53 protein-coding genes, 2 tRNA genes and 1 other RNA gene (1 of these 56 cut by a window edge) are annotated in these 57,671 nt (G+C 60.6%); 36 read left to right on the top strand and 20 right to left on the bottom strand.

All coding sequences use genetic code 11. From position 1 onward, the window contains the following. Positions 1–1,415, top strand: partial view of a polysaccharide pyruvyl transferase family protein gene (locus ICM05_RS06525; protein ID WP_188023781.1) — the 3' portion only. The gene continues 73 nt to the left of window position 1, outside the view; 1,415 of the gene's 1,488 nt are visible here — the last part of the coding sequence; its start codon lies beyond the left edge, outside the window; the stop codon is at positions 1,413–1,415. A gap of 33 nt (positions 1,416–1,448) precedes the next feature. Here the strand turns inward: ICM05_RS06525 and fdhD are convergent, their stop codons facing one another. After that, a complete protein-coding gene (gene fdhD, locus ICM05_RS06520) occupies positions 1,449–2,390 on the bottom strand; it encodes a formate dehydrogenase accessory sulfurtransferase FdhD (protein ID WP_188023780.1) in 942 nt (313 codons plus the stop codon). A gap of 108 nt (positions 2,391–2,498) precedes the next feature. Between fdhD and glp the strand changes: the two genes are divergently transcribed. The 3 genes from glp to ICM05_RS06505 are packed head-to-tail and all read left to right on the top strand — an operon-like array spanning position 2,499 to position 4,709. Beyond that, complete coding sequence (glp, locus tag ICM05_RS06515) at positions 2,499–3,761, top strand: gephyrin-like molybdotransferase Glp (RefSeq protein WP_188023779.1); 1,263 nt, start codon at positions 2,499–2,501, stop codon at positions 3,759–3,761. Beyond that, on the top strand, positions 3,758–4,393 hold the full coding sequence (locus tag ICM05_RS06510) for an NTP transferase domain-containing protein (RefSeq protein WP_188023778.1): 636 nt from the start codon (positions 3,758–3,760) through the stop codon (positions 4,391–4,393). Before glp ends, ICM05_RS06510 begins: the two co-directional genes overlap by 4 nt. Next, a complete protein-coding gene (locus tag ICM05_RS06505) occupies positions 4,380–4,709 on the top strand; it encodes a DUF6457 domain-containing protein (RefSeq protein WP_188023777.1) in 330 nt (109 codons plus the stop codon). Before ICM05_RS06510 ends, ICM05_RS06505 begins: the two co-directional genes overlap by 14 nt. Positions 4,710–4,734: 25 nt before the next feature. Here the strand turns inward: ICM05_RS06505 and ICM05_RS06500 are convergent, their stop codons facing one another. Both ICM05_RS06500 and ICM05_RS06495 read right to left on the bottom strand, forming a co-directional pair. Continuing rightward, on the bottom strand, positions 4,735–5,922 hold the full coding sequence (locus tag ICM05_RS06500; RefSeq protein WP_188023776.1) for a PotD/PotF family extracellular solute-binding protein: 1,188 nt from the start codon (positions 5,920–5,922) through the stop codon (positions 4,735–4,737). A gap of 42 nt (positions 5,923–5,964) precedes the next feature. Beyond that, positions 5,965–6,798, bottom strand: a complete 834-nt coding sequence (locus ICM05_RS06495) for an inositol monophosphatase family protein (RefSeq protein ID WP_188023775.1) — start codon at positions 6,796–6,798, stop codon at positions 5,965–5,967. Positions 6,799–6,931: 133 nt separating this feature from the next. On the opposite strand from ICM05_RS06495, the gene rpsO reads away from it, so the two are divergent. Further along, entirely contained in the window at positions 6,932–7,201 is a 270-nt protein-coding gene (rpsO, locus tag ICM05_RS06490; protein ID WP_188023774.1) for a 30S ribosomal protein S15, read from the top strand. 215 nt (positions 7,202–7,416) lie between these two features. On the opposite strand, the gene ICM05_RS06485 is transcribed toward rpsO, so the two are convergent. The 3 genes from ICM05_RS06485 to ICM05_RS06475 form a co-directional block, all read right to left on the bottom strand. Next, the gene (locus ICM05_RS06485) at positions 7,417–8,805 is read right to left on the bottom strand and encodes a sodium/glutamate symporter (RefSeq protein WP_215401753.1); all 1,389 of its coding nucleotides are present in this window, start codon (positions 8,803–8,805) and stop codon (positions 7,417–7,419) included. A 139-nt stretch (positions 8,806–8,944) separates the two neighbouring features. Next, positions 8,945–10,339 (bottom strand): aspartate aminotransferase family protein, encoded by a 1,395-nt coding sequence (locus tag ICM05_RS06480; RefSeq protein WP_188023773.1) that lies wholly within the window; start codon positions 10,337–10,339, stop codon positions 8,945–8,947. A 2-nt stretch (positions 10,340–10,341) separates the two neighbouring features. Next, positions 10,342–10,809, bottom strand: coding sequence for an Lrp/AsnC family transcriptional regulator (locus tag ICM05_RS06475; RefSeq protein WP_188023772.1), 468 nt, complete (start codon positions 10,807–10,809; stop codon positions 10,342–10,344). A gap of 384 nt (positions 10,810–11,193) precedes the next feature. Here ICM05_RS06475 and ICM05_RS06470 point away from each other — a divergent pair, with 384 nt between their 5' ends. The 12 genes from ICM05_RS06470 (at position 11,194) to ICM05_RS06415 (ending at position 23,641) form a co-directional block, all read left to right on the top strand. Next, on the top strand, positions 11,194–12,393 hold the full coding sequence (locus ICM05_RS06470; protein ID WP_188023771.1) for a PotD/PotF family extracellular solute-binding protein: 1,200 nt from the start codon (positions 11,194–11,196) through the stop codon (positions 12,391–12,393). A gap of 14 nt (positions 12,394–12,407) precedes the next feature. Further along, positions 12,408–13,592: an ABC transporter ATP-binding protein gene (locus ICM05_RS06465; RefSeq protein ID WP_188023770.1), complete on the top strand. Its 1,185-nt coding sequence runs from the start codon at positions 12,408–12,410 to the stop codon at positions 13,590–13,592. 12 nt (positions 13,593–13,604) lie between these two features. Beyond that, complete coding sequence (locus tag ICM05_RS06460) at positions 13,605–14,465, top strand: ABC transporter permease (RefSeq protein ID WP_188023769.1); 861 nt, start codon at positions 13,605–13,607, stop codon at positions 14,463–14,465. Further along, positions 14,462–15,265: an ABC transporter permease gene (locus tag ICM05_RS06455; RefSeq protein WP_188023768.1), complete on the top strand. Its 804-nt coding sequence runs from the start codon at positions 14,462–14,464 to the stop codon at positions 15,263–15,265. Before ICM05_RS06460 ends, ICM05_RS06455 begins: the two co-directional genes overlap by 4 nt. Before the next feature lie 143 nt (positions 15,266–15,408). Next, complete coding sequence (locus ICM05_RS06450) at positions 15,409–16,824, top strand: APC family permease (protein ID WP_188023767.1); 1,416 nt, start codon at positions 15,409–15,411, stop codon at positions 16,822–16,824. A gap of 87 nt (positions 16,825–16,911) precedes the next feature. Continuing rightward, positions 16,912–18,021, top strand: a complete 1,110-nt coding sequence (gene prfB, locus ICM05_RS06445; protein WP_188023766.1) for a peptide chain release factor 2 — start codon at positions 16,912–16,914, stop codon at positions 18,019–18,021. 55 nt (positions 18,022–18,076) lie between these two features. Beyond that, the gene (ftsE, locus tag ICM05_RS06440) at positions 18,077–19,252 is read left to right on the top strand and encodes a cell division ATP-binding protein FtsE (protein ID WP_188023765.1); all 1,176 of its coding nucleotides are present in this window, start codon (positions 18,077–18,079) and stop codon (positions 19,250–19,252) included. Continuing rightward, the gene (ftsX, locus tag ICM05_RS06435) at positions 19,249–20,163 is read left to right on the top strand and encodes a permease-like cell division protein FtsX (RefSeq protein WP_188023764.1); all 915 of its coding nucleotides are present in this window, start codon (positions 19,249–19,251) and stop codon (positions 20,161–20,163) included. Before ftsE ends, ftsX begins: the two co-directional genes overlap by 4 nt. Before the next feature lie 10 nt (positions 20,164–20,173). Then, positions 20,174–20,650 carry an SsrA-binding protein SmpB gene (gene smpB / locus ICM05_RS06430; RefSeq protein WP_188023763.1) on the top strand — a complete coding sequence of 159 codons (477 nt, stop codon included), beginning with the start codon at positions 20,174–20,176 and terminating at the stop codon, positions 20,648–20,650. Positions 20,651–20,805: 155 nt separating this feature from the next. Further along, positions 20,806–21,177, top strand: a transfer-messenger RNA (tmRNA) gene (ssrA, locus tag ICM05_RS06425). A gap of 686 nt (positions 21,178–21,863) precedes the next feature. Continuing rightward, complete coding sequence (locus tag ICM05_RS06420; protein WP_188023762.1) at positions 21,864–22,523, top strand: hypothetical protein; 660 nt, start codon at positions 21,864–21,866, stop codon at positions 22,521–22,523. Between the two features lie 125 nt (positions 22,524–22,648). After that, entirely contained in the window at positions 22,649–23,641 is a 993-nt protein-coding gene (locus tag ICM05_RS06415; RefSeq protein WP_188023761.1) for an endonuclease/exonuclease/phosphatase family protein, read from the top strand. Here ICM05_RS06415 and ICM05_RS06410 read toward each other — a convergent pair. The 11 genes from ICM05_RS06410 to ICM05_RS06360 all read right to left on the bottom strand — a co-directional run bounded on the left by ICM05_RS06410 (position 23,552) and on the right by ICM05_RS06360 (position 30,917). Further along, positions 23,552–24,823 (bottom strand): putative peptidoglycan glycosyltransferase FtsW, encoded by a 1,272-nt coding sequence (locus ICM05_RS06410; protein ID WP_188023760.1) that lies wholly within the window; start codon positions 24,821–24,823, stop codon positions 23,552–23,554. The two genes, ICM05_RS06415 and ICM05_RS06410, sit on opposite strands and share 90 nt — an antisense overlap. Positions 24,824–24,833: 10 nt before the next feature. Next, a complete protein-coding gene (locus ICM05_RS06405) occupies positions 24,834–26,192 on the bottom strand; it encodes an LCP family protein (protein ID WP_188023759.1) in 1,359 nt (452 codons plus the stop codon). 93 nt (positions 26,193–26,285) lie between these two features. Next, positions 26,286–26,780 (bottom strand): hypothetical protein, encoded by a 495-nt coding sequence (locus ICM05_RS06400; protein WP_188023758.1) that lies wholly within the window; start codon positions 26,778–26,780, stop codon positions 26,286–26,288. A gap of 168 nt (positions 26,781–26,948) precedes the next feature. Next, entirely contained in the window at positions 26,949–27,533 is a 585-nt protein-coding gene (locus ICM05_RS06395; RefSeq protein WP_188023757.1) for a copper chaperone PCu(A)C, read from the bottom strand. Positions 27,534–27,646: 113 nt separating this feature from the next. Beyond that, positions 27,647–28,279 (bottom strand): hypothetical protein, encoded by a 633-nt coding sequence (locus ICM05_RS06390; RefSeq protein WP_188023756.1) that lies wholly within the window; start codon positions 28,277–28,279, stop codon positions 27,647–27,649. A gap of 44 nt (positions 28,280–28,323) precedes the next feature. Then, positions 28,324–28,716, bottom strand: a complete 393-nt coding sequence (locus tag ICM05_RS06385) for a DUF3054 domain-containing protein (RefSeq protein WP_188023755.1) — start codon at positions 28,714–28,716, stop codon at positions 28,324–28,326. Continuing rightward, positions 28,713–29,513, bottom strand: coding sequence for an inositol monophosphatase family protein (locus ICM05_RS06380; RefSeq protein WP_188023754.1), 801 nt, complete (start codon positions 29,511–29,513; stop codon positions 28,713–28,715). The genes ICM05_RS06385 and ICM05_RS06380 overlap by 4 nt, the downstream gene beginning before the upstream one ends. A 183-nt stretch (positions 29,514–29,696) precedes the next feature. Further along, entirely contained in the window at positions 29,697–29,996 is a 300-nt protein-coding gene (locus ICM05_RS06375; protein WP_188023753.1) for a zf-TFIIB domain-containing protein, read from the bottom strand. 157 nt (positions 29,997–30,153) lie between these two features. After that, positions 30,154–30,227: transfer RNA gene (locus ICM05_RS06370), tRNA-Lys, on the bottom strand. Positions 30,228–30,489: 262 nt separating this feature from the next. After that, positions 30,490–30,563, bottom strand: a tRNA-Lys gene (locus ICM05_RS06365). A 147-nt stretch (positions 30,564–30,710) separates the two neighbouring features. Next, positions 30,711–30,917 carry a hypothetical protein gene (locus ICM05_RS06360; protein ID WP_188023752.1) on the bottom strand — a complete coding sequence of 69 codons (207 nt, stop codon included), beginning with the start codon at positions 30,915–30,917 and terminating at the stop codon, positions 30,711–30,713. A 254-nt stretch (positions 30,918–31,171) separates the two neighbouring features. On the opposite strand from ICM05_RS06360, the gene ICM05_RS06355 reads away from it, so the two are divergent. The 4 genes from ICM05_RS06355 to ilvC all read left to right on the top strand — a co-directional run bounded on the left by ICM05_RS06355 (position 31,172) and on the right by ilvC (position 35,462). After that, entirely contained in the window at positions 31,172–31,408 is a 237-nt protein-coding gene (locus tag ICM05_RS06355; RefSeq protein ID WP_188023751.1) for a hypothetical protein, read from the top strand. A gap of 592 nt (positions 31,409–32,000) precedes the next feature. Beyond that, positions 32,001–33,887 (top strand): acetolactate synthase large subunit, encoded by a 1,887-nt coding sequence (locus ICM05_RS06350; protein WP_188023750.1) that lies wholly within the window; start codon positions 32,001–32,003, stop codon positions 33,885–33,887. 3 nt (positions 33,888–33,890) lie between these two features. After that, positions 33,891–34,400 (top strand): acetolactate synthase small subunit, encoded by a 510-nt coding sequence (ilvN, locus tag ICM05_RS06345; protein ID WP_188023749.1) that lies wholly within the window; start codon positions 33,891–33,893, stop codon positions 34,398–34,400. A gap of 45 nt (positions 34,401–34,445) precedes the next feature. Continuing rightward, positions 34,446–35,462: a ketol-acid reductoisomerase gene (gene ilvC, locus ICM05_RS06340; RefSeq protein WP_223160368.1), complete on the top strand. Its 1,017-nt coding sequence runs from the start codon at positions 34,446–34,448 to the stop codon at positions 35,460–35,462. 226 nt (positions 35,463–35,688) lie between these two features. Here ilvC and hrpB read toward each other — a convergent pair whose 3' ends face one another. The 3 genes from hrpB to ICM05_RS06325 all read right to left on the bottom strand — a co-directional run bounded on the left by hrpB (position 35,689) and on the right by ICM05_RS06325 (position 40,285). After that, complete coding sequence (hrpB, locus tag ICM05_RS06335) at positions 35,689–38,268, bottom strand: ATP-dependent helicase HrpB (protein WP_188023747.1); 2,580 nt, start codon at positions 38,266–38,268, stop codon at positions 35,689–35,691. A gap of 58 nt (positions 38,269–38,326) precedes the next feature. Further along, entirely contained in the window at positions 38,327–39,241 is a 915-nt protein-coding gene (locus ICM05_RS06330; protein WP_188023746.1) for a DUF4190 domain-containing protein, read from the bottom strand. A 183-nt stretch (positions 39,242–39,424) separates the two neighbouring features. After that, a complete protein-coding gene (locus ICM05_RS06325; protein WP_188023745.1) occupies positions 39,425–40,285 on the bottom strand; it encodes a DUF4190 domain-containing protein in 861 nt (286 codons plus the stop codon). A gap of 228 nt (positions 40,286–40,513) precedes the next feature. Between ICM05_RS06325 and ICM05_RS06320 the strand changes: the two genes are divergently transcribed. From ICM05_RS06320 to ICM05_RS06250, 15 genes are all read left to right on the top strand, one after another. Next, entirely contained in the window at positions 40,514–41,071 is a 558-nt protein-coding gene (locus ICM05_RS06320; protein ID WP_188023744.1) for a hypothetical protein, read from the top strand. Then, complete coding sequence (locus tag ICM05_RS06315; RefSeq protein WP_188023743.1) at positions 41,071–41,394, top strand: hypothetical protein; 324 nt, start codon at positions 41,071–41,073, stop codon at positions 41,392–41,394. The genes ICM05_RS06320 and ICM05_RS06315 overlap by 1 nt, the downstream gene beginning before the upstream one ends. A gap of 116 nt (positions 41,395–41,510) precedes the next feature. Further along, a complete protein-coding gene (serA, locus tag ICM05_RS06310; protein ID WP_188023742.1) occupies positions 41,511–43,100 on the top strand; it encodes a phosphoglycerate dehydrogenase in 1,590 nt (529 codons plus the stop codon). Positions 43,101–43,328: 228 nt separating this feature from the next. Beyond that, entirely contained in the window at positions 43,329–43,547 is a 219-nt protein-coding gene (locus ICM05_RS06305) for a hypothetical protein (protein ID WP_188023741.1), read from the top strand. Between the two features lie 10 nt (positions 43,548–43,557). Further along, entirely contained in the window at positions 43,558–45,822 is a 2,265-nt protein-coding gene (locus ICM05_RS06300; protein ID WP_188023740.1) for a polyribonucleotide nucleotidyltransferase, read from the top strand. A gap of 138 nt (positions 45,823–45,960) precedes the next feature. Beyond that, entirely contained in the window at positions 45,961–47,310 is a 1,350-nt protein-coding gene (locus ICM05_RS06295; RefSeq protein WP_188023739.1) for a pitrilysin family protein, read from the top strand. A 34-nt stretch (positions 47,311–47,344) separates the two neighbouring features. Then, complete coding sequence (gene dapB / locus ICM05_RS06290) at positions 47,345–48,085, top strand: 4-hydroxy-tetrahydrodipicolinate reductase (protein ID WP_188023738.1); 741 nt, start codon at positions 47,345–47,347, stop codon at positions 48,083–48,085. Between the two features lie 2 nt (positions 48,086–48,087). After that, a complete protein-coding gene (locus ICM05_RS06285; RefSeq protein ID WP_188023737.1) occupies positions 48,088–48,537 on the top strand; it encodes a hypothetical protein in 450 nt (149 codons plus the stop codon). 162 nt (positions 48,538–48,699) lie between these two features. Continuing rightward, positions 48,700–50,301: an APC family permease gene (locus ICM05_RS06280; protein ID WP_188023736.1), complete on the top strand. Its 1,602-nt coding sequence runs from the start codon at positions 48,700–48,702 to the stop codon at positions 50,299–50,301. A gap of 147 nt (positions 50,302–50,448) precedes the next feature. Next, positions 50,449–51,255: a thymidylate synthase gene (locus tag ICM05_RS06275; protein ID WP_188023735.1), complete on the top strand. Its 807-nt coding sequence runs from the start codon at positions 50,449–50,451 to the stop codon at positions 51,253–51,255. Continuing rightward, positions 51,255–51,839: a dihydrofolate reductase gene (locus tag ICM05_RS06270; RefSeq protein ID WP_251364544.1), complete on the top strand. Its 585-nt coding sequence runs from the start codon at positions 51,255–51,257 to the stop codon at positions 51,837–51,839. The genes ICM05_RS06275 and ICM05_RS06270 overlap by 1 nt, the downstream gene beginning before the upstream one ends. Positions 51,840–51,887: 48 nt before the next feature. Further along, complete coding sequence (gene dapA, locus ICM05_RS06265) at positions 51,888–52,865, top strand: 4-hydroxy-tetrahydrodipicolinate synthase (RefSeq protein WP_188023734.1); 978 nt, start codon at positions 51,888–51,890, stop codon at positions 52,863–52,865. A 14-nt stretch (positions 52,866–52,879) separates the two neighbouring features. Then, on the top strand, positions 52,880–54,556 hold the full coding sequence (locus tag ICM05_RS06260; protein ID WP_188023733.1) for a ribonuclease J: 1,677 nt from the start codon (positions 52,880–52,882) through the stop codon (positions 54,554–54,556). 30 nt (positions 54,557–54,586) lie between these two features. Beyond that, entirely contained in the window at positions 54,587–56,191 is a 1,605-nt protein-coding gene (gene murJ, locus ICM05_RS06255; protein WP_188023732.1) for a murein biosynthesis integral membrane protein MurJ, read from the top strand. A 120-nt stretch (positions 56,192–56,311) separates the two neighbouring features. After that, entirely contained in the window at positions 56,312–57,586 is a 1,275-nt protein-coding gene (locus tag ICM05_RS06250) for a peptidoglycan DD-metalloendopeptidase family protein (RefSeq protein ID WP_353055835.1), read from the top strand. Positions 57,587–57,671: the final 85 nt, after the last annotated feature.

The raw sequence follows: 57,671 nt of genomic DNA, 5'->3' as shown, positions 1-57,671 counted from the left end.
CCAGGTATGCATCCTTTGGTACTAACTCGGGAAACTTGCTCTTTAGTAACTCAGTTGCGCGCGCGATCTCAGTACCCGGAACTGAAGTCATCTCAGACTCATTTCGCTCGGAACGCGCACCAGATTATGCCGCGCTTGCGGCGCGCATAAACAATGAGTTTGACGGCTTTGTGATTCCATTGGCGAACGCGTTTAGGCGAGACTTCGTCCCCTTCATGAACCGGCTGACAGACTTGATTTCACGTCTCACTATTCCTGTGACGGTAGTAGGTGTTGGAGCGCAGCTGACCGTTGATGGGGACCACTTCGCCAATTCTGGTGATGTTGACGAAGCTACGAAGCGTTTTGTAGGTACAGTACTTGATCGTTCTGCCACTGTAGGTGTGCGGGGCGAACTGACGCTTGAATATCTCAAAAGTCTTGGGTTCAATGATGGAAAAGTGGACGTCATCGGTTGTCCCTCGACCTATGACCTGGGTCGAGACTTCACAATTGAAAAGCCAGAGATCACGCTCGACAGAGATTCACGCGTAGCATTCAACACTTCTCGGGCTGCGAGAGGGGCTGGGGCATTCATTCGCAAGGTCGCAAGTGAATTTCCTCGTTCAGAGTTTGTCGGCCAGCAGCAAGACGAACTCTCAACACTTCTTTGGGGTACCTCGGTTCCCAGTAACGATCCAAACCTCATTACCTCGATTGATCACCCACTGATACGCGAGGATCGTGTTCGATTCTTCGTAGACCCAATTACCTGGACTCAGTACCTCGGAGAGATGGACTTCTCCTTTGGCGCACGCATTCACGGCAACGTGGCCGCGATTATGGGTGGGACACCTGCCTATGTACTTGGCTGGGACTCTCGCACTCTTGAGCTCGCGGATTATCACGGCATCCCGCATCGTTTAGTCAGAGATTTGTCTACGGTTGAGTCTGCGGCGGAGATCTATGAGAATCTCGACTATTCCGAGTTCAATCGCAAGATGCCAGAGAACTTTGATCGATACACCTCATTCCTTGAGAAAAATGAGATTGCGCATATTTATCAACCTGGCAATAGCAATCCTGAGTTTGATGATCAGATGGCGAGCCTGAATTACCCTGGGCCCGTGCATGGGCCGTTTAGTGAGCGATCCACAGAACAGATTTATGATCGCCTCCGATGGCTCCGCCAAGGCGCAGATGCTGAAGACAAGCGACGTAACCAGGGCTACACGGTGCCGTTTATGCCGCCACCTGCAAAGAAGCTGGCGCCCGCGCCGAATCCAGATCTTGAGGCTCAGAAGAGAGCGACTACAGCCCTTCAGAAGGAGCTGAAATCACTGAGGAGTCAGGTGCAAGTGCTTCAAGAAAAGCCGAGTCTTTCCCGTCGGATCCTGAACCGTGTGAAACGAATCTTCAGAACGGGTACGAACTAAGCCCCCACTCAGCGAAGCTCCCTCGCGACCCGACTACTCGGCGACCGGGGGAGCTTCGTTGGTAATGCGATCCGCCCGGCTGTAGACCACCATGGACTCGCCGCGCAGGAAGCCCACAAGCGTGAGACCCTCCGCCTGGGCGAGGTCCATCGCGAGGGAGGAGGGTGCTGAGACGGCCGCGAGCATTGGGATGCCCGCCATGATTGCTTTCTGCGTGAGCTCGAAGCTCGCGCGCCCCGACACCATGAGCACGCACGAGCGCAGCGGCAGACGACCGTTGAGGAGAGCCCAGCCGACGACCTTGTCGACAGCGTTGTGACGGCCAACATCTTCGCGCAGGACGAGTAGCTCACCCGTGCGGCCGTCGAACAGACCTGCCGCGTGGAGGCCGCCCGTGCGCTCGAAAACCGCCTGCTCGGCACGCAGCCGATCGGGGAACCCCACGAGCTCTGCAGCCGAGATGGTGAGCGGATCATCCGCAACCCCGAAATGAGACTGCGTGTGCACGGCGTCAATAGTCGCCTTGCCGCAGAGCCCACAGGAGCTCGTGGTCGTAAAGTTTCGCTCGAGCGAGGGATCTGGCGGTGCGACCCCGGCAGCGAGCGTGACATCGAGCACGTTGTAGGTGTTCGCGGCGTCACCAAGCGTCGGGGGAGCTGCGAACGGGTTCGCGAGGCCGACCTGACCGAGCAGGTTCACGCGGTTGGGAGCTGGCCCGTCGGTGGGTGGTTGATCCGCGCCCCCGCAGAATTGCGCCGTGAAGAAGTGCTCGGGAGCGGAAATCACGCCCTCTGACACGAGGAAGCCAGCGGCCAACTCGACATCGTGGCCGGGCGTGCGCATCGTCACCGCCAGGGGTTTGTTTCCGACGCGGATCTCGAGCGGCTCCTCGACGGTGAGGAAGTCCTTGCGGCGTTTGGGCAGCTCGCCCACAGTAATCCGAGTGATCTGACGTCGTGCGGTGATTCGTGACACAGTTCTTGGATAGCATCGAAACGAGTCCCGTGCCGCGTGGCGCGCGGACGGCAACGAGGCGCGGGCAGCTGCAGGCGCCCAGACCGGCTCAAACGGGCGGAGAACGCGATGGCGGGTACAGATTCCCTTATTCCGGCGGCGGATCACCTCAAGTGGTTGCTCGCCGAGGTCCCACGGCTGCCCGTCGAGACCGTCCCGCTGCGTGAGGCACACGGCCGGACCCTCGCGACCGACGTCACCGCTCAGCACGACCTTCCGCTGTGGGACAACTCGGCCATGGACGGCTACGCCGTGCGCGCGGCAGACCTCGCCGCAGCAACAGCGTCAGCACCAGTCGAGCTGCGCATCATCGGCGAGGTGGCAGCAGGAAGCGCCGCTGATCCCGCGATCACACCGGGGGAGTGCGTCCGCATCATGACCGGGGCACCGTTGCCCACAGACGCAGATGCGGTCGTTCCGGTCGAAGATGGCGTTGGTGAAGCCGGACCAGGCGAGTGGGCGCACGACGCGGTGTCGTTTAGCGCCGTCCCACGGCCGGGCGCCCATGTGCGGCGCCGTGGCGAAGACGTGTCGGCTGACATGTCCATTGCTGCGACGGGTGATCCGCTCACCGCAGTACGCATCGCTGCGCTCGCCGCAGCTGGTGTGGGGAGCGTTACTGTGCACCGCTCGCCTCGGATTGCCGTGATTGCGACTGGGTCTGAGCTGCAGGCGCCGGGTGCGCCGCTCGCACGTGGCCAGATTTCCGAATCAAATTCGCTCCTCATCGTGAGCCTGCTCGCGGAAACCGGAATCGGGGCCACCGTGCACGCCGTCAGCGCAGACGATCCGGCTTCATTCGGGGCGCGGATCAGCCGCCTCGCCACCGAGGTCGACGCCATCATCACGACCGGCGGTGTCGGCCCTGGTGCACACGACATCGTGCGGATTGCGCTTGCTGCCGAACCCGCGGTGCGTGCGGTGCGCGTTGCGGTGAAGCCGGGGCAGCCGCAGTGCGCGGGACGTCTGGCGGGCGGTGCATGGATCTTTGCGCTCCCGGGCAATCCCGGCAGCGCAGCGACCTCGTTCGAGCTGTTTGTTAGGCCGGCCCTCCTGCGGATGCAGGGGCGGACGGTCGTTGATCGCGTGCGGGTGCCCGTGCGCGCCGGCGTCGACTGGCGCGGATCGCGTGGTCGGCTGCAGGTGCTGCCGATCCGCCTGGAAGCGAGCGAAGCCGGGCTTGAGTGCGTGCCGGCCGTGCATGAGCGTCGAGTCTCGCACGCGGTCGGGAGCGGTGGCGGGGCCGCAGGTTACGCGCTCGTGCCGCCCGAACAGGGCGATGTGCGCGCCGGCGATGTCGTGGACGTGATTCTGGTTGGAGGTGCGGTGTGAACGCACATTCGTCGCTCAGTGCGATCGTGCTCGCTGGTGGGCGCGGATCCCGCCTCGGCGCTGACAAGGCCCGCGTGGTGGTCGGCGGGGAAACGTTGCTCGCGCGGGTGGTTGCTGCCGTGCGCGGCGGCACGGCAGCGTCGGAGATCATCGTGGCTGGTCCGGCAGCGGTGGTGCCTGCCGGGTGCATCGGGGTGCGTGAGGAGCCAGCCTATGGTGGGCCACTCGCGGCGCTGGCAGCCGCTCTGCCGCTGGTCACCGCCGATCGGGTGCTGGTGCTCGCGTGTGACCTCGTGCGGCCCACAGCGGTCGTAGCGTTGCTCACAGACACGAATTTCAATGCGGGTGAGGCAGTTGTCCTCAAAGACCCGGACGGGCGTCCGCAATGGCTCGCAGGAGCCTACAGTGTAGAGACGCTTCGCGCGGCAGTTGCAGTGGTTGAAGCGCGCGAGGGCAGCGTCGCAGACCTGCCGTTGCGCGCGGTGACCGCTGGGCTCGACGTGCGATGGGTCGATGCATCGGAGGCCGTGACAGCCGACATCGATACCCCAGCAGACCTCGCAGCAGCGCATCAGGCCGTCGACGTTGAACGAACCGCACCAACAGAAGGAGTAGACAGTGCCCGACAGTAAGCATCTTCCGCCGGCAGCCCTCGACGAATGGTTGGCTGCTGCGGCGGCCGAGACTGGCGTGACCGAAGACAACGTCGAGCTCGACACTGAGACCACGCGCATTGTGTTGCACGCGGCGAAGCTGATCGCACGGAATGTGGCTCGTCCAGCGGCGCCGCTGAGTACATTCCTGCTCGGAGTGGCCGTTGGGGCTGTTGGCGATCCGCGCGCCCTGAAAGACCTTGCCGATCAGCTCGGTGAGCTCGCGCTCGGCTGGGAAGATCGTGCTGCTTCTGACAGCAACGACGCTTCCCAACCAGGCGCGAGCAACGACTGAGGCGCACCTGGGTGCGCCCGCAAGGCTAGTTGCCGAGCACCTTTTGGTAGGCCTGGGCGAACTTGTTGTCCTCCTGTGAGGAGAGCGAGCGCATGTCGTAGATGCGCTTTGACATTTCCTCATCCGGGAAGATGAGCGGGTTGTCTGCCATTTCGGGGTTTAGCTTCGCCATCGCGTCGCGTGCGCCCTTGACCGGAGTCACGTACTGGACGTACTCAGCCACCTGCGCCGCAACCTCGGGCTCGTAGTAGTAGTCGACGAGCTTGTGAATGTCGTCAACAGGAACCGCGGTTTCCGGCATGCAGAACGAGTCGATGAAGAGCGGGGAGCCCGAATCGGGAACCACGAACTTCCAGATCTCCTCGCCGGCTTCCTCATTGAGCATCGCGATATCGCCCGACCAACACATTGCGGCGAGCACGCTGCCGTTCTGCAAGTCCTGCGTGTACGAGTTGCCCTTCACATTGAAGACTTGACCGCGGGCGATCTGCTCCTCAACGACCGCGAGCGCAGCGTTGAACTCGTCGTCACCCCACTCGCCGGCGATGTCGACGCCCTGCTCGAGCATGATGAGGCCGAGGGTGTCGTCTTGCTCTGAGAGCAGGCTGATCTTGCCCTTGAGGTCTGCAGCCCAGAGATCCGAAACCGTCTTGACGCCCTTCGGGTACAGCTGCGCGTTGTAGCAGAGGCCCGTCATACCGCCCTGGAACGGGATCGCCCATTCGCGGTTCGGGTCAAACGTCGCGTGCTTGAAGATGTCGATCATCTCAGCCTCGACGTGAGGCATGAGGGCGCGGTCAAACTGCAGCAGTTGATCCTGCTCGAAGATGCGCACGAGCGAAGAATCGGTCAGGGTGAACAGGTCGTAACCGGTGTCCTGCTTGAGCTTCAGCTGATCCTTGATCTTGCCGATAAAGGTCTTGTTGTCGTCGACGTCCTCGAAGTACTGGACATCAATGCCGGTCTTTTCGATGAACGCATTGAGCGTGGGGTAGTCCTGGGTGTCCTCGTCGAAATCCAGGTAGTAGGTCCAGCTCGCCCAGCGAATCTGTCCCTCCTTGCCGCTCGCATCCGCGCAACCCGTGAGCGACGTTGCTCCGAGGGCTGCAGCACCAACACCGAGACCGGTGAACAGCTGGCGACGGCTGACCTGCCGGGACTTTGCTGCCCGCACCAGGCTGGCGATGATGGGATCGTTAGGCTCACTTCGCATGTCTCCTCCTTTGGAGATACTTTGTACTGCCCAAGCAGTCTTTCAGAGACCGCGAACGATGTCTCGTATTTTCGTGACGAGTGTCTCGTTTCCCGCAAACAACAGCGGTTCGCCAGGGGCTGTCTGCTCATCGGCACCGAGGAGCTTTGCGCCTGCCTCGCTCGCGATGAGCGCACCAGCCGCGTAGTCCCACGGCTGCAAGCCCTTCTCGTAAAAGGCATCCACGCGGCCAGCAGCGAGCGCGCAGAGATCATATGCCGCCGCACCAAGCCGACGAATGTCCCGGATCTCCGGGAGCAAGCGGGAGAGTAGCGCAAGCTGCTCGTGCTTTCGCTCGACCGTATACCCAAAGCCGGTGGCGACCAGGGCACGTGCCGGCGTCGACACGTCACTCACGCTGAGGGTGGAGCCGTTCAGACGCGATCCGCCGCCCGTGTGGGCCGAGAACAGCTCATCAAAGCGCGGCGCATACACCGCACCCGCGACCGCGCGGCGGCCATCAGCGAAGGCGTGCGGATCAGCGACGGTCACCGCAATGCTCACCACATAAGCCGGCTGATCGTAGAGATAGTTCACGGTGCCATCGATCGGGTCAATAACCCAGGTGATGCCGCTTGCGCCTTCCGCGGAGGCACCCTCTTCGCCAAGGATGCCGTCATCTGGCCGTGCCGCACGGAGGGCAGCCGTGATGCGTGCCTCGGTCGCGCGATCAGCGTACGTCACGATATCGATGTCGCTCGACTTCGTTGCGGCAACGCTCACCCCCTCGGCGCGCATCTGCATGGCCGCTACTCCTGCCTCGCGGGCGAGCGTCGCGGCGAGTGATTCAAGCTCGGGAAGGACGGCTTGGAGTGCTGTGGGCGTCAGGTGTGCCATACCTTGAGCCTAGTGAGGTGAGTGGCGTTCCAAATAGTGGTAAGCTAGTCAGGTTGCCGTAATAACGGCCGCGGATTAAGAGAGCTAGAACATCCTGTTACTAGCGCCGCGCAGCAATCGAAAGGGGATCTCCATGGCACTCGCAGCAGACGTCAAGAAGGCGATCATGGAAGAATACGCAACCACTCCGGGCGACACGGGTTCCCCCGAGGTCCAGGTTGCACTTCTCACCAAGCGCATCAAGGATCTCACCGAGCACCTCAAGGACCACAAGCACGATCACCACTCGCGCCGTGGCCTCCTTCTCCTCGTTGGTCAGCGCCGTCGTCTCCTGGGCTACCTCCAGAAGACTGACATCACCCGCTACCGTTCGCTCATCGAGCGTCTCGGCCTCCGCCGATAAGTAGCTTCTGACTTCCGGTGATCGCCGGACGGTCTGAAACAACGCCCCGTGGCTTTCGAGCCCCGGGGCGTTGTTGTATCTTCGGCCAGTCCCGCGTGTGCCCACGTGGATCGTGCCGGTGTGGATCGAGTCTGCCAGGATCACGCTCAACGCACAGCAGGGGGCCGCTCCCATACGAGAGCGCCCCCCCTGCTGCGCGCCGCGGTGGCGGCGTGTTACGCCGTGAGGTGTGCGGCCGTGCGACCGCGCTTGACGCCCCAGAGAATCAGGAGCAGCGTGATCGCGAGGCTCGCAAGGCCGAACCACAACGATCCGATCGACAGAATCACCGGAATCGCGAATGCTGTGAGAATGCCGCCGCCGAGCAATGGCTCATAGATGAGCTGCTTGTATCCGTATGCGCGGGCTGCCGACGTCTCGTGTGCGGGATCCGCCATATCGGCGAGAATGAAGCCAGCGGCCACATTGCCCTGCGACTGGCCATAGTCGGCGATGGAATGTTCGAACCAGTCCTTGCGGTGGATTTTCGGACCAAGCCAAAGCATGCCAAAGACGCTCCACGCGAAGGCGATCACCGTGAGAATCACCAGGCTCACCCAGTTCGCACCGAGCGCGGCGAGTGACATGGTGCCGATGGCTGCCGCAATGAGGAGATCGAGCGCGAGCCCCGAGATGTCATTGATCGTACGACGATCGAGAATTGCTTCCTGGCCGACCTTCGAGAGCACGAGCTGCACGAGGAAACCACCAATGACGGTAAAGGGGAAGAGCGGGAAATTGTCGAGCGCTGACGAGCCTGCGAGGTTCAAGATCCAACGCAGTGAATACAGCATCACAATTGCGAGGGCGATCGCAATAGCAATCGCGCCGAAGCTGCGAGACAGTGAGCCGAGGCCGCCCTTGTTGTCGACCTGATCACCGGAATTCGGCTTGATCTTGCTGAGTGACGAGGTGATTGGGGTGCGGTCGTCAGCGGTGCGCGCGACCGGAATCTTGGGATTGCGGATTGCATAGTTCACGAGGAGCGATCCGCCAATAATGCCGGTGAGCATACTGATGGTCGCGAGCCCGAGGCCCACATCGACGATCTCGGGTGCGCCTGCTTCCTCCAGAATGCCGCCCATGCCGGCGATCGTGCCGTGGCCACCGGCAAACGACATCTCCAGGATGGAACCTGCAACCGGATTGAGTCCGAAGAACGGCGTGAGGATGAATACGACAGCGAGCGCGCCGAGCGCAAACTGGCCAAAGGAGAAGACGCTGCCCAGAATCACGTGCGGGGCGGCTTCTTTCCACACCTGCTTGAATGAGGGGAGAGACTTGCCCAGCATGATGCCGGCGAACACGATGTTAATGAGCAGGCCGGGCAGCAACTCGATGATGTGTAGTGCGCGCTCGGGGAACAAGCTCCAACCGCCCGTGAACTGCCCAATGATTTGGGGGCCGAGCAGCAGGATCAAGAAGCCAGCAATGACGCTGCCTGGAATGTACAGGCGCCGCAGGATTGGTACCCGCTTGCGCACGATCATTCCAGCCATGAGGGCGAAACCAAGATACACAAACGCGAGTGCATCCCACTGGGTACTAGAAAACTCACCGAACACGTACCTAGCCTAGTGATATGTAGCCCCTATTGACTCCCTGTTTGAGCGCGTTGCGTGGATACAGCAAAGCGCCCCCACCACAAAAGTGGTGGGGGCGCTCGCGCAGCAAACTGGATTACTCCAATTTAGCTCCAGATCATTAGATCTTTGCCGAAGCGTCCTTCAGAACGCTGCGGAGGATGCCGCCGATTTCAGCGAACTCTGCCGGACCAATGGTCAGCGGGGGAGCAAGCTGGATGACGGGGTCGCCACGGTCGTCTGCACGGCAGTACAGGCCAGCGTCCCAGAGAGCGGGCGAGAGGTAATCGCGGAGGAGGCGATCCGACTCCTGCTCGTTGAAGGTCTCCTTGGTTGCCTTGTCCTTGACAAGCTCAATACCGAAGAAGTAGCCCTCACCGCGAACGTCACCGACGATGTCGATGTCAAGAAGCTTCTCGAGCTCTGCACGGAACAGCGGGCTGTTCTCGCGTACGCGGCCGTTGAGGTCTTCTTCCTCGAAGATGTCGAGGTTCTCGAGTGCTGCTGCAGCTGCCGCAGGGTGACCTGCGAAGGTGAAGCCGTGGTAGAAGGTGTTGTCTTCGTTGTTGAAGACCTCCGACACCTTGTCAGCAACGATCATTGCACCGAGGGGCACGTAGCCCGAGGTGATGCCCTTTGCCGAGGTGATGATGTCAGGCTCGTAGCCGAGTGCCTTCGAAGCGAAGAAGTCGCCGATACGACCGTATGCACAGATGACCTCATCCGAAACGAGGAGGACGTCGTACTGGTCGCAGATCTCGCGAACGCGCTTGAAGTAACCGGGGGGAGGCGGGAAGCAGCCACCCGAGTTCTGTACGGGCTCAAGGAAGACTGCAGCAACAGTCTCGGGGCCCTCGAAGAGGATAGCCTCTTCGATGCGGTTAGCTGCCCACTGGCCGAACGCTTCGATGTCGTTCGAGGGAGCGCCCATCTCATCGGCACGGTAGAAGTTCGTGTTAGGAACGCGGTGACCACCGGGGGTCAGCGGCTCGTAGAACTTCTTCATGTCGGGGATACCGGTGATAGCAAGAGCACCCTGCGGCGTGCCGTGGTAGGCAACCGAACGCGAGATGACCTTGTGCTTCATCGGCTGGCCCTTGATCTTCCAGAAGTGCTTAGCCAGCTTGAATGCCGACTCAACAGCTTCGCCACCGCCGGTGGTGAAGAAGACCTTGTTCATTTCGCCGGGTGCGTACGATGCGAGACGCTCCGACAGCTCAATTGCTGCGGGGTGACCGTACGACCAGATCGGCATGAAGTCGAGCTGCTTCATCTGCTTTGCAGCAGCCTGAACGATGCGATCGCGGCCGTGGCCTGCGTTCACAACGAAGAGACCAGCAAGGCCATCGATGTAGCCCTTGCCTGCTGCGTCGTAGATGTGGTGGCCCTCGGCGCGGGTGATGACGGGGATACCGTCGTTGAGCACCTTACGGTTGGTGAAGTGCGGCCACATGTGCTTCCGGGCCGAAGCCTGGAGAGCTGCAGTGTCGACCGCTGCAGTTGGATCGAAAGACATGGTTATCGTGTTCCCCAGTCGTATTTCTGTTTGTTGAGTTTGAGATAGACGAAAGTCTCAGTCGATGAAACGCCCTCGAGCTGGCGAATGGTGTCATTCAGCAACTCGATAAGTGCATCATCGTCCTCGCAGACTACCTCGGCAAGAAGATCAAAGGAACCCGCGCTGAGCACGACGTAACTGACTTCTGGCACCTCTGCGAGTCGATCGGCGACGACCCTGGTGTCGCCTGAGACCCGTATGCCGAGCATTGCTTGTCGGTGGAAGCCGATTCGCATTGGGTCTGTCACTGCAACAATCTGCATGACGCCGGCATCGGTGAGTTTCTGCACACGCTGACGGACAGCGGCCTCGCTGAGGCCTACTGCCTTTCCGATTTCGGCATACGAACGCCGACCATCGAGCTGAAGTTGCTCAATGATCGCTTTCGACGTCGAATCGAGTGCCAGAGTGGCTCGTTTAGTACCCACACCACTGATTCTGTCAGTCGGAAAGCAAAAAAGCAAAGGAATCCGAAGCTGATGCCGAGAAATTCAGGCAATTTGGAAAGTTCACAGGAAAAAGTGCAGCCTGAATTATGCCCTCACGGGGTCGTACTTACTAGGGTGCGCCAATTTTTCTGAAACGCAAGTGAACCAGTGGATATTGCGGAAGAGTGCCGCTCATTCGCACATGATTTGCGAGTTTGATAACTGTTTTGTGTCTAATTCGGCAACACCGATACTCCACCCTGGTATTGGCTTGCGAACTGTGAAATATTCAACATGCGTGAGTTAGCTGTGAAAACTGCTGATTTGCGCAGTGCACAAACAGCGAGACAGACGTGCACAACATATGAGTCAAAGGAGACCCAAATGGTGAATCGCATGCCCGAAGACCCAATGGTCAAGAACGTCGTCAACATGATCCGTGGAGCGCAGATGGATCGTCGCCGCCTACTCAAGGGGGCGATGCTTGGAGCCGCCGGCCTTGGCACGCTCGGCTTGTCCGCCTGCGCCGGCGGGAGTGACGCCAACGGTGTGACGTGGGGCAACTGGACCTACTACCTCGACTTCGATGAGGAGACTGGCGGCTTTGGGTCGCTCGATCGCTTCACCGAAGAGACCGGTATGAAGGTCACCTACATCGAGGACATCGACGACAACAACACTTTCTACGGCAAGATCAAAGATCAGCTCAAGCAGAATCAGTACACCGGCTACGACGTGATTACGTTCACTGACTGGATGAACGCGCGTCTGCTCGAGGCGAACCAGATTCAGGAATTTGATTACGCGAACCTTCCCAATGTGAAGAGCAACATGGTTGAGGCGCAGTGGGATGCGCTCGACGTTGATCCCGGCCGTCAGTTCACCATCCCCTGGCAGCTTCCCGCTTCCGGCTGGGTTTGGAATACGGAGGCTGTGCCGAAGGGGATCAAGGAACTCAACGACTTCATGCGCCCAGAGCTCAAGGGCAAGGTTGGTGTGCTCACCGAGATGCGCGACACCATGGGCATGATTCTGGCGGGTCTTGGTTACGACCCATCGGGTGACTGGGGCGACAAAGAATATGACGAGGCGCTCGCATGGCTCGACGATGGCCTGCAGAGTGGTCAAATCAAGAACGTGAAGGGGAACTCCTACACGCAGGATCTCCAGACCGGTGACACCCTCGTTGCAATGGCGTGGACGGGTGACGTCATCATGATGAACACCGAGGAGCCAGACGGCCCGAAGTGGACGATGGAGATCCCCGAATCAGGTGGCATGATTGCGGCCGATTCGTTCACCGTGCCGAACGGCACAGACCCTGAGGCGAAGAAGCGCGTGGAAGAACTCATCAACTTCTACTACCAGCCTGAGGTGATGGCAGACGTCGCAAACTACGTCACCTTCGTGCCCCCGGTAGCGGGCACTCAGGAGGCAATGCGGAAGCTCCACCCCGAGAACGCAGAAAACCCGCTCATTTTCCCCACGGAAACCGACTGGAAGCACCTGCACTCGTTCCGCACGCTGTCAGCTGAAGAAGACAAGAAATACTCAACCGCGTTCCAGAACGTCCTGGGGCTGTAAGGGCTGCATACATAATGGCTAACATCAATACTTTCGCGGAAAAGGGCGCGGATCTCGAGCTTGTCGGGATCCAGAAGCGTTTCCCCGGATTCACCGCGATTGAAAACCTCGACCTGACCATTCCGGCCGGATCGTTCTTCGCGCTGCTCGGCCCCTCCGGCTGTGGCAAGACGACGACGCTCCGACTGGTTGCTGGTCTCGAGGACCCGACGGAAGGCCGGATTCTGCTCGGTGGCAAAGACGTCACCGACCTGAAGCCGTTCAAGCGTCCCGTCAACACCGTATTCCAGTCGTACGCACTGTTCCCGCACATGACGATCCTTGAGAACGTCGCGTTCGGTTTGCGTCGACGCAAGATTGGCGATCCGCTCGCGAAGGCGCAGGACGCCCTGCGCCTGGTGGAGCTTGACCACGTGAAGGATCGCAAGCCGGCACAGCTGTCGGGCGGCCAGCAACAGCGCGTTGCACTCGCACGCGCCGTGGTGAACCGCCCCGCACTGCTCCTTCTTGACGAGCCGCTCGGCGCGCTCGACCTCAAGCTGCGTCGCCAGATGCAGCAGGAGCTGAAGGCGATTCAGCAGGAGGTCGGCCTCACCTTCCTCCACGTGACGCATGACCAGGAAGAAGCGATGACGATGGCTGACACCGTCGCCGTTATGAACAAGGGCCGCATCGAACAGATGGGTGCCCCTGAGGAACTTTACGAGCTCCCCAAGACGGTATTCGTTGCGAACTTCCTCGGTCAGTCAAACCTGTTCAGCGTGAAGGTCGCTGGCGCCACTGACACCGTGATTCACACGGATCTCGCTGGCAGTCGTATCTCGGTGCCTCGTAGCCGTAGCCAACGCGATGCTGGGGACATCACCGTTGGCGTTCGTCCAGAAAAGCTTCGTTTGCACCGCGAGCAGCCGTCGAGTCACGACGCGGCGACCAACGTGCTCGGCCCTGGCGTGATCACCGATGTCTCATTCATTGGCGTGAGTACGCAGTACACGGTCGAGTCTTCGGTCTTCGGGTCGGTGCAGGTCTTCGCGCAGAACGTCGAGGCAGGTCCCGCAGCGTCGCTCGGAGACACCGTGTGGCTGAGCTGGCTCGTAGAGCACACCTTTGGTCTGCTCGACGACCGCCTGGATACCGGCGCCCTCACCACAGAGTTCTCGACGCGAGCAATCGCGACGCAGGCAGCACTCGCTGAGTAGGAGCTCGTCACCATGGCCTTTACCGCGTTCTCAGGCGAGACAAAGGCAGTAGAGCAATCCCCGCAGAAGCGTGGCTGGATCGCCCTGATCCTCCTCGCACCGGGCATTGCATACATGCTGCTCTTCTTTGTCGCGCCGTTTATCCAACTGGCGATCACATCACTGCAGGCTCCTGCCGACAGCGGTGGCATCGGTCAGTACGTCGCTGCGCTGCAGTTCTCGAACTACTGGGCTGCGCTCCAGGAATACTGGCCGCAGCTGCTGCGGTCGTTCGTGTACGCAATCGTTGCAACGATCATCGGTCTCATCATCAGCTACCCGCTGGCATACCTCATCGGTGTGAAGGTGCGTTCGAAGCCGATGCTCCAGGGCGTGCTGCTCATTCTCGTAGTGGCGCCGTTCTTCATTAGCTTCCTGCTGCGTACCCTCGCGTGGAAGTCGATTCTCCCGAGCGATCTCATCGGAACTCACTTCTCAGTGATTTTCGGTCTCGTCTACAACTTCATTCCGTTTATGGTGCTGCCGATGTTCTCGTCGTTGCAGGCGCTTGACCTGCGACTGCTCGAGGCAGGTTCTGACCTCTACGCGTCGCCGGCGACGACATTCCGCAAGGTGACGCTGCCGCTGTCGATGCCAGGCATCGTTTCGGGTACGCTGCTGAGCTTCATCCCGATGTCTGGTGACTACGTCAATGCATCGCGTGAGTTCCTCGGTGGAACCTCGACGACGATGGTCGGTAACGTCATCGAGTCGAACTTCCTGCAGACGCAGAACTACCCGATGGCGGCAACGCTTTCGATCATTCTGATGGTGATCATTCTCATCTTTGTTGCCACCTACGTGCGTAAGAGCGGGGCGGAGGATCTGCTGTGAAAAACTTCAGTCTTGGCAAGGCGTTCGTGCCGGTCATTGCGACCATTACGCTGGTCTACTTGCTTGTTCCGATCGTGCACGTCATTGTGTTCTCGTTCAACGACGCTGGTCGTAACAACATTCTGTGGCGTGGCTTCACGCTGAAGAACTGGCAGAACCCGTGTGGCGCACCGCAGGTGTGTACCGCGTTCGGCAACAGCATTCTTATTGGTGTCGTCGCGACGGTCATTGCGACCATTCTCGGCACGCTGATTGCTATTGCGCTTGTGCGTTACCACTTCAAGGGACGCTCGACCGTCAGCCTCTTGCTCTTCACCCCGATGGCTACCCCTGAGGTGGTCCTTGGTGCGGGCCTTGCAGCGCAGTTCCTGCTCGCTGGCGTGCAGAAGGGCATTGGCACGATCATCCTCGCGCACACGATGTTCTGCATCTCGTACGTGGTGGTGGCGGTCAAGGCTCGAGTAGCGAGCCTTGATCCCGCGCTCGAGGAAGCCGGCCGCGATCTGTATGGCTCGCCCATGCAGGTATTTTGGCGGATCACCTTCCCCATGCTGCTCCCAGGCATCATCGGTGCGGCGCTGCTCTCCTTCGCGCTCTCCTTTGATGACTTCATCATTACGAACTTCAACTCAGGAACAGCAACCACGTTCCCGAAGTTCATTTACATTTCGGCGTTGAAGGGCGTTCCCGCACAGGCGAACGTTCTCGCATCGATTGTCTTCCTTGGCGCGCTGCTCCTCGTAGTCATCGTGCAGCTGGTTGGCATTAACAAGAAGAAGAAACTCGCAAGAATGGCATGATCCACTCGGCGGGTCGCTGAATAATCTTCGGCAGGGCTGGCGTATCCATCGGATGCGGCCAGCCCTGTTCATTTTTGGGAGTAGGGTAACTCTGTTCCCATTTTGAGCGACGTATGTCGCACACGTTCTTAAAGGAGAGAACAATGGCGAAAGGACTGGCTCCTGCAGTGACGCAGCGAGCAAACCTGAAGCGGAACCTTGGCCTCTGGGCCATCGTGGGTCTCGGCCTTGGTTACATGACGCCGACGGTGGTGTTTGACACGTTCGGCATGGTTGCACGCGACACCAATAACGTCGTGCCGATGGCGTACCTCGTTGCGCTCGTCGTCATGCTCTTTACGGCTTCAAGCTACGGCAAGATGTCTCGCGCAATTCCGAGTGCCGGATCCGCGTACACGTACGTGCGTGAATCGATCCACCCGAATGTCGGCTTCATGGTCGGCTGGACCGCGCTCATCGACTACATGCTGCTGCCGATGGTAAACTGTCTGATCATTCGTAGTTATCTTGAGGCGGTATTCCCAGGCACCCCAGGCTGGATCTGGGTCGTCGGATACTGCATCATCACCACCGGTGTCATCTACTTCACGATGCGCGGTACTTCGAACCTCAATATGATCCTGCTCGTCTTCTCGATCGTGGTCATGGCCGTCTTCGTTGCAATGGTTTGGGGCCAGCTCGCAGCTGGCGAAGGCGTCGGCACTGTTGCTTCGATGGATCCGTTCTTCCACGACGGCGTGCAGATGGGTGCTGTGCTGACCGGCGCGACCATTGTCTGCTTCTCGTTCATCGGCTTTGACGCGGTCACCATGTACGTCGAGGAAGCGAAGAGCCCGAAGATTGTTCCGCGCGCAATTCTCCTCACCGTGCTCATCGGTGGCGCAATCTTCCTCATCGCCGGCTACTTCTCGCAGCTCCGATTCCCTGAATGGGAGCTCTTCGCGCCGGGTGGCGACATGCAGTACATCGAGGACTCGACCCTTCCGCTCATGGGTAAGGAGGTCGGTGGCGGCACCCTGCAGGCAGTCCTTACTGCAGCGGGCTTCGCAGCGACCTTCGCGTCTGGCCTCGCATCGCACGCATCGGTCTCGCGCATGCTCCTCGTGATGGGCCGCAACAACGTGCTCCCGAAGAAGGTCTTCGGCTACATCAACCCCAAGACCAGCACCCCGACCTTCAACATCATCCTGACCGGCCTGGTCTGCATGCTCGCAATTGCGTTCACGCTTGAGATGATTGCCGCGTTCATTAACTTCGGTGCGCTCATCGCGTTCTCGTTTGTGAACATTTCGGTCATCGCGTGGTTCGCGATTCGCCAGAAGCGATACAAGACCCCTGGCGACTTCTTCAAGTTCGTCCTGATGCCGGGTATCGGCATGCTGCTGACGGGTATCCTCTGGGCAAATCTCCACGTTGACGCACTCATTGGTGGTCTGGCGTGGGCTGCGATCGGCTTCATCTACCTGCTGTGGCTGACGCGCGGATTCAAGCGCAAGGTCCAGGCGTTCGATGAGATCCAGCCGGTGACCGGCTTCAACAAGGTTCCCATCGACGACTAATTCGGCGGATCCCGCTCTGCCAACGCCCCCGTACCCCTCGGTTTCAGAGGAGTGCGGGGGCGTTGCTGCAGGTAAGCTAGAACAATCATGCTCGACATTGACTTCAACGCACGCGTTCGCGCGATCCGCTCGACCTATGCAGACATCGCAGAGGTCACCAACCTCGAGAAACTCGATCGTGAGATCGCAGAACTCGAGGAGCAGGCCGTCGCGCCCGGCCTGTGGGACGATCCCGCTGCAGCGCAGAAGATCACGAGTGGTCTTTCACACCGTCAGGCTCGCGTGAAGAAACTGCGTGGCGTCGAAGCGCGGATCGACGACCTTGAGGTGCTTGCACAGCTCGCGGTCGAGATGGAAGACGCCGATTCCGAGCAGGAAGCCATGAAGGAACTGGCGGCGCTCGAAGCTGCGCTGCAGGACCTTGAGGTGCAGACGATGCTCTCTGGCGAGTACGACGAGCGCTCTGCGGTTGTCACGATCCGCTCTGGTGCGGGTGGCGACGACGCAACCGACTTCGCGGAGATCCTCCTGCGCATGTATCTGCGCTGGGCGGAGGACCACGACTTCCCAACCAAGGTGCTTGACACCTCGTACGCTGAGGGTGCTGGCATCAAGTCTGCGACGTTCGAAGTTGACGCACCCTACGCGTTCGGCAAGCTGTCTGTTGAGGCGGGCACGCACCGACTCGCGCGCATCAGCCCCTTCGGCTCCGCAGATAAGCGCCAGACGAGCTTCGCCGGCGTCGAGGTCATCCCGCTGCTTGAAGAAGCGACCGAGGTTGATATTCCCGAGACTGACATCCGTGTTGATGTCTACCGCTCGTCGGGCCCTGGTGGCCAGTCGGTCAACACGACCGACTCCGCTGTGCGAATCACCCACCTTCCGACCGGCATCGTGATCTCGATGCAGAACGAGAAGTCACAGATTCAAAACCGTGCAGCAGCAATGCGTCTGCTGCAGACTCGCCTGCTCCTGCTCCAGAAAGAACAGGAAGCAGCGAAAAAGAAGGAGCTTGCCGGTTCGGTGACCGCGAGCTGGGGCGATCAGATTCGCTCATACTTCCTCTACGGCCAGCAGCTCGTGAAAGACTTGCGCACGGGCCACGAATCGTCGCAGCCTGATGCTGTCTTCGATGGCGACCTCGACGGCTTCATCGCCGCTGGTATTCGTTGGCGCTCGCTGACGAAAAACGACTGAGTTACAGCGCGCCTCAGCCCACCCCCAGCAAGCTCCGCGTATCGTCAGGAACGTCATGATCCTCTTTGAGAACGTCACCAAAAAGTACCGCGGAACGCAGAAGCCCGCGCTCGATAACTTGAGTATCAATATCGGGCGCGGCGAATTCGTGTTCATTGTGGGCGCATCGGGCTCTGGAAAATCGTCCTGTTTGCGACTCATCCTCTGTGAGGACCAGCCAACTTCAGGCTCTATCCATGTCGCTGGTCAGGACCTGCGCCGAATTTCCTCGCGCAAGGTTCCGTACTTCCGCCGTGGCCTCGGCATGGTCTTCCAGGACTTCCAGCTCCTCGCGAACAAGACGGTCTACGACAACGTAGCCTTCTCGCTTCAGGTGATTGGAAAGTCGCGCGGCTTCATTCAGGAAGCCGTCCCCGACACCCTTGAAATGGTTGGCCTGTCAGGCAAGGCGAAGCGCTACCCGCATGAGCTCTCCGGTGGTGAGCAGCAGCGCGTTGCGATTGCGCGTGCGATCGTGAACAAGCCTGCGATTCTGCTTGCTGATGAGCCGACCGGTAACCTTGACCCGGCAACGAGTCTTGGCATCATGCAGCTCCTCAAAGCAATTAACGCTGCGGGCACCACGGTGGTGATGGCAACCCATGAGGCTGCCTTCGTGGACATCATGCGTCAGCGCGTGATCGAGCTTTCGCAGGGCGTACTCGTCCGCGATGAGGTCGGTGGCGGCTACGGTGAGACCGCATCCATTCCGATCGCGGATCTCTCGTCGGAGACTGCGCAGGCACTGCGCGCTCCCGAAGAGGTCGTCCGCGCCGCACTTGGCCCCGATGCAGACCTTGATCTTGAGTCGCTGGCTACGCCGGCACCGACGCTCGACCCAGCTTCTGAGTCGGCTGCGGACGCTGTCGCGCCAGTCACTCCCGCACCCTTTACCGATGCTGATGCTGACACCGATCTGGCAATGCAGCCGGTTGTGTCGGCGCCCGCTGCACCGGTTGCCCCGGTTGTGCCTCCCGCGCAGCCTGTGGCGCAGCCGGAGTCCGATCCGCTTGATGACACGATCCGTGCAGGGTCGCCAGGTGCGCCACCCGCACCGAAGCGTCGTATCCCGGCGTTCCTGGAACCGGGTGACAGCATTGATCCTGTGCAGATGGCAGAAACCGGAAACCTCGCAGAGCACCTCGGTCTCCGCGACGAAGATGATCAGCGAGATGTGGGGCCGGTTCGATGAGATTTAGACTCGTAATGGGCGAGGTCTGGAGTGGCCTCCGCCGAAATCTTTCTGTCGCGATTTCTGTCGTGCTCGTGACGTTCGTGTCGCTCACCTTTGTGGGTGCCGCGGTGCTCATGCAGCTTCAGATTAGCCAGATGAAGACCTTCTGGTACGACCGTGCACAGGTGGCTGTTTACCTCTGTACCTCGTTCGATCAGAGCTCGACGTGTGATGGTACCGACGCAAACGAAGAAACCATCGACGCCGTGCAGGCAGCGCTCGACTCAGAGATTCTCGCGCCGCACATCGAGGAGACGTTCTTCGTCGACCATGATCAGGCCTATGAAGAATTCACGAAGCAGTTCGAGGGCAACCCGATCGTCGACATCACGACGCCAGATCAGCTGAACCAGACCTTCTGGATCCGCCTCACTGATCCGTCAAAGTCGGACATCATCCAGGAAGCGTTCTCGGACATTCCCGGTGTGCAGAGCGTTTCTGACCAGCGCAGCTTGCTCGATCGGATCTTCCTGTTCCTCGGCGTTGCGAGCTATTCCGCGATTGCCATCGCCGGCCTGATGCTTGTCGCTGCGGTGCTGCTGATTTCGACCACGATTCGCCTCTCGGCGTACTCGCGACGGCGAGAGATTGGCATCATGCGCTTGGTTGGCGCGTCAAACGGCTTCATTCAAACGCCATTCATCCTTGAAGGTGTGATCGCATCGCTTATCGGTGCGGTCCTTGCGAGCGCAGCTTCGCTTGCCATTGTGAAGTTCTTCGTGCAGGGCTTCCTCGTTACCGAGGTGCCGTTCACGAGCTACATCACGATGGATCAGGCCCTCGTTGTGCCGCCAATTCTCATTGGTGCAGGCGTGATTCTTTCGGCGATTGCGGCAAAGATCGCAATCACCCGCTATCTCAAGGTATAAGGTCTTATCCATGCCTAAGGAGACTGGCGAGAAGCTCATCGCCTCGAACAAGAAGGCGCGCCACGAGTATCACATCATCGATACCTATGAGGCCGGAATGGTCCTCACCGGTAGCGAGGTGAAGTCGCTTCGTATGGGACGCGCGTCGCTTGTCGACGGCTACGTGTTCATCGAGCGGGGAGAAGCGTGGCTCGACACCGCGTATATCCCGGAGTACTTGAACGGCTCGTGGACCAACCATTCGCCGCGACGTAAGCGCAAGCTGCTGCTGCACCGTCAGCAGATCGACAAGCTGTACCAGAAGACCCGCGAGGGTGGCATGACGATCATTCCGCTCCGCCTGTACTTCTTGGACGGGCGCGCAAAGGTCGAGATTGCGCTTGCCAAGGGTAAGAAGGAATACGACAAGCGTCAGACGCTCCGTGAGCGTCAGGACAAGCGCGAGGCGGATCGCGCAATGCGCGACAAAAACCGTATGGGGGAGTAGCTTCGAGCTGCTATCCTGTAATGCCGGGCATTGCTCGGAGTCGGCATCGGTCGGCGGGGCTTTGGCCCGAAACCTGGGCCTGGCCCAGAACTTGGTAATTCAACAGTGCATGATGCGAGTGCCTCAGATCCGCGCCCTTGGCGTGTGATCGATACGGGGCCGATCGGTTTCGACACGTCGATTTAAGACCGTGGGAAGCGGGCCGAGGACGCGGAGTTATCTCGTTAACGCCCTTCGCAAAACACAGGTGCAAACGCTAAGCGCACCGACTTCGCTCTCGCTGCCTAAGCACGAGACCGAGTCCGTCAGGCCGGGTATGCCTTCGCCCCGGTTTCCTGGCGTCATTTAGAGGGCTTGCTGGTTCGTTGAGTGTCAGGGCGAACCGGGACTTTCACTGATGCTGGGCCTGTCGTTCTAGATGTTTGTGGCAAAGAACGGGGCCGAGTAGAACGTCTGCACAAACTACGCTCGTAGAAGACATGGAATTGTCGAAGTGGACCGGGGTTCGATTCCCCGCGGCTCCACTGGAACTCGCATCACGCACGATTTACCGCGGAAACCGCCGGTGCCCCTGGGAAACCTTGGGTGCCGGCGGTTTTTGTTTTGGTAGGTGGTTTGCGGTTGGCCCCGCGAATTTGGCGCCAACCCCGTGAAAGCGGCACTTTCTGTCGAGATCTCCCCTTTCAGTGCGTAGAAACTATGGTTCTCGGGAGAAAGGGTGCTTCTTGAAGGGTTAACTCCGGGCCCATGCCCAGTTTGCGCTGTTGAGCGGCCCGGTGGCGGGCTTTCGCTGCCAAATGGATCAGTTCGCGTCACGCTCCTCGTCACTGCTTGACCTGCATAAGTCGAGGAAACTTAGGCTCCTTGGAGAAGTCGAGTCATCTCTATCTCCAGGCGGAAACATGAAGGTGCTACGAGCAATTTCCATTCTTGGCGCAGCAGCGCTTCTGAGCGTTGGGGTCGTGGCAATTGACACCGCTGTAGATGTTCGACCAGCGCATGCCGAGCCGCTATGTGGTGCTGTGCCTACGCAGAACCAGGGATTCAACAAGACTTGCTCCAGTGCACGTCATTTCAACCAAAATGAGGTTCGCGGCGTAAAGCAGACCTATTTTGGAAATCGAGCGGGCAAAGGCCAGTGGTCGCGACAATCTGACTGCAAGACCAACGTCATCGGATAAGGGATGTCGCTCATTTGAATGTTCGGAGCGTCATGAAGCCACAGCGTCGCGAATGCAGATACTTGATCAAAGTCTCAGGCCTGCTTTGGCTGTGTGCGACGCTCCTTTTGGCGAGCACCGGCTGTGCCGGCGAGACGAATGGTTTAAACACAGATTACCCTGGCACGGCGCCAGGAATCGACATCCCAGAGTTCACAGGACCCTGGGCAGCAGAGTTTCAAAGAGCATACGAAGAATCAAGAACTGACTTCGAGCGTGAGGTCTTGCAAGACGAGGTGATTTCGGAAGCCGAGTTTGCAGCAATGCGTGAAAAGCTGCGCAGCTGTCTTGAATCGAACGGGTTCGATGAAATCATCTTTTACCCGCGGGGTGAGATGACCGTAGGTGGTCCCGACATCGTCAATGGAGAAGATCAGCTGAAACGTGCTCAGGACTGTTCGGCGAGTTCCGGTGATTCAACTATAGGTACGCTCTATTTCTGGATGAAAGCGAACCCTGCACACCTTGACAACGCGACCATCGTGCTTGAGTGCCTGTTGAGGGAAGGGCTGGTGAGTCCGGATTACACGAAGGCCGAGTACGAGATTGATATGCCGAATGACTCTGTGCCGCTTCTCAAAGGGAAACCGCGTTCGGGGCTGAACGAGTGCATGCAGGATCCACTTGGACTTGTGCCGGTTGAGACGGGATAGCGCAGAAAAAAGAAAAGAAGCGCTGGACAGCACGGTTTCGGAACAAAGAATCTGAAACCTGAAATCCGGCACGGCCGTGGCGCTGTCAGGAAGATTCATAGCCACGCTCCACTAGGCTGACTCAAATGTCGGCACAATCGCTTTACTCACCGCAGAGCGCCCCGGGCGCCCCGAGCGGGGAGAAGCGTGCGCGCCGCAGGAAAAGCCTCGGCGTTGGCGGCGCATTTGTCGTGGTGTTCAGCCTGCTGTTGATCGCGGTCGTGCTGCTTGGTCGTATGCCTGGCTTCATCGGCGCCGGAATCGCGGTTGCCCTTCCCTGGCTCGGCTTTGTGGTCGCCCTGCTCGTCATCTTTGCCTTCACGCTCCGCCGGAAATGGTGGCTCGTGATTGCGCCTGTTGTGGTCTGGGCACTCGCTGTGTCGCCCGCGGTAACGTGGATACCCGAAGCCGCAGGAGACATTGACCCCGCGACTGATCTGGTCTTTGCGAGCCAGAATGTCGAAGCAGGGTCTGGCACCGCCGACGTGTCAGCGAGGACCCTCGCCGAGCACGGAGCCGACGTCATCGCCCTCACCGAGCTCGACGCAGATTCACGCGCGCTCGCGGTGGACGCGCTCGAAGACTCACATCCGTACTCATACCTGGTTGGTACGGTCGGTCTCTGGAGCACCGTCCCGATCGTCGATGCATACCCGCTCGAGCTCGGCCTCGGTTGGAAGCGCGCGCTCAACGCCGAACTCGAAACCGACGCAGGTCTCGTGAGCGTATACGTGGTCCACGCGGCATCGTTCCGCCCCGGCGAGCAGGCCGACCGAGATGGGATGCTCGCCGCTCTCGGTGAAGAGATCGCCGCAGACGAGACCGACCGCGTTGTCGCGCTCGGTGATTTCAACGCGGCAACGACTGACCCTGCGCTTGCGCCGGTGCGCGCACACCTTGTCGAGGCGAAGCAAGCAGTGCCCGGAATTTCTTTCACCTGGCCCGCATCTTTCCCTGTGGCGCGGATCGACCACATCTTCGAACGCGGCCTAGCGTCGCGCGGCGGGGAAGCCTTCCTGGCCGGCGAGAGCGACCACCTCGCCGTGCTCGCTGTCCTCTCGCTCGTTGAGCGCGACTAACGCGGCCTCCTCCCGTACGCAAGCAAGTACCGCGCCCACGCACAATAGCGTCGAGATGAGCGAGGTGCCCCCGGCAGAGACGAAGGGCAACGGCACACCGAGTACCGGTGCATAGCCGAGCACCACGGCGATGTTGACGATCATCTGGGTGGCGATCCACACGACGGCGCCGCCGGTGAGAATTCGCGCGAAGGGGGTCGTGAACCGGTTGATCAGCGCGATGCACACGACCGCGAGCACGAGGTACAGCGCGAGCACTCCGAGTGTTCCAATGAGTCCGAGTTCCTCGCCGATGATCGCGTAGATGAAGTCCGTCTCAGCTTCGGGGAGCCATTGCCACTTAGCTTTCGAGTTCCCGAATCCCGCACCGAACATACCGCCAGCTGAGAGCGCCCAAAATCCGTTGAGTGACTGCCAGCACATATCCATGGCATGCTCGATGTCCGTGAGGCAGTCAACCTCGAAGAAATGGGTCAACCGGTAGACACGGTTCGGCTTGATGATGGTCATGATCGCGACGCCGGCGACGCCGAGGAGGGCGATGCCCGCGAGGATCCGCGCCCGAATTTGCGCGAATATGAGGCAGCCGAAGATCAAAGCGCCGAGGATCATGAGTGTGCCGAGGTCACCACCGATCACGTTGATGAACATGGAGAGTGCAACGACAGGGATGACGGGGATCCAGACGTGCTGCCAGCGGCGCAGGAGCGGTTCTTTCGCGGTGAGGACTGTCGCGACCCAGATGAGGAGCACGAACTTCATGAACTCAGCTGGTTGGGCCGAAAACGGGCCGAGCTGTAGCCAGTTGCGATTGCCTCCCGCCTCGTAACCGAGTGGGGTGTAGACGAGGATCTGCAGGAGGAAACCGATACCGAGGAGCCACCAGGCGAACTTCCGCATGGTGCGGGTCGAGACCTGACTGAGCAGCACCATGCAGAGAATGCCGACGAGCGCGTATCCGCCCTGCCGGAGCGCCCCGGACCAGGGGTTCGAGCCGTTCGCGATCGCGACCACCTGGCCTGCCGATTGGACCATAGCAACGCCAGTTCCGACCAGTAGCAGCACAACCACCACCAAGACGATTGCGAGCGAGCGCAGCGGCCCAGCCTGCGCCGGTACGAGTGCGAACCGGGAAGGCTGGGCCGCGGGCAGCGAGATCCACTGCTGACGCGTGGGTGCCATTGAGCGCGGCTTAGTTCACGCAGGGAATGGCGCCGGCGCGGATCGGGTCGTCCCAACTGTCGTACACCGGAAGACCCGTCTCGTTGGTTTTCTGCTCTGCGGGGGATGCCGGAGGATCGACGGGAGTTGGCGCGCCTGCGTCTTCCGCTGTCTCGTCCGTCGTTGTCGCATCCGCATCGTCGGCATCGGTTGACGCGTCAGCCAGGTAGCTTCCATCGAAGTAGGTGCCGGCGAAGATGGCGGCGACGATCTGCTGGATCTCTTCCTGATCCACCGTATTCACGTATGCGCCATCGATCATGTCGAACTCAAGGATCGGCAGCGTGACAAACTCAACGCCCGTCTTCGACACCTCACGGGCCATCTTCACAAACTTCAGTACGTCGAAGTTCGTATCAAGCGCGACATGGGTTGTCGTGGCGTCCATGAGCGCCGAGATCTTCTTCGGGCTGGTGAACGTGCTCTGGGTGTTGATCTTGTCAACGAGCGAGATCATGAATGCCTGCTGGCGGCGCGAGCGGTCAAGATCGGTGAGGAACGGGCCATCCTCGCTCGTATCGCGGCGCTGACGCACGAAACTCATCGCCTGCTCAGCGTCGATCTCCTGCACGCCTGCAGCAAAGTCTGCGCCAGAGTAGGTGTCGACAGTCGCCTCATTGAGGCACACCGTGAGCGGCTGCACTGCCTGGGCAACGTGGTAGAACCCACCCATGGTCATCTCAACAAAGTGATCAATACGAACGTCGCCGAGGAAGTGCGAGACGGTCTCAATCTGTGCCTGGCGGCCAGCAGCACGGGCCTCCTGGTAGATCTCATCCTCGCTGAGCTCGGACTCCTCCTCGTAGAGATCATTCATGCGCTGCTGGAGCGCAAGGCCGTAAGCCTCCTTGATCTTCGAATTCTCGACGCCAAGGGGAGCGCCCACGATCTCGACGTAGTCATCGCGGGGGATAGAAATCCCGACGGCCTTCGAACGGTCTTCTGGGACGTGCAACAGCATGAGGACGTTTGCGTTGTATCCGCCGTCACTCTCGTCGCCCGCGCGGATCGCATCGTAGACCTCCGCGGGAAGCGGGTCGCCATTCTGATCGAGACGAGAGTCCATACCCATGATCAAGATGTTCTGCTCACCAGAGTCGTCGAGCACATCGTCGACGAGGGGGAGCGAGAAGTCAGAGCGGGAGATGTTGTCGTTGAAGTTCTTATACGCGAGTGCGATTCCGGCACCCGTGAGTACGAGCGCGCCAGTGAGGACGCTCGCAATGGTAATCGTGACCCGACGCCGCCGAGTCCGGCGGCGCTGGCGGCGTGTGAGAGCCTCGTCGATGTCAGAGACGTGAAGGGTTTCCGTGGGACGCTGGGCGTGCATAAAATTCCGTTCGATGCTGCGGCGGGGCCGCGCGACAGGGACTGTCGTGTGAGCAACGGGCGCACGAACGCGCGGGCGGCGCGTGCGCGGTGCTCAGGCAGCGATCAACGGTGGTGTGGTGGGAACTTCAGCGACGGGCTGCGCTGGCATGAGGAGGCGCCCGAGCTGCACGCGTTCGCCCGGCGTGAGAGAGGGGAGACGCACCTCTGGCGTGGTCCAGTGCACGGGACCGTGGTCGTTCGAGTGTGCCTGTGCGCCCATGCCGGAAGCCGCGACGGCGGTATCAGCCTGCGGAGCAATAAAGCCGAGATCGTCCTCGCAGAGGCCGGAAAAGGCCTTATCGTCAGAACGGACAGCGTTGGCGTCGTCGGCGTCAGTGTCGTCTGGCTCGCCAACACGGGTGGCTGCTGACTTCTCGAGCGACTCTTTTTCAGTACGTGACTCATCGAACCGCAGCGTTTGTGTCGTGGCACCGGCATTCGGGCCGGCCGAGACACTCTCCAGGATGTCGATGACCCAGAACGTTGGCGTAAACAGGAGGAAGGCGAGCAGCACTGTGACGAGCTTGTGCGGTGCACGTTTCGACAATGCGTCCTCCTTCTCCGTGAAATGTTGCCGTGGAATGCGCGTGGCTACGGTGAGCTCAGCGCGTGGGGGTTCGATGCTAACAATGAAAGCTTTGGATGCTTTCAGGTTTATCGTCAGACCGCACTGGTGGGCGGATCGAATTGCCGATCCGCCCACCGCGGTGACTACTTAGTGCTCCATCGAGCTGTGATCCATCTCCATGTCATCGTGGCTGGTGGTGCCGTCTTCGTCGCGGTAGTTCTCCTTGGCGCCCGCGTAGTCCTTCACCATTGCGTTAAAGGTGTGCTCGGAGCCGTCCGAGAACACGAGTGTGAACTCAACGTCGTCGCCGGCCGGGACTGCCTGCTTGAGATCCATCAGCATGATGTGGTTGGCACCGGGTGCGAGCTCAAACTTGCCGTGTGCGGGAATCTTGTAGCCGTCCTGCACCTCCTGCATGACGTTGTTGCCCGAGCCATCTGCGACGGTCTCGTGCAGCTCGACGTCGTCAGACAGCGGGGACTTCGCCGAAACGATCTGCAGCTCTTCACCCGAGGTGTTCTCAATCGTGCCAAATGCGCCGGTCATGCCCTTATCTGACGCCTTGAGCCAGAAATCGTGAAGCTTCACTGCGTCAGCCTGGGTCTTCGCAGCTGCTTCCTGCTTCGTGTTCGAGCCTGCGTCAGTACCGGTGCTGCTGCAGCCGGTCAGTGCGAGCAGCGCTGCACCAATCACTACGGATACGCGAGCGGTACGAGTCTGGAACTTGTTCATGTGTTTTCGCCTTTCAACCTGCGAATCATCGGCCGCGCGAGGGCAGGCCGAATGCGCCCGAGCGTGCGGGCGCGAAAAATGATGTTGCTGGAGGAACGGGGCACAGCGCAGTCTTACGCTGGGAGCCCCGTATCGCGAGGTGGCCCACGGCGGTGCAGAGCGGAAGCACGCAGCTCGTCAAGGACGCTCCAGCGCGCAGTTGCGATGCGCGGTGCGCGGATCGGGGCAGCGATCAGAACCGGACATACCGCAGGAACAAGCGCGTGACGTAGCCACTGAGCGGTGCGGAGCGCGAGGACCCGCAGGGCATCGAGGGTGCGTTCGCCGAGCGTCAAGAACACGACCGTCGCAACAGCGCCAAGCCCGTGTGAAGCCCACATCAGCGCATCGCCGTGTAGCAGGGCGACCGTCGTATCGCTCAGGAACGGCGCGGGGAGGGCGTCAGCGGTGACGAAGTGCTGGTGTCCCGATCCGCCAACCATTCCCGCTTGCTTGGTGCCCAACACGAACAACGAGTGGAACAGCGTCTGACTGGCAATGACCGACAGCGTCAGTCGCGTCACCGAAAGCCGTCTGCCAGCGAGCAATACGCTCACGAACAGCGACAGCGCGAGCGGCACGACCACACCGAGCAGACCCGGCATCTCGCCGCCAGCGGATACGTGTGACAGCAAGGCGACGAAGGTCGCGCAGAATGCAGCAGCAGACCCGCGCACAACGTGCGGAAGGCGTGAGGTTTGCTGCATATCGCTATTCTTTCAGCCCCTACTGGGAAGCACCAGAATGCGTGTTATGCGCGGCGACGACGGATGAGCGACGAGATGAGACGCCAGCCCACGAGGAAGAGGCCGAGGACGCCAATCGTGACGAGCACGAAGGCGAACGCCGTTCCTGCGCCGGTAAGGGCGCGCAGCAGCATGCCAAAGAGCACGGTGCCTGACCAGACCGGAATGCCAGTGCGAATCACCTCACCTGGCGCTCGCCATGCGCGGACAATGAGCCACATGATTGCGAGGCCAGCGAGGAACGGCCAAGCGGTCTCGAGGAGGCCGAGCGCGGTGGCATCACGTGAGTGGCTGCTGCGCCCGAGCGCGGCGAAAATCAAGACCAGGATCACGTCGAGCAGCGCGGCTGCGATCACGGTACGCGGCGCGGGAGCGATGGCCTGCGGCGTGCGGCTCATGCCTGTGCCGCCTTCGCGCGGGTCACAACGTCGAGCACTGCGTCATGCACCTTGCCATTGGTAGCGAGAGAACTGCCGTTCCACGCGGAATCAGCGCCCGTGATATCGGTAAACGTGCCGCCAGCCTCGCGCACGATTGGCACGAGCGCGGAGAGATCGTATGGCTTGACATCAAACTCGGCGACAACGTCGACGAGGCCCTCTGCGAGCATCATGTACGACCACATGTCGCCGTACGCACGGTCGCGCCACACGGCACGGGTGAGCGCGATCAGCGGATCGAGGTAGCCGGCAAGATCCCACTGTTCGATGCTCTGAAAACTGAGCGACGCGTTCTCGATACCTTCAACGCCGGAGACCTGCAGACGACGCGGCTCTTCGCCACGACGCCAGCCCCAAGCGCCGCCACCGGTCTCAGCCCACCACCGCTGGCCAAAGGCAGGTGCCGAAACGACGCCAACCGTGGGAACACCGTCAACCTCGAGGGAGATGAGCGTTGCCCAGTTGGGAACGCCGCGCAAGAAGTTCGAGGTGCCATCAATCGGGTCGATCACCCAACGGCGTGAACCACGCTCGGTACGGCCAGACTCTTCGCCGAAGAAGCTGTCCTCAGGGCGTTCTGCCTCAATGCGGGCGCGGATCGCGTCTTCGACTGCCTTGTCTGCGTCGGTGACGAACGTACGGTCCGGCTTGGTTTCGATCGTGAGGTCAGCGGCCTGGAAACGCTCGTGCGAGATCGCATCAGCGAGGTCGGCGAGCTCAAGCGCGAATACGAGATCTTCGGAGTAGGCGGTCATGGTCGAAGCCTACCGCGCCAGAGTTATTGATTGCTTGGGGCGTGAATACGTGCCGCGTACTCTGCGGCCTGCGACGCCCCAGTTTGCAAGCAAAAGAGTCCCGTCATGCGTAGGAAACGATGTGTTTCCGCAGACGGGACTCCTGTGCTGGGTGGCTTCGGTTCACCGAAGGTTAGTGAGGAATTAACCGAAGATGTCACCGAGGAGTTCGAAGGGACTCTGCTTCTTGCGTGGCTTCGTGTACCCGCGGTCGTCGTAGTTTGGCTGGCGCTGCTGGTACGACTGCGGCTGAGGCTGCGGCTGCTGCGGCGCCTGTGCGGGGGTAGCGAGCTGGGCAGAAGCGCTTGCGGCCTCTACCTGGGAGATGATCTTGTCGAGCTCTCCGCGGTCAAGCCAGATGCCGCGGCACTCAGGGCAGTAGTCAATCTCGACGTTTCGACGCTCGGACATCACCAGTGTGGAGCCATCATTGGGGCACTTCATGGTTTGAGCATGGCATGCTCCGCGACATTCGTGCATCAATCTGGTCAGCTTCAAGGCTGATTCCAAGTTTGGTGAGGTGGTCTGGTGCGCAACTGCTCTCAGCCGGTATGCCGCAGCAAACAAAAAGGGCGAGATCGTGAAGATCTCGCCCTGCTTGTGCGCCCCCGGGGAATCGAACCCCGAACCCTCTGATTAAGAGTCAGATGCTCTAACCAATTGAGCTAGAGGCGCATGTTCCCGTATTTGGCAACGAGGAATACTCTAACACGGTCGATTCGAGTCACGCAAAATCGGCGGTGGCTTTCGAAGTGTCGCGCGTGATTTCAACGATTCTCCGTAGATATGTAATCGGCCGGAGATATGCGGAATCTCGCACCAAAGGCCATATCGAAGGCAGATCGTATATGTGCGGGAAATGCTGAAGGGCGCGGCGCCCACCACGGGCCCCAAGTACAACAAAAAGGGCGAGATCGTGAAGATCTCGCCCTGCTCGTACGCCCCCGGGGAATCGAACCCCGAACCCTCTGATTAAGAGTCAGATGCTCTAACCAATTGAGCTAGAGGCGCCCATTGCCGTGCTTGGCAACGATGAATACATTAACACGGCTTTGCTGAGCCGCACAAAATCAGGTCAGCGGCCCGTGCGTGTCGTCTGGTTGGCTGTGCGTGATCCGCGCCAGGAAACGCCTGGTGACGAAGCTGCAGTGGGTGAAATTACTCGCCGAATGCTTCGAAGTCGGCGTCCTCATCTTGCATGGCGACGCTGGCGATTGCGAGAGCGAGTCCTGCGGCCCACACACCCCAGACGAGAGCAATACGCCAGTCCTTGCGCATGCTTTGGGTGCGACGCACGGTGGTGAATGCGCCGGCTGCCGCGCCGATGACGCCGGGGTTGGTGACGTACTTGCCGATCGAAGCCATTGAGGTTCCTCCGCTACTGAAGTGGCTGGTGGGTGAGGTTGCGATCGATGCCGCAACCTTGCCCATCATGTGGGTGACCCGGGTGGTGCACTGACTCAAAATTCTGGGTCGGGGCACGCGCTGGCGGGTGTGATCACACTACCGCGCCGACGTGGGGTACGCTTGGTTTGGTTCACGCGAACATTTGGTGCGCGCGAAAAGACTTCATGGAGCCGCGGGCTCCAGTGTGAAATCAGTTCCTATGGAGGGCAGTCATGGCAAAGAACGAGCAGCTGTTTGAAGAGAGCTCGCAGGGTGCAACGAGCGCGATCACCGTTATCGGCTTCCTGCTTTCTTGCGTGTTCGTATTCGGCGGCTTCTACCTGTTCGGTGCGGGCTTTAACGCAGAGCTTCCGCTGATGACGCAGCTCTCGATCTTCGCTGGCGGCCTCGTTGCAGAGCTCATCGGCTGGATGATTCCCTTCGTATTCCTCCCCGCTATCGGCAAGTAATTACGCGCTGTAGCGACAAGCGATGAGCGAGGCTGGCAGTAGCTGGTTGTAGCAAAAGGAGCGGATCGGACCCTTCCGATTCGCTCCTTTGTGCGTTCCCGCCTCATCTTCGGTGATCTTCGTCATGAACGCGTGTCGGCATATGGCTTGCCCCTATGCTGGGAGACATGGCAATGGGGTGCATTGGGTCGCGTGTGCGCGACGACACGCGAGCGCGTTCGCGCGCTCACGTGAATGCATTACTATTGACAAGTGGACAGGCCACGGTTGGCACAACCGAACCGGGGCTTGAACATTTGGAATCAGAGGCGCTGAGCACAGTTTCGCGTTTCTGGATCGGCGATGTCGACCTGAATCGGGTCAATATCGCGCCGCATACGCTCGACGTGCTGGTAGATCCCGCAGAGCTTGTAGCCCGACAGGACAGTTGGGCTCGCTTCCTTATCGCTATGGCGCCATTGCGCCCGCATCGCGCGCGACTCTCATCAGCTCCGGCTTCCCGCCGTGAGCATTGGCAATCCCAAGATGGTGTCGTTCGGATCGACGAACGTAACAGCGACTGCACTAGCCGCGCTTCCCACAGCGGCACTACTTGCTTACGCAGACGCAGGTCTCGTTCTCACGCTCGGTCCCCGCAGTGTGTGCCTCACGCGAAACAGATCAATCCACTACTCACGAAAGACACGTAATGTCATTGGAATCGAGTGAAGAACTCAAGCACGGCCAGCGCGGCGAGCGTATGACCGGTGCTCAGGCGGTCGTTCGCAGCCTGGAGTCCCTCGGGGTCACCGATGTGTTCGGCCTGCCCGGCGGCGCTGTACTGCCGTTGTACGACACGCTCATGGATGGCAACGACCTTCGTCACATCCTCGTACGCCATGAGCAGGGTGCTGGTCACGCTGCAGAGGGCTACGCGGCTGCAACCAACAAGGTCGGCGTCTGCATCGCGACTTCGGGCCCTGGTGCAACCAACCTGGTGACCGCGATCGCTGACGCATACATGGATTCGGTCCCGCTGCTCGCGATCACCGGTCAGGTGTTCTCGCACCTCATGGGCACCGATGCGTTCCAGGAAGCTGACATCGTCGGCGTCACGATGCCGATCACGAAGCATTCGATCCTGGTCAAGAAGCCTGAGGACGTTCCCGGCGCGATCGCTGCGGCACACCACCTCGCAACGACCGGTCGCCCCGGTCCCGTTCTCGTGGACATCACGAAGGACGCACAGGAGGGCGAGCTCGATTTCGTCTGGGATCCCCGCGTCGACCTGCTCGGCTACCGTCCCATCACGAAGGCAAACAGCAAGCAGGTTCAGGCAGCTGCCGACCTCATCGCTGCGGCAGAGCGTCCCGTGTTCTACGTTGGTGGCGGTGTGAACCGTGCCGGCGCTTCGGAGGAGCTCCTGCAGCTCGCAGAGCTCGTTGGCGCGCCAGTTGTCACGACCCTGATGGCGCGCGGCGTATTCCCTGATTCGCACGAGCAGCACCTGGGCATGCCCGGTATGCACGGCACCGTTCCCGCGGTGCTCGCGTTGCAGGAATCCGACCTGCTCATCACCCTCGGCGCGCGTTTCGACGATCGCGTGACCGGCAAGGCTGCGCTCTTCGCGCCCGATGCCAAGGTGATCCACGCAGACATCGACCCCGCTGAGATTGGCAAGATCCGCGCCGCTGACGTCCCCATCGTGGGCGATGCTGCCGAGGTCATTGCGGATCTGATTGCTGCGGTCTCGACCGCCAAGCTGACCCGTGAATTCGCGGATCAGAGCGCATGGTGGGAGCGCCTCAACATGCTCCGCGAGCGCTTCCCGCTCGGCTACCAGCCGACGAGCGACGGCCTGCTGTCGCCGCAGCACATCATCCAGCGCATTGGCGAGCTCACGGGCCCCGAGGGCATCTACGCCGCTGGTGTTGGTCAGCACCAGATGTGGGCTGCACAGTTCATCAAGTACGAGCGCCCCGGCGCTTGGCTGAACTCGGGCGGCGCAGGCACCATGGGCTACTCGGTACCCGCAGCAATGGGCGCAAAGGTTGCCGAACCTGACCGTCACGTTTGGGCAATCGACGGCGACGGCTGCTTCCAGATGACCAACCAGGAACTCGCGACCTGTGTCGTGAACAACATTCCCATCAAGGTTGCGGTCATCAACAACTCGTCGCTCGGCATGGTGCGCCAGTGGCAGACCCTGATTTACAACGGTCGCTACTCGAACACCGAGCTCAACACCGGTCACGGTTCGGTTCGCGTGCCTGACTTCGTCAAGCTCGGTGAAGCCTACGGTTGTCTCGCGATCCGCGTTGAGCGTGAAGAAGAGATCGACGCTGCAATCAAGCTCGCGCTTGAGACCAACGATCGTCCCGTTGTTATTGACTTCGTGGTGAGCGCTGACGCAATGGTGTGGCCGATGGTCCGCCAGGGTACGTCGAACAGCGACATCCAGTACGCACTTGATCACAGCCCGGAATGGGAAGGAGAGTAAGCCATGGCACGTCACGTTCTGAGCCTGCTCGTCGAAGATAAGCCAGGCCTGCTCACCCGCGTTGCGGGTCTCTTCGCCCGCCGCGGTTTTAACATTGAGTCGCTCGCCGTTGGCCCGACCGAGGTGCAGGGGCTTTCCCGCATCACCGTCGTTGTCGACGAAGATGAGGTGCTCCTCGAACAGGTCACCAAGCAGCTCAACAAGCTTGTCAACGTCATTAAGATCGTTGAACTCGAAGAATCGAACTCTGTGCAGCGCGAGCATGTGCTCGTGAAGGTGCGTGCTGATAACCAGACACGCTCGCACGTGCTCGAGTCAGTGTCGCTCTTCCGCGCACGCGTCGTAGACGTTGTGCCCGACGCGCTGACGATCGAGGTCACTGGCGACAGTGGCAAGATCGAAGCCTTCCTCCGCGTCCTCGAGCCGTTCGGCATCAAGGAGATCGCGCAGTCGGGCCTCATTGCGATGGGCCGCGGCTCAAAGTCGATCACCGAACGCGTGTTCAAAAGCTAATTTTTCACATTCCATACGAATATAAGGAGGCCACTCGTGGCTGAAATGTACTACGACAAAGACGCAGACCTGTCGATCATCCAGGGCAAGAAGGTAGCTGTTGTCGGCTACGGCTCGCAGGGTCACGCACACGCAATGAACCTTCGCGATTCGGGCGTTGAGGTCGTCATCGCGCTCAAGGCTGGCTCGAAGTCGATCGCCAAGGCTGAAGAGGCTGGCTTCAAGGTTCTCTCGGTTGACGAGGCTTCGGAGTGGGCAGATCTCATCATGATCCTCGCACCGGACCAGCACCAGCGTTCGATCTACAACGATCAGGTCAAGCAGCACCTCACCGCTGGCAAGACCCTTGCATTCGCACACGGCTTCAACATCCGTTTCGGCTACATTGAGGCTCCCGAGGGCGTCGACGTTATCCTCGTAGCTCCCAAGGCTCCCGGCCACACCGTGCGCCGCGAGTACGAAGCTGGCCGTGGCATCCCCGACATCATTGCAGTCGAGGTTGACGCATCGGGCACCGCTTGGGAGACCGCAAAGTCGTACGCTAAGGCAATCGGCGGCACCCGCGCAGGCGTCATCAAGACCACCTTCACCGAGGAGACCGAGACCGATCTCTTCGGCGAGCAGGCAGTCCTCTGCGGTGGCGCTTCGCAGCTCGTTCAGTACGGCTTCGAGACCCTCACCGAGGCTGGCTACCAGCCCGAGATCGCTTACTTCGAGGTGCTTCACGAGCTCAAGCTCATCGTTGACCTCATGTGGGAGGGCGGCATCGCTAAGCAGCGTTGGTCGGTTTCGGACACCGCTGAGTACGGCGACTACGTTTCGGGCCCCCGCGTGATCGATCCTTCGGTCAAGGAAAACATGAAGGCTGTCCTCGCTGACATCCAGTCGGGCGCATTCGCAACCCGCTTTATCAACGACCAGGATGCAGGCGCTCCCGAGTTCCTGTCGCTCCGCGCAAAGGGCGAGCAGCACCCCATCGAGACCACCGGTCGCGAGCTGCGCAAGCTCTTCTCGTGGAAGACCACCGACGAGGATTACGTCGACGGTTCGGTTGCACGCTAAGTAGCGTTCGCTTCACTCGTGAAGTATTGGCGGTGCCCCGGGACTTCGGTTCCGGGGCACCGCTTTTTTGTCTTTTGCTCGGTGCGAGCTTGCGAACTCTGCTTTGGGGGCTCAGCCTCGCGAAACAGACCGTTTCTGCCGAGATGAGCCCGTTCTGGCGCAAGAAACACCCCTTCTCGAGAGAACGGGTGCGTTTCGAGGGAGCGATGTGCGAAAGTGCTGCGAGCTAGCCGTCGAGGCGGGCCTGCGCACGCTTGGTGCGGGCAGTGGCGACGGCCGTCCAAGGGTCCTCAGGCCAAGGATGCCGCGGGTATTTGCCGCGCATTTCCTTACGAACCTCCTGATAGGGGCCGTTCCAGAACGATGCAAGGTCATCCGTCACAGCAAGCGGACGCCGAGCCGGTGACAACAAGTGGAACAGTATCGGCACACGGCCTTCTACGAGGCGAGGCGTCTCTGCATAACCAAACAGTTCTTGGAGCTTCACGGCCACCACAGGCGATTGATTGCTCGCATCAGGAAGCGCATACTCGATGCGCACATGCGAACCAGAGGGGACCGCAAGCCGCTCGGGGGCGAACTCATCGAAGCGGGCCGCTGCCGGCCAAGGAAGCAGCCGTCGCAGGGCAGCAGTGAGCGAAATCTTGTCGAGCGCAGCCGACGGGCGGACTGAGGCGAGATCAGGCCCAAGCCAGTCCTCGAGGCCGGTGAGCAACGCCGCATCATCGACCGCGGGCCACGGTGCCCCAAATTCACGGTGCAGCAGCGCGAGACGCCCACGGAGCTGCAGCGCATCGTCGCTCCAACCGAGCACGCCGAGGCCTGATTCGCGAATGTGCGCAACGAAGGCAGCTGCGGTGTCGTCGGCACGAGCCGCAACCGGCTGCGCACTCAGCATAATCGCGCCGAGCTTGCGCTCCTCGCGCACCTGCACTTTGCCGTCAACAATGCGCGCGGATCGGCCACGCGACAACAGCCCAGCGCCAATTTCGAGCGCGGCCTCGGCAGTGAGCGCACCCGCCATGCGAATGACTGCGCCAGTGCCGTCTGCGATACGACCCTCGGCACGCTGCACTTCGCGCACGGCAATCCATTCGGCGGTGAGGAGGCCGCTGCCCTCGGGAAGCGCAGCTCGGGTTCCGCTCGCGAGCAAGTACGTGCGTGCGTGATCGCCGGTGCGGTGTGCGATCCACTCTGGTCGGGAGAGCGCGAGGACTTCGCCCGCGTCTGGGATTCCAGACGAAGGTCGTGCCGAAGCAGCGTCCTCGCGGGCGATCCGCTCCAAACGTTGTACCTCACGCTTCCAACGCTGGGCTCCGGGCGCACGTCCCGACCGGAGCTCGGTGAGGAGCTTGCCAAGATCCGCTGACGGTTCTCGGTGATCGTCAGAGATTGCGGCAACGATTTCGGCTACGCCGTGCGTATCACCGAAATATTGCGTGCCAGAAAGCAGGGCGCGTGCCTCGCGCACGCCGACCGGCAACTGCGCAACACGTGTACCGAGCAGGGTTGGCCTGCCGTCCGCTGAGACAAGCGAGAGCGCGAGGAGCAGCGACTCAGCCTCGACCATCGATGTTGCCGGGGGAGCAGTGGGCAACGCAAGTCCGCGCCCACCGGGGGTACCCCAAACTGCGAGGAGGAGGGCCGCGTCGAGGAGATCAGCCGAAGCGATCTCGGGGGCAGCCGCAGCTGGCATACGTGCGAAGTCGGCCTCGCTGTACACACGCACCGCGTGGCCTGGCCCGAGGCGGGCGGCACGACCCGCGCGCTGCTCGGCACTCGCGCGCGAGGCGCTGACAGTCACGAGTCCGCTCATGCTGCGAGCACGATCGCGGCGCACCTCGCGGGAGAGTCCGGAATCGATGACGAGGTGTACGCCGGGCACGGTCAAGGAGCTTTCCGCGAGTGAGGTGCTGACGACGATCCGCGGGGGTTCGCCGGCCGAGCGCCCGCGGACCGCGCGGTCCTGATCCGCCGATGCCAAACGACCGTGCAACGGGAGGACGTCGACAGTCACCGATCCGCGCCCCGCAGCAACCCGCTCCGCGATGAGCCGCACGGTCTCGTCGACCTCGCGCGCGCCTGGAACGAACACGAGCGCATCGCAGCCGAGGGCGCGCTGCTCCGTGACGGCCACCTGCGCGAGGTGTTCGAGGTAGCCGCGCGTGACGCCGCGATCGTCGAGGCGACCCGCGGCGTAGGGGGCGTAGCTGTGCGTGAGCGGGTGCAAGACCGATGGGATTTCGACCGTGGGCGCGGATCCCAACAGCTCAGCGAACTGAGCCGCGTCGAGGGTGGCCGACATCGCGATGACGACGAGGTCGTCGCGAAGCGCGCGAGCCTCTGCGACGAGCGCGAATAGGAGATCGCCGTCGAGGGAGCGCTCGTGGACCTCATCGAGGATTACGGCACCGACACCAGTCAGCTCTGGATCAGCAAGGAGCTTCCTGAGGAGCACGCCAGGGGTCAGTACCTCGATTGCGGTGTCGTCGCTCACGCGTCGTTCGCCGCGTACGGTGAATCCGACGGCGTCGCCGACTGATCCGCCATCCAAGGATGCGATGCGCCGTGCGGCTGCGCGAACGGCGACCCTGCGCGGCTGCGAGAGCAACACGGTGCCGCCGTTGCCGCCCGATGTGCTGAGCAGGTTCGCGATCAGCGGCGGGATGAATGTGGTCTTGCCCGTGCCAGGCGGCGCGGTGATGACTGCGGCGCCGGTGCGCACGGCTTCCTCGATGGCGGATCGCGCCTCAGCAACGACAAGGCCAGCGCCGATGCGCGTGAGATCAAACTGATGGGAAGCCACACAACAATCCTAGGGAAGGTGCGACTGGGTTTCTGCCGTTCAGCGCCTTGCTGAAGTGTTAGCGGTTGAGTTCGTAATACTCTTCCGAAGCAACTTCGGCGGCCTGCTCGGCTGCCGCAACCTGCTCCTGGGTGAAGCCGCAGTCGGTGACGGCCGCGTACTGCCACTTGTATTCCAGGCTCGTCATCGAATCGGTGAAGTACGCGTCGCGCACGGTGCCGCTGACAATCTTGCTGTCGAAGAGTTCAGCGTCTTCCTTGAGACTCTTGGCCTCGGCGCACACGGCGGTGCCACTGAACCCGCCCTCAACCCAGAAGACCTCGTCCTTACCAGTGAGTGTGGTGATCAACGCGGTTTCTTCTGCGATGGTCCACTCGTCGTAGAAGCTGTCGTCAGGGGAGACATACTCGTCAGACGAGTCGGTGCCATAGTCATAGCCGTAGTCGCTGCCGTAGTTGTAGGTCGAAGCACCAATACCGAAGAGAGTGAGGAAGCTGAAGCCAATGACCATCCAGACCACCAGGATGAATGCCCAAATCGCGGTGCCTACGTAGCCGATGATGAGGCCGGCGATTGCCATACCGCGTCCGCGATCAAGGCGCTTCTTGATCTGGCTCAGTGCGATGTGGCCGAGCACAACTGCAGCGACCGAAATGATTCCGAGCGTGAAGAAGCCAACAATCGCTGCGATAAGCGACAGGATGGCGAGCACGTTCATCGGTGCCTGCGACTGCGGATACTGCGGAGCAGGCTGCTGGCCGATGTACGGCGGTGTCGGAGGGACGCCCGGCGCGCCGGGTACGCCTGGTGCTGCCTGGTACGGCTGCGCTGGCGGCTGATACGCGGGCGGAGCCGCGGTGTACGCCGGGGGAGCTGCCGCGTATGCCGGTGCGTCTACCGGGGGCGCTTCATACTGGGGTGCCTGCGGCTGCTGCGGCGTATCCTCGGGCCGCTCGGCGTTTTCGTTCGTCATGCTGTGCCTCCGGTAGCTAATTGTTCATTCCAAGGGTATTCCAATAGACCAGGGGATGTAAGCGACTGAGTGTCGCTTAACTCAGTAACGCTGCGGATCTGAGCGGGGAACGATCCGCGCCCCAAGTGAAACGCAACAGGGCGGGCGAGGAAAACCCCGCCCGCCCCAAAACGCGTGATGTGGCTAGCCGACGAGGCGCTCGAAGAAGTCATCGGCCGCATCGGAACCGAAGTCTGTCGCAGATTCAACCTGGTCAATCGTGTAGCCACAGTCGGCCACAGCGATGTCGTCCCAGTCGAGCGCGAGTCCGGCGCTACCGTTCTCCCCGAAGGACTCAGCAACAGTGCCCGAAACGATCTCATTCCCGGTCATGTCTACATCAAGAGCGAGGCCGGATGCTTCCTTGCAGACTGCGCCACCGGTCGCGCCACCGGGGACCCAGAAGATCTGATCCGAGCCAGTGAGTGTTGTGACAATCGAGGTCTCAGCGAAGATTTCAACCTCGCGATAGACCTCGTCGGTGACGTCATTGCCATTCTCATCAGTGATGATCTCGCTCGAATCAGTGTCATGTCCCTGGTCAAACTCGATGTTGCCGTTCTGAGTCGCCGCGAGGAATCCGATGCCGAGAATGAGACCGAGCACCAGCAGGATCGCCCAGAGAACGATGCTGACGTAGCCGGTCACGAGGCCGGCAATTGCGAGCCCCCGGCCACGTTCGCCGCGCTTCTTAATCTGGCTGAGTGCGATGTGGCCAAGAACTACCGCGACCACCGCGGGGATGCCGAACACAAAGAGGCCGACGATGCCGAGAATGAGTGAGATCAACGCCATGGTGTTCAGGCGAGGCTGCATCGGCGCGGATGGCGCGTACGGTGCGGACGGCACGTAGCCGGGCTGCGGGGGAGTTGGCTGCTGTGCTGCCGGTGGAATCTCTGGTGCCGCCGGTGCTGGTGGTGCCGCCGGCTGCGCAGGCTGCTGTGTCTCGCCAGGCAGAGTGCCCTCAGGCTCGCCCACTGGCTGTTCTGGATTTTCGTTTGTCATCCTACGCCTCCGTCGATTGATTGATAGTTCCAAGGTTATGCCAAGAAAGCCAGGTTGTGCAGCAAATTTGTGGTTCCCAAACAGCTGCGGTACCCGCGCTTGCCGCCGGTTTGGTGGCGGTGGTGTCCCTCGCATCATCGGGGCTTCCTGGCGTCATGTCGTCGCGCGTGAAGTCGTCTCAACCGAATCCTCAGAGAAGCCATGGCTGGCGTGACTACACTGAGCTGCGTGAAGAAGAAGACTGGAGACGCGGGCGAGGCCCGCTCGATCCGCGCCGGATGGACCGTTGCAGCAACGGACGCCACGCCAGATACTGCAGCCGAACCCAACGCTCATGCGAAGCCAACGGCCGATACGCCAGAGGTAGGGGAATCGAGCGTAGACGCTCACGTCGCAACGACTGCGAGTGTCCCTGGGGGCGATCAGAACGATGCCGCTGACAGTCCCGAGGTGGCTTTGTCAGAGGCGCCGAAGCAGATGAGTGCCATGCTGCTCGTTGTGCTCGGGATCGTCGGTGGACTCTACATCTTCTACGCATGGGTCACACTGACCTGGGTGCGCGCGTACTCTGCAGCGATCGAGGCCTCTGTCGCAGGGAGCGGTGCCATTGGCGCATTCTTCCAGCAGGCAATGTACTGGTTGTCGCCGCTTGCTGCGATTGCTTGGTTTGTTGCGGTGCTGGTGCTGTACCGGAAGAAGCCCATCAAGCTCATCGTCGGACTCGTGCTCGGCCTCATTATTCTCGTGCCGATCCCCTTCCTCTTCTCGATCGGAGTCGCACTCTAATGGCGAAGCGCATTCTCGGATGGGCATACGCGGCCATCCTCCTTCTCTTCTTCGTGTCATCGACGGTATTCGCGGTTGCGAACCTCGTTGGTATGAGCAGCCTTCGTGGTGACTCGCTTTCAGTGCTCGGCTGGGGACTCCTGATTCTGAATGTTGCTGCACCCGCACTTGCGCTGCTTGCGGCACTCTTGCTTGGACGCAAGCGGGGCGGCGGATCGAAGCTACTGTTGCTCACAGTGGCACTCTGCGTCGTGGCTGCGATTCAGTTGGATGTCTTCCACCTGCTGTTCCCGATTGAACAGATCGGGTATTTGTTTCAGTAATAGTGCGTAGTTCTCGGGAACGCGAGCGGTTCTTCTTCGGGGAACGGTTATAGACTGGCTGTGTTCGCGCGCCTCGCGTGACAATTTCTGACCGCCACCCTGAGAAGGAACCGCTCGTGTCAAAGCCGGTCGTGCTGATCGCCGAAAAACTCTCGCCCGCTACTATCGCCGCGCTCGGCCCCGACTTCGACGTGGTTCACGTCGACGGAACCGACCGTGACGCACTTCGCAAGGAACTCGCTACCGCGAGTGCTGTGCTCGTGCGCTCGGCAACTCAGATCGATGCCGAGGCTCTCGGCTGGGCTCCCGAACTCAAGGTCGTCGCTCGCGCGGGCGTTGGCCTTGACAACGTAGACATCAAGGCTGCAACGCAGGCTGGCGTCATGGTAGTGAATGCTCCTACCTCCAACATCATCAGCGCTGCAGAGCTGACCGTTGCTCACATCCTGGGCCTCGCTCGCAATCTGCAGCGCGCACACGCTTCGCTCTCGGCTGGCGAGTGGAAGCGTTCGTCGTTCTCGGGCACCGAGCTCTACGAAAAGACGATCGGTATCGTCGGCCTCGGCCGTATCGGTGCGCTCGTTGCTGAGCGTCTCCGTGGCTTCGGTGTCGAGCTCATCGCGTTCGACCCCTACGTCACCGCAGCTCGCGCACAGCAGCTCGGCGTACAGCTCGTGTCGCTCGAAGAACTCGTAGAGCGCGTCGACTTCCTCACCATTCACATGCCCCGCACTCCCGAGACCCTCGGCATGATCGGTGCAGAGCAGCTCAAGGCAATGAAGAAGACCGCGTACGTGGTCAACGTTGCACGCGGCGGCCTCATTGACGAAGCAGCACTCGCAGCGGCACTCACCGAGGGTGAAATCGCTGGCGCAGCACTCGACGTCTTCATGCAGGAGCCCCCGGCTGACAACTCGTTCACCGGTCTCCCCACCGTTAACGTGACCCCGCACCTCGGCGCTTCGACCGCTGAAGCGCAGGAGAAGGCTGGCGTTGCAGTTGCAAAGTCGGTTCGCCTTGCACTCTCGGGCGACCTCGTCCCCGACGCAGTGAACGTTGCTGGCGGCGTCATCGACGAGTACGTTCGTCCCGGTCTGCCCCTCACCGAGAAGCTCGGTCAGATCTTCGCAGGTCTCGCGTCGGGTCCCCTCGCGTCGGTTGACATCGAGGTACACGGCGAGCTCGCAGAGCACCGCGTTGAGGCGCTCCGTCTTGCAGCGCTCAAGGGCATCTTCTCGAAGATCGTCAGCGAGCCTGTTTCGTACGTGAACGCACCGCTCCTCGCAGAGCAGCGTGACGTTGAGGTTCGCTTCTCGACCGACAGCGTCGCAGAGAGCTTCCGTAACATCATCACCCTTCGTGGCTCGCTCACCGATGGCACCCAGATCTCGGTCTCGGGTACGCTCACCGGCCCCAAGCAGGTTGAGAAGATCGTTGAGATCAACGGCTACGACCTCGAGCTCGCTATCTCGGAGCACCTCATCGTCTTCAGCTACACCGATCGCCCCGGCATCGTTGCAGCATACGGTGGACTCCTCGGCGACGCAGGCGTGAACATCGCTGGCCTCCAGATTGCACGCGACGAGAAGAAGGGCACCGCACTTTCGGTTCTTTCGGTCGACACCGCAATCGAAGCTGAGCTGCTTGAGCAGCTCAGCGAGAAGATCGGTGCAGACCGACTTCACGCGATCGACATCGACGCCTAAGACTGTCCTGCTGTCTCGGCAGTCGTAGTCGTTCGGGGTTCACCACCTCGGAAGCCAGGCGTTTCCAACAAAAATGCCCCTTTCATGCACATGAAAGGGGCATTTTTGTATGAACGGCCCCGTTTTGCGAGGTGACCCACCGGAACGATCTGAGGCGCGTAATCGCCCGGGCGTTCGCCGCCAAAACTCAACGAGCCAAACCACGAGCGCAACTGATAACCTGGCTGCGTGGGCATTTGCCCGCATCAACGAAGCGCGAACGAGTCAGATCTCGAGCTGGTCTTCGGTGGTGGATCCCTTGCCAAGCCTGACATGGCTGAAAGTGACCGTCGTATCTCGGCGGCCATCAGGTGGAGCAAGTGGTCTTCCACTGAACATCAGTCCGTGGTCGCCCGCGCAGCAACCTGGCGTCGCCAGGGTGAGCTGTGCAGCGTTCGCCTGGAGTAAAGGAGAACCCGTGGAGGGTCCTGAAATCAAGTTTGCGGAGGCCGTGCTCGACAACGGTCGTTTCGGCAAGCGCACCATCCGTTTTGAGGCTGGCCGTCTCGCACAGCAGGCACAGGGTGCCGTTGCTGCGTACCTCGACGAGGAGACCATGCTCCTCTCGGCCACCAGCGCATCGAAGCAGCCGAAGGACCACTTCGACTTCTTCCCGCTGACCGTTGACGTTGAAGAGCGTTCGTACGCAGCCGGCAAGATCCCCGGCTCGTTCTTCCGTCGTGAGGGTCGCCCCTCGACCGAGGCTATCCTCGTGTGCCGCCTCATCGACCGTCCCCTGCGCCCGTCGTTCGTCGACGGTCTCCGCAACGAGGTACAGATCGTTGTCACCGTGCTCTCGATCGCACCGGGCGAGTACTACGACGCGCTTGCGATCAACGCAGCGTCGATGTCGACTCAGATCTCGGGCCTGCCTTTCTCGGGTCCCATCGCAGGCGTTCGCCTTGCGCTGATTCCGGGCTTCGGCTCGGACGCAGACCAGTGGGTTGCATTCCCGAACGACGAGCAGGTCAAGGAAGCTGTCTTCGACCTCATGGTTGCAGGCCGCGTTGTTACCAAGGCTGACGGTACCGAAGACGTCGCAATCATGATGGTTGAGGCTGAGGCTACTGAAGGTTCGTGGGACCTCATCAAGGCTGGCGCTGTCAAGCCTGACGAGGCAGTAGTTGCTGCAGGTCTCGAGGCGGCAAAGCCGTTCCTGACCCAGCTCGTGAAGGCACAGGAAGCACTCGCTGCACAGTCGGCGAAGGAAATCGCTGACTACCCCGTCTTCCCCCCGTACGCTGATGAGACCTACGCAGCAGTTGCTGAGCTCGCAGAGGCTGAGCTGTCGTCGATCTACCAGATCGCCGACAAGGTTGAGCGCCAGGACGCTGACGATGCACTCAAGGCACGCGTCAAGGAAGCAATCGCAGCGAAGATCGAGGCTGGTGAGCTCGATGCTTCGGCAGAGGGCCAGGTCTCGGCTGCCTACAAGTCGGTGACCAAGAAGATCGTTCGCGGTCGTATCCTCAGCGAGGGCGCACGTATCGATGGCCGTGGTCTCCGCGACATCCGTGCACTCGACGCAGAGGTGCAGGTCATCCCTCGCGTCCACGGTTCGGCAATCTTCCAGCGCGGCGAGACCCAGATCATGGGTGTCTCCACGCTGAACATGCTGAAGATGGAGCAGCAGATCGACTCGCTGTCGCCCACGACCAGCAAGCGCTACATGCACCACTACAACTTCCCGCCCTACTCGACCGGTGAGACCGGCCGTGTTGGCAGCCCGAAGCGCCGCGAAATCGGCCACGGCTTCCTCGCAGAGCGCGCACTTGTTCCGGTTCTTCCGAGCCGCGAGCAGTTCCCGTACGCAATCCGCCAGGTTTCCGAGGCACTCGGCTCGAACGGCTCGACTTCGATGGGTTCGGTCTGCGCATCGACCCTGTCGCTCCTGAACGCAGGCGTTCCGCTGCGCGCACCTGTTGCGGGCATCGCAATGGGCCTCGTTTCGGATCAGGTTGACGGCGAGACCCGCTTCGCTACCCTCACCGACATCCTCGGTGCAGAGGACGCGCTCGGCGACATGGACTTCAAGGTCGCAGGTACCCCCGAGTTCGTTACCGCTCTCCAGCTCGACACTAAGCTCGATGGCATCCCCTCGGACGTCCTCGCAGGCGCACTGTCGCAGGCAAAGGAGGCTCGCACCGCGATCCTTTCGGTCATGGAGCAGGCAATCGACGCACCCGACGAGATGGCGCCCACCGCGCCTCGCGTCATCAGCGTCCAGATCCCCGTTGACAAGATCGGTGAGCTCATCGGTCCTAAGGGCAAGACCATCAACGGTATTCAGGACGAGACCGGTGCTGACATCTCGATCGATGATGACGGCACCGTCTACATCGGCGCAGTTGACGGCCCCTCGGCTGAGGCAGCACGTGCCCAGGTCAACGCAATTGCGAACCCCCAGAACCCTGAGGTTGGCGAGCAGTACCTCGGCACCGTCGTGAAGAACGCAGCATTCGGTGCGTTCGTCTCGCTCCTCCCAGGCAAGGACGGCCTGCTGCACATCTCTGAGGTGCGCAAGCTCGTCGGTGGCAAGCGTATTGAGTCGGTTGATGAGGTGCTCTCGGTGGGTCAGAAGATCCTCGTGAAGATCACCAAGGTTGACGATCGTGGCAAGCTCTCGCTCGAGCCCGTTCTCGAAGAGAAGGCTGAAGAAGCAGCAGCTCCCGAAGCTGAGTAATCTCACCCTTCGACGGTAACGTCACGACATCGCGCCCGCGACCCCAGCAATGGTGGCCGCGGGCGCGATGCGTTTCTGCTGGCGGATCGATCCGCGCCCCTGGGCAATTGTCCAGAAGGAAGGGCATAGGCTGGAGGAATGCGCGAGCCGATTCAGTTTCCCCTCGACCAGCCCGAACTTACAATCGATCTGGGCGGCGGTGAGATTCGGCGTACGGTGCACCCGAGCGGTTTGCGAATCCTGACGGAACGGATGCCCGCTGCCCGCAGCGCGTCGATCGGCTTCTGGGTTGGCGTTGGCTCGGCTGATGAGCAGGCTGTGAGCAACGAAGCGCCCGGCAGTCTCGGCTCGACCCACTTCCTTGAGCACCTGCTCTTCAAGGGCACACCATCGCGTGATGCCTATGAGATCGCCACCAGCTTTGATCGCATTGGTGCTGAGCACAACGCCCTCACCGCGAAGGAATACACCTGCTACTACGCGAAGGTGCGTGACGCGGATCTCGAGCACGCAACCGTTGTCCTCACGGATATGGTGGCAAACTCGGTACTCGACGAGAAGGAGTTCGAGACCGAACGTGGCGTGATCCTCGAAGAGCTCGCCATGGCAGCAGACGATCTTGGCGATGTTGCGAGTGAGCGACTGTTCGAAGAGGTCCTCCGCGGGCACGCGCTCGGCCGCCCGATTGGCGGCAATAATGAGACGATCCGCGCGGCAAAGCGCGATGACGTGCTTCGTCACTACAAGGAACAGTACGATCCCTCGACCCTGATCGTTACGGCGGCCGGTGCGGTTGATCACGATCGATTTGTTGAGATCGTCCTGCGCGAATTGGGTCTTGCCGACTCGGCACAGTGGGATCTCAACGTGGATCGCACCCCAGTCCGTCGTCCTGCAGCGACACTGGAGTGGGCTGGCACCGCGGGCGCTCCGGCGCTTGTCGAGCGCACGAGTGAACAGGTAAACCTCATGCTCGGCACCCCTGCGCTGCGCAACGGGGATCCGCGCCGCTACGCATACGGCATCATGAACTCGGTACTTGGCGGGGGAATGTCCAGTCGCCTGTTCCAGGAGATCCGCGAGAAGCGCGGGCTTGCCTACACCGCCTACTCCTTCGGTGCGAGCTACACCGATGCTGGCCTCTTCGGCATGTACGCGGGTATGGCGCCGGCGAATGCGGTTGAGGTCATGGAGCTTGCCAAGGCGGAGCTCGCTCGGTTGGCGGATCAGGGCATCACCGAGGAAGAGCTCGAACGCACCCTCGGTCAGGTCGCTGGTTCTTCTGCTCTGGCACTCGAGGATTCGGACACGCGGATGAGTCGCCTCGCACGCGCAGAGATGACCTCGGGGGAATTCTACGACCTCGACATGTCGCTTGAGCGCTACGCGGCAGTGACGAACGAAGAGATTCAGTCGATGGCACAGACGCTCGCTGCGCAGCCACTGCAGATCGTTGCGGTGGGTGCTGTGGAGGGCCTCGGTCTCTAAGCAGACTGTCGGTGGTCACCGCTACGCTGGGAACATGGCAATTTCAGTAGCGGTGGCCGGTTCGACCGGTCGGCTTGGTTCCCTCATTTGCGACGTGATTGAGGAGGACCCGCGATTCGAGCTGGTCGCGCGTCTGCGCAGCTCGTCTGCTCCTGACGAAGGTGCAGACGCTGAGGTGCTGGTCGACGTGACGACCCCTGACGCTTCGCAGGCGGTCGTAGAGCGCGCGCTGCGACGCGGCCAGAAGGTCATTGTGGGTACGAGTGGCTGGTCGCAAGAGCGCCTTGCTGAGCTCGACACGCTGATTTCTGAGATCTCGGGTGCGGGTGCGATTGTCGTCCCGAACTTCTCGCTCGGCTCGGTGCTTGGCACCGCGCTCGCGCAGATCGCGGCCCCGTTCTTCGACTCCATCGAGATCATTGAGTCGCATCACGCGAAGAAGGTTGATTCTCCCTCCGGTACCGCAGTGCGTACTGCGGAGCTCATGATGGCCGCGAGAGGCGGGAATCCGGTAGAGGCTCCCTACGCAGAGCAGACGGCCCGGGGCGAGCTCATCGGTGGAATCCCGGTCCATAGCCTTCGTATGACGGGCGTCATGGCGAAACAAGAGGTCCGCATGGGTGGTGCCGGTGAAGTCCTCACGGTCACGCATGACACGCTCTCTGGCGATTCGTACAAGGCTGGCATCCGTGCGGCGCTCGCAGCTGCGCCCGAAGCGACCGGTTTGACGGTTGGCCTCGATGTGTTGCTCGGACTTGGCAAGGTAGGTGCATAACGATGAAGGCGCGTAGCAACGCAATTTTTGGCATCATCACCATGAGCGCGCTGCTGGTGCTCTACTTCTTCCTTGCCGGTGTGAAGGCGGTCGCGCTCATCATGTCTGGTGATGCAATCGCTGTGGCAATGGGTATCGCGCTGGTGATCTTGCCGATCATTGGCGTGTGGGCGCTCGTGCGAGAAATCATGTTTGGCTACTCTGCTACGAAGCTGGTTGACCAGCTTGAAGCTGAGGGCAATCTTCCTGATGACCTGTTCGTGGTTGAGGGTGGCAAACGCCCGACTCATGAAAATGTCGAGGCTGTTTTCCCGAAGTATCAGCAGGCTGCAGAGACTGCTCCGGAGGAGTGGCGCAACTGGATGCGGTTGTCGATTGTCTACGATGCGGCAGGTGACCGAAAGCGTGCAAGACAGGCGACTAGACAAGCAATTACTGTAGAACACAACTAAATCAGTGGCGTTTCGCAGCTCAATGCGACTTTTTCATACTTCAGGCGTAAGATGCTCTGAGCAAGTTAACTAGCCATACGTATTGCTGTGGGAAGCATTTGCTCTGTGCAAATGCGTATGGGATCTTCTCGCACTGATGCGAGAGAAAGACGGAGTAGACGCATGTCTTCTAAGTATGACCAGAGCGTTCCAGAAGGTGCTACCCGCACCCTGGATTCGGTCACTGGTATTAGCAAGAAGGGCTTGGAATCAGGCACTGTCGGCGTTGTCGGCGCACTGGTTATCGGCCTTTCGGTGTGTGCACCTGCGTACACTCTGACCTCGGCAATTGGGCCGGCGGCGAGTGAAGTCGGTTACCAGACGCCCGCAATCTTCCTCATGGGCTTCATCCCCATGTTGCTGGTTGCGATCGGCTACCGCGCACTGAACTCGGCAATGCCTGACTCGGGTACCTCGTTCACGTGGGCAACCCGTGCATTCGGCCCGTGGGTGGGCTGGATGGCAGGCTGGGGCCTCATCGCGGCGACTGTGCTCGTGCTGTCGAACCTCGCAGGTATCGCCGTGGAGTTCTTGTTCCAGTCGATCGCGATTCTCGCGAATAACCCAGATATCGCACTGATCTCTGAGAACAAGTTCATCAACATTCTGGTCTGCCTTGCATTCATGGCAATGGCAACCTTCATTTCGTACCGAGGCATGACCTCGACGAAGATCTTCCAGTACATCACGGTCATCTTCCAGATGGGCGTCATGATCTGGTTCGCAGTGGCAATGTTCATGGGCGCGGCAGATCCCGCAAACCCCGAGGGCAAGATGCCTGAGCTGTCGTGGTTCAACCCGCTTGAGGTCTCAAGCGTGAGCGCCTTCGCCGCTGGTATTGCGGTTTCGATCTTCGTCTACTGGGGCTGGGACACCATCCTCACCATGGGTGAAGAGACCAAGCCTTCGAAGGGTCGCATGTCGACCGAGAGCAAGGCCGCAATGATCCTCGTTGCGATCCTTGTCGTGATGTACGTCGGCACCGCAGCAGCAACTGTTGCCTTCGCTGGCATTGGCGACGGCCCCACCGGCCTGGGGAACGAAGCAATCGCTGAGAACGTGTTTGCAGCCCTTGCTCACCCGGTTATGGGTGGCGCGGCAATCTTCCTGTCGCTCGCGATTCTGGTCTCGGCAATGGCATCGATTAACTCGACCGCGATCTCGCCTGCACGTACCCTGCTCGCAATGGCACACTATGGTGCAATCCCAGCTGCGATCAAGAAGATTCACCCGAAGTACAAGTCGCCGCACATCGCACTGATGCTGTCGTCGATCGTCGCTTCGGTCTTCTACGCGGTCATGCGCTTCATCAGTGAAGATGTGCTGTGGGACACCATCACCGCTCTCGGCATGATGGTCTGCTTCTACTACGGCATTACCGCTCTTGCGAGCACCTGGTACTTCCGTAAGCTTGCTCCCAAGCAGGGCTTCGGCTCGATGATGTCGAAGGTCATCCTTCCCGGCATCGGTGGCGTCATCCTGCTCCTGGTCTTCATCCAGACGACCGTTGACAGCATGGATCCCGCCGCTGGTTCCGGCAGCAACATCGCCGGCGTTGGTCTGGTCGGCCTGATCGGCGTTGTCGTGCTCGGACTTGGTGTTGTGCTCATGCTCATCCAGTCGCGTAAGACTCCTCGCTTCTTCAAGGGCCAGGTGCTTGAGCGCGTGGACGCGACGAACGATACCTCGATCATCGAGGTCTTCGACGACGGCCTGGGAAGCTAATTTCCCTTGCGGCTTCGGCTGTAACAATGGCTGTGCCCCGGTGCGAAGTCGCCGGGGCACAGCCATTTTTGGTGGTGTCTACCGCCGACACGTGATCTTCGTGTGAGTCTCGGCTCGACGTTCAAACTCTTGGGTAAGATTGAGCGCATGACTGCTGAGATCAAGACTCCATACGAAGACCTGCTTCGTGAGGTATATGAGACCGGTACTCCAAAGAGCGATCGCACGGGCACCGGCACGCGCAGTCTCTTCGGGCGCCAGATCCGCTACGATCTCGCAGAGTCGTTCCCGCTGCTCACGACGAAGCGCGTGCATTTCAAGTCGGTCGCGGTTGAACTGCTGTGGTTCCTGCGCGGCGAGTCGAACACCAAGTTCCTCACCGACAACGGTGTAACGATTTGGGACGAGTGGGCTGACGAACAGGGCGATCTCGGACCCGTCTACGGCGTGCAGTGGCGCTCGTGGCCAGCGCCCGGCGGCGAGCACATTGACCAGATTGCCAACGTTATCGAGCAGCTCCGCTCGAACCCTGACTCGCGTCGCATCATCGTGTCTGCATGGAATGTCGCTGATCTCGACGAGATGGCGCTTATGCCGTGCCACGCGTTCTTCCAGTTCTACGTTGCTGACGGCAAGCTGTCTTGCCAGCTGTACCAGCGTTCGGCCGACATGTTCCTTGGCGTTCCTTTCAACATTGCGTCGTACGCGCTGCTGACCCTGATGGTTGCCCAGCAGGTCGGCCTCGAACCAGGTGAGTTCATTTGGACTGGCGGAGATTGCCACGTGTACGACAACCACGTTGAGCAGGTTGAGAAGCAGCTTTCGCGCGAACCGTACGCGTACCCGCAGATCAAGATCAACAAGGCTGACTCGATCTTTGACTACACGCTCGATGACTTCGAGGTCGTCGGCTACGAACACCATCCCGGTATTAAGGCGCCGGTGGCGGTCTAATGAAACACGCAGAACGCACCATTGGTGAGGGTCTCGGCATGATTTGGGCCGAGGCAACCGGGGGAGTGATCGGCCGTGCGGGCACCATGCCTTGGCACCTGCCTGAGGACCTCGCACACTTCAAGCGCACGACCTGGGGCGCGCCAGTGATCATGGGGCGTCGCACGTGGGAATCGCTTCCTGAGAGTTTCCGGCCGCTTCCTGGTCGTACCAACGTGGTGATTACGAGCGACGCGGCGTACGGTGCTGACGGCGCGACCGTTGTCGCGACGCTTGAGGAAGCGCTCGCGCTGACAAAGACGGCTGTGCGCGATGCGTACGATGCTGCCTGCGCAGATAACGCTGCTGCAGCTCACGGCGAGTGGCCTGCGCGCGCCGCGTGGATTATGGGCGGCGGCCAGCTGTATCGTGCAGCGATGCCGCTCGCTGACGAGCTGGTTGTGACGCGGATCTCCATTGACGTCGATGACGCCGACACCTTTGCGCCTGAAATTGGGCCAGAGTGGCATCTCACAGAAAGCGGCCCCGAGGAGCAATCACAGCAGGGTCTCGGGTACGTTTTCGAGCGCTGGACACGTCACTGATACGTAATCTGGATAATCTCAGCAGCCCGAGTCGGGTAGCCTAAGTAAGTGGCAAATATTGAGAACCCCTTCGGGCAGGTCCTGGTCGCGCTTGTAACACCGTTCGATGCTGACGGTGAAGTTGACTGGGCTGCGACGGAGCAGCATATTGAAAACTGCATTCAGGGCGGTGCTGACGGCATCGTCGTGACTGGAACGACCGGTGAGACGTCTACCCTCACCGACCCTGAAAAGTTGAAGCTCGTCCAGGTTGCGAAATCTGTGGCGAGCGGCCGCGCAAAGATTATTACCGGTGGCGGATCGAACGAAACCGCACACGCAATTGAGCTCTACCGCGCGAGTGAGCGCGCGGGTGCAGATGGTGTCATGATCGTGACCCCGTACTACAACAAGCCCACTCAGGCGGGCTTGCTCACTCACTTCCGTATGGTTGCTGACGCAACCGACCTTCCCACCATCCTGTACGACATTCCCGGTCGTACCGGTGTTCCGATTGCCTACGAGACGATTCTTCGCCTCGCGAAGCACCCGAACATTGTGGCTGTGAAGGACGCAAAGGGCGATCTCAGTCAGGTGAGCCGTGTGCTCAACCAGACTGACCTGCTCTACTTCTCGGGCGACGACGCGAACGTGCTTCCGCACCTGTCGATCGGCGCCTCTGGCCTTATCGGTGTGACGGCAAACATTGCTCCTGCACCGTACCGTGCGATGGTCGACGCGGTGAACGCTGGCGACCTGCACGCAGCAACGGCTGTACACAAGAACCTCGAACCGCTCGTGCGCGCAGTTATGACGCATGTCCCGGGAACGGTTGCAGCGAAGTACATTCTCCACGGTCTCGGCCGTATTTCGAGCCCGCGCGTGCGTTTGCCGCTCGTCGGTCCCGAAGAGTGGGAAGCTGCAGTCATCGAAGATGAGCTGTCGCTGGTTCGCGATGTACCCGGTGTTGACTTTACGAACTTCCGACCGGACCGCAATGCGGCTGCCGGCGGTGCTCTGCCCAAAATCGCAGGCACCACCAGATAAACACAGGAGGCTTTGTGCCGAACCCCCCGTACGCTCCGCCAGCCCTCGAAGAGGGTACGCTTCGCATCACGCCACTCGGTGGCCTGGGCGAAGTTGGCCGAAACATGACTGTCTACGAGATCAACGGCAAGCTGCTGATCGTCGACTGTGGTGTGTTCTTCCCCGAGGTGCAGCACCCCGGCGTCGACCTCATCCTTCCCGACATCTCGAAGGTTGAAGACCGTCTCGAAGACATCGTCGCGGTTGTGCTCACGCACGGCCACGAGGACCACATCGGTGGTGTCCCGTATCTTCTGAAGATGCGCGAAGACATCCCGCTGGTCGGTTCGAAGCTGACCCTGGCATTCGTGTCGGCAAAGCTCAAGGAGCACCGTATCCGCCCGGTCACGCGCGTCGTGGCTGAGGGGGAGCGTACCAAGTACGGTCCGTTTGATCTCGAGTTCATCGCCGTGAACCACTCGATCCCCGATGCACTCGCTGTCGCGATCCGCACCGACGCTGGTCTGGTAATCGGCACCGGTGACTTCAAGATGGATCAGCTCCCACTCGACGGCCGCATCACTGACCTTCGCGCGTTTGCTCGCCTCGGTGAAGAGGGCGTTGACCTCTTCATGACTGACTCGACGAACGCAGATGTTCCTGGTTTCACGCCGCTTGAGAAGAACATCGGCCCGGTTATCGAGCAGGTCATTTCGCGCGCCCCAGGCAAGGTCGTCGTTGCGAGCTTCTCGAGCCACGTGCACCGCGTGCAGCAGGTACTCGACGCAGCTCACGCAAACGGCCGTCAGGTCGTGCTACTTGGCCGCTCGATGGTCCGCAACATGAAGATCGCTTCTGACCTCGGGTACCTCAACGTTCCCGAGGGTGTGCTCGTCGATCTCAAGAAGAGCGGCGACATTCCCGATCACCGCATCGTGTACATGTCGACCGGTTCGCAGGGTGAGCCGATGGCTGTGCTCAGCCGTATGGTGAACCAGGAACACCAGGTTGAGGTTGGCAAGGACGATACCGTCATCCTCGCGTCGAGCCTCATTCCCGGTAACGAGACCTCGGTCTACCGTGTGATCGATGGCCTCATCAAGCTTGGCGCCAACGTTGTTCACAAGGGCAACGCAAAGGTACACGTCTCGGGCCATGCAGCGGCAGGCGAGCTCCTGTACTGCTACAACATCGTTCGCCCGAAGAACGTGATGCCGATCCACGGTGAATACCGCATGCTCGTCGCAAACGCTGCGCTCGCAATTGAGACCGGCGTTCCCGCGAACCGCACGGTGATCGCTGAGAACGGCACCGTTGTTGACCTCGTTGATGGCGTTGCACGCGCGGTTGGCCAGATCGATACTGAGTTCATCTACGTCGACGGCAAGAGCGTCGGTCGCGTCACTGAGGACGACCTCAAGGACCGCATGACCCTCGCTGAGGAAGGTTTTATCTCGGTCATTACCGTGGTCGAGCCGACTACCGCGCACATCGTTTCGGGTCCCGATATCCACGCAAAGGGTGTCGCCGAGGATCGTCGCGTCTTCGACAAGATCAAGCCGCAGATTGCAGACGCACTTGAGGCAGCTATGAAGGACGGCGTGACCGACCACAAGCAGCTGCAGCAGATCACGCGTCGCACGATCGGTCGCTGGGTGGGCACCAAGCTCCGCCGTAAGGCAATGATCGTGCCCGTCGTGGTCGTCGTCTAACTCCCGTAAAAGGGAACGAAAGGTCAGAGGGTGGCTTCTGGGATCGCGCGCGCAAGTGCGCTGATGGCTTCTGGCACGATGGTGTCGCGAGTGCTCGGCTTCGTCAAGACGGCCCTGCTCGCGTTCGCAATCGGCCAGACGCAGTCGATTTCTGCCGACGCATTTGCGAACGGCTCGATGCTCCCGAACACCCTCTACCTCATGCTGGTGGGCGGCATGTTGAGCTCCGTGCTCGTGCCGCTCATCGTCAAAGCATCGCAAGGGCCCGATGGGGGCGCCGCATACATCAACAAGATCATGACACTGATCTTGACGATCCTCGGCACGGTTACCGTGTTGGCGATGGCGGCCGCCCCCTGGCTCGTGCACATTTTCACCCTTGAATTCCCGGCGGATCAGCGTGCACTCGCAACCGCGTTCGCTTACTGGTGCCTCCCGCAGATCCTGCTCTACGGCCTCTTCACCGTCCTCGGTGAGGTGTTGAACGCACGTAGCGTGTTTGGCCCGTTTTCCTGGGCGCCAGCTATTAATAATCTCGTGGGAATTGCGGGTATTGCCGCGTTCATCCTTATTTTTGGCGCGGATCCAGACGGCCTCCGGACGGTCTCCGACTGGAATGGCTGGAGCATCGCACTGCTGGCCGGCAGCGGCACGCTCGGAGTCGCGATCCAGTCTGCGATCCTGTACATCGCGTGGACTAAGTCGGGGATCCGCTATCGCCCTGACTTCCAGTGGCGCAACATGGGTCTCGGCGAGACGGCGCGCGTCGCAAGCTGGAGCCTCGGCTCGGTTGTGGCAATGCAGCTCGGCAGCATCATCACCACGAATGTGGCGAATAGCGCCTCAGGTAGCGGTCCGTCTGCCGCGGCGATGCAGAACGCCTGGCTGCTCTTTATGCTCCCGCACTCGGTAATCGCGATGTCGATTGGCACGGCATTCTTTACTCGGCTTGCTACCGCGGGTCAGACCGGCGACACCGTCGGGTATCGCGAGAATTTCCAATCTGCCACCCGGTCGATCAGTCTTGTCATGCTGTTCTCGGCCGCGCTGATGATGGCTGTTGCGCCGTACGTGAGCCGTGTTGTCCTTTTCGCTACCGATGAGTCTCAAGTGCAGATGTTCACGCTGGTGCTCCGTGGGTATCTCATTGGCCTCGCTGCTTTTAGCTTCCTGTATGTGGTGCAGCGCGGCTTCTTCGCGCTCACAGATATGAAGACCCCGTTCTTCTTCAACCTTGTGCAGATCATTCTGTACTCTGGCGGTGGCCTGTTCTCCCTGATGCTGCCGCATCAGTTCACCGTTGTCGGCCTGACGCTCACTTGGGCGCTTTCCACGATCATTGAGTGCATTCTTGCGGCTATCCTGCTGCGTCGAAAAGTTGGTTTGCTTGGTGGTCGGCGGATCCTGCGAACGCTTTTGAGTGCGGTCCCAGCTGGCTTCATTGCAGCGGTCGTCGGTATCGCGATGGTGTCTCTCTTCGACGACAATTTGGGCCTCGCTACTGTGTTTGATGCGATTTGGCGCTCAGTTGTCATCGCTGTGGTTACGGGAATTGTCTTTGTTGGCGTACTCGCGATCACACGTTCGCCAGATCTTCGCGTAATCCTGGCCCGTCTGAAAGCGCGTTCGAACTGAGGATGCTAGCGTTCTGTGAGTAGTGTTTTTGAACACTTCCTTACACCGATCACCAACACGGGAGGCCGTATGCGAACTCGAACTTCTGCTCAAAGCAATGCGCGACGCAGATGGACGGGTGTGGTCGGTATCGCGGCAGCAGCGTGCATCGTCGCCACTGGTCTCACGTTCGGTGCTTCACCTGGCCAGGCAGTAGATGCCGATCTCCCCACGTGGGACGATGTCCAGAAGGCGAAGCAAGACGTGAACGCGACAGACGCCAAGATCACTGAGATCGAGGCGCTCCTCGTGCAGGTCGCGAAAGAAGTGGAGACGACGAAACAGGCGTCGATCACCGCTGGCAATGCGCTCGCGCAGGCCGAGGACGACCTGCTTGCAGCGAACGAACGCGTAGAAGCACTTGAGACGAAGGCAAGCGAGAGCGCAGAGGAAGCGGAAGCTGCCTCGCGCGAAGCAGCTTCGCTCGTGTCTCAGATGTACCGTTCCGGTGGCGTAGACCGCAACATGGAGCTCTTCCTGGAGAGCGACGCATCCACGGCTGATCAGCTGCTCGAGCGTCTTGCGGTGATGTCGAAGGCATCTGAACGTAATTCCAAGGTTGCTGACGACGCAACTCGCGCCCGCAACAATGCGGAGACGCTTGGACAGCAGGCTGAATCTGCATCAGCAGAACGCGAGCGTTTGCAGCAGGAAGCTGCTGAACGCAAGGAGATTGCTACCGTTGCGGCGGCCGCTGCGGTTGAGAAGCAGACGACGCAGGAAGAGCAGCAGGCAACGCTCGAAGCTCAGCTTGAAGCGCTCAAAGACAAGTCAGCCGAGACGGTTGAAGGCTACGAAGAACGCGTACGTCAAGAGGCAGAAGAAGAGCGTCAGCGCCAGGAAGCCGCTCGGAAGGCGGCTGAAGAGGCTGCACGCAAGGCCGCTGAAGAAGCTGCCAACAATAACAACGGAGGTGGCGGCGGTGGCGGCGGCGGTGGCGGTACTGTCAGCCCGCCAACTGGTGGCGGCGGCTGGGGCTACCCGCTCGCGTGGAACAGCGTGAATGAGGAGTTTGGTGGCGCCCGTAACCACGGTGGCCTCGACTTCGATGGTGCAATGTGGACGCCGATTTACGCTGTGGCAGCTGGCCGTGTAACCGCCTGCTACGAGTTCAGTAACTATGGCAACGCTGTAGATATCCAGCATGCAGACGGATCGATGACTCGTTATGCACATCAGCCGTATGGCGGCATCATCGTCAGCTGCGGTCAGTGGGTTGAGAAGGGCCAGCAGATTGGCCATATCGGAAGTACTGGTTGGTCCACCGGCCCGCATCTCCACTTCGAAACTTGGCCGAATTCCTGGAGCCGAGTCGATCCACGTGGGTTCATGGCCGCACGCGGCGTCTACTTCTAAACCAGCGAATAACGCACATTGATTCAGCCGCCTACGGTCACCGTAGGCGGCTGAATCATAGGCACGCCGAACCGAAGCACACGCA

Origin of the sequence: Leucobacter sp. cx-42, assembly GCF_014529985.1 — a bacterium.
Lineage (GTDB): Bacteria > Actinomycetota > Actinomycetes > Actinomycetales > Microbacteriaceae > Leucobacter.
The sequence above is the reverse complement of the archived record's forward strand: the minus strand, read 5'-3'. Positions and strand labels throughout refer to the sequence as shown.

Excerpts from the sequence above, each read along its gene's own strand:
- ICM05_RS06360 (WP_188023752.1), bottom strand. The coding sequence starts at position 30,917 with ATGGCTTCGATCGGCAAGTACGTCACCAACCCCGGCGTCATCGGCGCG.
- ICM05_RS06500 (WP_188023776.1), bottom strand. The coding sequence starts at position 5,922 with ATGCGAAGTGAGCCTAACGATCCCATCATCGCCAGCCTGGTGCGGGCA.
- ICM05_RS06295 (WP_188023739.1), top strand. The coding sequence starts at position 45,961 with ATGCGCGAGCCGATTCAGTTTCCCCTCGACCAGCCCGAACTTACAATC.
- ICM05_RS06420 (WP_188023762.1), top strand. The coding sequence starts at position 21,864 with ATGAAGCCACAGCGTCGCGAATGCAGATACTTGATCAAAGTCTCAGGC.
- ICM05_RS06450 (WP_188023767.1), top strand. The coding sequence starts at position 15,409 with ATGGCGAAAGGACTGGCTCCTGCAGTGACGCAGCGAGCAAACCTGAAG.
- ICM05_RS06405 (WP_188023759.1), bottom strand. The coding sequence starts at position 26,192 with ATGCACGCCCAGCGTCCCACGGAAACCCTTCACGTCTCTGACATCGAC.
- ICM05_RS06410 (WP_188023760.1), bottom strand. The coding sequence starts at position 24,823 with ATGGCACCCACGCGTCAGCAGTGGATCTCGCTGCCCGCGGCCCAGCCT.
- ICM05_RS06285 (WP_188023737.1), top strand. The coding sequence starts at position 48,088 with ATGAAGGCGCGTAGCAACGCAATTTTTGGCATCATCACCATGAGCGCG.
- ilvN (WP_188023749.1), top strand. The coding sequence starts at position 33,891 with ATGGCACGTCACGTTCTGAGCCTGCTCGTCGAAGATAAGCCAGGCCTG.
- ftsE (WP_188023765.1), top strand. The coding sequence starts at position 18,077 with ATGATCCTCTTTGAGAACGTCACCAAAAAGTACCGCGGAACGCAGAAG.
- ICM05_RS06465 (WP_188023770.1), top strand. The coding sequence starts at position 12,408 with ATGGCTAACATCAATACTTTCGCGGAAAAGGGCGCGGATCTCGAGCTT.
- ICM05_RS06275 (WP_188023735.1), top strand. The coding sequence starts at position 50,449 with ATGACTGCTGAGATCAAGACTCCATACGAAGACCTGCTTCGTGAGGTA.
- ICM05_RS06270 (WP_251364544.1), top strand. The coding sequence starts at position 51,255 with ATGAAACACGCAGAACGCACCATTGGTGAGGGTCTCGGCATGATTTGG.
- ICM05_RS06415 (WP_188023761.1), top strand. The coding sequence starts at position 22,649 with ATGTCGGCACAATCGCTTTACTCACCGCAGAGCGCCCCGGGCGCCCCG.
- glp (WP_188023779.1), top strand. The coding sequence starts at position 2,499 with ATGGCGGGTACAGATTCCCTTATTCCGGCGGCGGATCACCTCAAGTGG.
- dapB (WP_188023738.1), top strand. The coding sequence starts at position 47,345 with ATGGCAATTTCAGTAGCGGTGGCCGGTTCGACCGGTCGGCTTGGTTCC.
- ICM05_RS06375 (WP_188023753.1), bottom strand. The coding sequence starts at position 29,996 with ATGAAGTGCCCCAATGATGGCTCCACACTGGTGATGTCCGAGCGTCGA.
- ICM05_RS06460 (WP_188023769.1), top strand. The coding sequence starts at position 13,605 with ATGGCCTTTACCGCGTTCTCAGGCGAGACAAAGGCAGTAGAGCAATCC.
- ftsX (WP_188023764.1), top strand. The coding sequence starts at position 19,249 with ATGAGATTTAGACTCGTAATGGGCGAGGTCTGGAGTGGCCTCCGCCGA.
- ICM05_RS06385 (WP_188023755.1), bottom strand. The coding sequence starts at position 28,716 with ATGAGCCGCACGCCGCAGGCCATCGCTCCCGCGCCGCGTACCGTGATC.
- ICM05_RS06330 (WP_188023746.1), bottom strand. The coding sequence starts at position 39,241 with ATGACGAACGAAAACGCCGAGCGGCCCGAGGATACGCCGCAGCAGCCG.
- ICM05_RS06470 (WP_188023771.1), top strand. The coding sequence starts at position 11,194 with ATGGTGAATCGCATGCCCGAAGACCCAATGGTCAAGAACGTCGTCAAC.
- ICM05_RS06280 (WP_188023736.1), top strand. The coding sequence starts at position 48,700 with ATGTCTTCTAAGTATGACCAGAGCGTTCCAGAAGGTGCTACCCGCACC.
- ICM05_RS06390 (WP_188023756.1), bottom strand. The coding sequence starts at position 28,279 with ATGCAGCAAACCTCACGCCTTCCGCACGTTGTGCGCGGGTCTGCTGCT.
- ICM05_RS06380 (WP_188023754.1), bottom strand. The coding sequence starts at position 29,513 with ATGACCGCCTACTCCGAAGATCTCGTATTCGCGCTTGAGCTCGCCGAC.
- ICM05_RS06325 (WP_188023745.1), bottom strand. The coding sequence starts at position 40,285 with ATGACAAACGAAAATCCAGAACAGCCAGTGGGCGAGCCTGAGGGCACT.
- prfB (WP_188023766.1), top strand. The coding sequence starts at position 16,912 with ATGCTCGACATTGACTTCAACGCACGCGTTCGCGCGATCCGCTCGACC.
- ICM05_RS06355 (WP_188023751.1), top strand. The coding sequence starts at position 31,172 with ATGGCAAAGAACGAGCAGCTGTTTGAAGAGAGCTCGCAGGGTGCAACG.
- rpsO (WP_188023774.1), top strand. The coding sequence starts at position 6,932 with ATGGCACTCGCAGCAGACGTCAAGAAGGCGATCATGGAAGAATACGCA.
- ilvC (WP_223160368.1), top strand. The coding sequence starts at position 34,446 with ATGTACTACGACAAAGACGCAGACCTGTCGATCATCCAGGGCAAGAAG.
- ICM05_RS06495 (WP_188023775.1), bottom strand. The coding sequence starts at position 6,798 with ATGGCACACCTGACGCCCACAGCACTCCAAGCCGTCCTTCCCGAGCTT.
- ICM05_RS06480 (WP_188023773.1), bottom strand. The coding sequence starts at position 10,339 with ATGTCTTTCGATCCAACTGCAGCGGTCGACACTGCAGCTCTCCAGGCT.
- smpB (WP_188023763.1), top strand. The coding sequence starts at position 20,174 with ATGCCTAAGGAGACTGGCGAGAAGCTCATCGCCTCGAACAAGAAGGCG.
- ICM05_RS06395 (WP_188023757.1), bottom strand. The coding sequence starts at position 27,533 with ATGAACAAGTTCCAGACTCGTACCGCTCGCGTATCCGTAGTGATTGGT.
- ICM05_RS06315 (WP_188023743.1), top strand. The coding sequence starts at position 41,071 with ATGGCGAAGCGCATTCTCGGATGGGCATACGCGGCCATCCTCCTTCTC.